Origin of the sequence: Nocardiopsis deserti, from assembly GCF_008638355.1 — a bacterium.
Taxonomy (GTDB): Bacteria; Actinomycetota; Actinomycetes; order Streptosporangiales; family Streptosporangiaceae; genus Nocardiopsis; species Nocardiopsis alborubida.
The window spans coordinates 286459-343743 of sequence record NZ_VWVS01000012.1 but is presented as its reverse complement, the minus strand read 5'-3'; the positions used below and the strand labels follow the sequence as shown (position 1 = coordinate 343743).

The window sequence follows — 57285 nt, the reverse complement described above, 5'->3', positions numbered from 1 at the left end:
AGGCGAACACGGCGAGCAGCAGGCTGCCCGCGAACATGGTCGCGAAGAGACGGAGGGCGTGCGTCACCGGCCGGATGAGGAACACCGAGAGGATTTCGATGGGGGTGACCAGGATGTAGATCACCTTGGGCATTCCGGGGGGGAAGATCTGGTTGCGGAAGTAGCCCCAGCCGCCCTGGTTGCGGATTCCGATCACGATGGTCATGACGTAGATGACCGCCGCCAGCATGGCCGTGAAGGCCAGGTTGCTGTTGACCGGCAACATACCGGGGATCAGGCCGGTGAAGTTCATGGCCAGGATGAGCGTGAACACCGCCGTCATGAACGGCAGGAACCGGTCGCCCTTGGCGCCCATCGTGGGACGGGTGATCTGGTCGCGCACGAAGAGGACCAGCATCTCTCCGACGCTCTGCCTGCGACCGGGGACCAGGCTCAGCTTGCGGCTGAACCACGACCACAGAAGCAGGACGGCACCGACCGCGACGAGCAGCAGGACCAGGTAGAGGTCGATACCCGCGCTGCCGGGGATGTTGGTGTACCACGGCTCGGGGAAGAACATCCCGATCGTGGGCGGTGTGAACCCGCACCCGTTGTCACCGAACAAGTGGCAATTCGGTTCGGCCGCGAGAATGCGCACGTCAGCACTCACGGCGAATCCTTTCGTCGTGACGCAAGAAAGCCTCGTTGATGGTTGTTGCGGAGCGTTGTCGCGCAAACCGCGACGCCGGACTGGTTGGAGGGGTCAGGAGTGACGGGACTTGGAGACGATCAGGTAGATCGCGCCCACCATTCCCAGAACCGCTCCGATGGGCAGGAACAGTGCCTGGAAGCCCAACAGCTTGTCCGCGGCCCAGCCGATCGCGCTCCAGACGAGCACACCCGAGAGCAGAGTGGAGAAGAGGGCCCACCCGTCGGACTGGCGCGGCACCGAATCCTCGTGCGCGTGCGTCTTCCTGGTGGGTTCGCTGCTCATCTCGCTCCGGAATATAGCATGTGAGCTCGGACGGGGACTCTCGGCCCCAGCCGTCGGGAAGCATCGTATTACGCCCGTTTCGAGGGACTCGGCCGGGGGACTCCATCACCCGTTCCCCGAGCTCTCGACCGGGTCGACGTGGAGTGTCCTCGTCCTGGAGATCGTCCACGTCTGACCGCCCAGCCACGCCAGGACGACGGCCAGCGCGCTGTAGACGAAGGCCGCGCTGTCCAGGCCGGCCACGAAGGAACTGCGGCCCAGGGTGACCAGGACGACGCCGAGCACCGCCATCTTGAGGACGAAGCCCACGAGGTTCGCCGCGAGGAAGAGGTCCTTGTTGCGACGGGTGACGATGATGACTCCCGCCTGCCCCAAACCGAAGCAGGCGAGGATGATCACCGAGGCCAGCGCGGAACCGGCCAGGCCCGCCGTACCGGCGAGAAGCGCTGATACTGCCAAGGCCAGAAGAGCGCACGCCACACCGGGAAGCGCGGCGCCGCGGAAGGCCCTCCAGGCGTCGTTTTCCTGCATGGCGAAGCTCCGTCTGGGGTCGTGGTTGCCTGCTCGTGAAAGCTATCACAAGGTTTTTGGTGCTGAATCCGGGGGTTCCTTAACGCGACCTTAACGGTCAACGAAGTGCCCGATCCAGGCGGTTTCCGGCGCCCGTGTCACCTTCGCCACACCTGTTCCGCCACCTTCTCCGCAGGTCAGAAGCGCCTTCCTCCGGACCCAAAGTACGCCCCGCGAGGGCCTGCTCAGCCATCAGTTGGCGAATCGTGATCTGGGGCCGTCTTGACGCTTTCCTTGCGCCGCGGGAACAGCAGTCCGCGCCGCCGCAGGCGGGGCAGCGCGATGAGGCCAACCGCACAGGTGGCCACCAGCGCGGTCACCGCCAGCACGATGACCCAGGAGTCGAACACCGACAGGGCGACCGCGGCGAAGGCCACGATGCCCGCCCACAGGTACATCAGCAGCACCGCGCGCACGTGGCTGTGGCCCATGTCCAGCAGGCGGTGGTGCAGGTGGCCACGGTCCGGCGCGAACGGGGACTTGCCCGCCAGCGTCCTGCGCACGACGGCCAGCACCAGGTCGGCCAGCGGTAGGGCGATCACCAGCAGCGGCAGCGCGATCGGCAGGAACACCACCAGGCCGGAGTTGAACCCCTCGCGCGCGGTGTTGGCGTCGAACTGCCCGGTCACCGTGATGGTGATCGAGGTCAGCAGCAGGCCCAGCAGCATGGCCCCGGTGTCGCCCATGAACACCTTGGCCGGGTGGAAGTTGTGGCAGAGGAACCCGGCGCACGTACCCGCGAGGATGATCGCGATCATCGCCGGATAGGACTGGCGCACGAAGCCCTGCTCCACCGCGACGACGTAGTAGTAGGCGAAGAAGGCCAAGGAGGAGATGGCGACGATGCCCGCCGCGAGGCCGTCGAGGCCGTCGGCGAAGTTGACCGCGTTGATGGTCACCACGATCAGCAGGATCGAGATCATCGCGCCCAGCCACGGACCCAGGGAGAGCTGGGTGCCGGGCAGCGGCAGCCACAGCAGCTGCACGCCCTGCCAGACGAGGATGCCCGCGGCGGCGGTCTGCCCGGCGAGCTTGCTGAGCGCGTCCATGCCCCAGCGGTCGTCGATGACGCCGACGATGGTGATGAGCCCGCCCGCGAGCAGCAGGCCCATCCAGGTGTCGGCGAGGAAGACGTCCTGGAGGTGCGGCAGCTGGGCCGAGATCAACAGGGCGGCGGCGAACCCGCCGTAGATGGCCAGCCCTCCCAGCCGCGGGATGGGCTCGGTGTGCACGTCGCGGTCGCGCACCGGCGGCGTGGCGCCGAAGGCGATGGCGAACCGGCGCACCAGCGGAACGAGCAGGTAGGTCACCGCGGCGGCGATGACGAAGGTGAGCGCGTACTCCCGCACGTCCTGGCCCCTCTAGTTCTTGTCGCCGTCGGGGGCGGTCCCGGGAGCGCTCTCGTCCGCGTCCCGCGAGGCCTCCGGCTCCGGTGACGGGGCCTCCCCCGCGTCCCCGCCCCCGGCCTCGCCGCCCTCCGGCGACGCGGGCTTGCGGGGCCCCTTGCGCAGCTCGCCGATCACGGTGCCGCACACCGCGCGCAGCTGTTCGATGGAGATGGCGCCCGCGCGCAGCACGCGCGGGACCGCGTAGGTCAGGTCGACGATGGTGGAGGAGACGCGGGACTCGGTCTCGCCGCCGTCCAGGTAGACGGCGATGTCCTCGTCACCGAGCTGCTCGATGGCCTCCTCCACGCGGGTCGCGGAGGGCTGGCCGGACTTGTTGGCGCTGCTCACCGCCATCGGCCCGACCTCCTTGAGCAGGTCCAGGGCGACCGGGTCCATCGGCATGCGCACACCCACGGTGCCCTTGGTGTCGCCCAGGTCCCAGGACAGGCTGGGGGTGGCGGTGCACACGAGGGTGAGCGGACCGGGCCAGAACTCCTCCATGAGGTCGCGGCCGTGGTTGCCCAGGTCGTCGACGAGGGCGTTGGCGGCGCGCATCGAGCCGACCAGCACCGGCGGGGGCATCTCACGGCCCCGGCCCTTGGTGGCGAGCAGCCTGGCCACCGCGGTCGGGCTGAAGGCGTCGGTACCGATGCCGTACACGGTGTCCGTGGGCAGCACCACAAGGTCGCCTCGGCGTACCGCGGACGCGGCGTCGGCGATGCCGTCCTTGCGGGCGGTCTCGTCCGCGCAGTCGTAGATGCGGCTCATATGATCGTCGGGCGTGGAAGCTCTGGCCTTCAGGCCGGGGAGGGGACGCCCGTCTCCTTCCTGAAGGTGTAGGCGTAGCCGTCCGCACGTTGGAGCAGGCGGACGTACCTGTGGTTGATGCCCGGCTGACGGCCGTTAGCGGTCATGATGTCGAAGTTACCCTTGGCACGGACCAGAGCTCGGCCGGTGTGGGTGCCCTGCCGCTTTCCGGCCGGGACAGCGGCGCGCACCAGGTCCCCAGTGGTGAAGCCGTAGTGGCGTTTGATCCGATCCCGCCGCGGCCGGGGAAACCCGTACCGGTCCGGGGTCGTCCTGGCATACGACCCGCGCCCCGAGCAGCCTGTGATCAGGACGGTGCTGACCGCCTCGGTGCTGGTGGCTACCTTGCCGACGGAGAGCGCGTCCAACGTGTGGGTCTTTGGCAGGCCATTACGGATACGGTCCCACTTGGTACGCCCGCCCGTCGCGACGTGGGTGGGTAGGCGCTCATCGAGAAGGCGCCACAGTGCCCACCGGGTCGACTGTACGGCGGCGGCGTCTCGCAGCGGTGCCTGGGTCTGGGACCTGATCCGGGCCAGGATCTTCGGACTCTTCACGAACTCCTCCGCCGACCGGACGCCCTTGTCCTGGTTGCAGGGCACGCAGGCGAGGACCAGATGGGAAACACGGTCCGTGCCTCCTCCGGAACGGGGGTGGACGTGGTCGACGTTGACCGGCGCCCCGGTCACGCCGCAGTAGACGCAGGTCCGGCTGAACCCGGCCAGCAGGTACTCGCGCACCTCGAACCCGTACAGGGTGCCGTATTGGTATTCGACGCCCTCCAGTGCCCGACCAGCGGGCAGGGAGGTGCCAGGCACGGGAGACACCGAAGGTTCTCGCCCTCCGGGCGCCCGAGCGCGTGAGCGAAGCGAACCATACAACACGGTCAGCCGTCCTCGTCGGCGCGGCGCATGACCACGAAGCGGTCGCGCCGGGCCAGGTCCTTGCGGTTGAGGACGTCGCGCCATCCCCTGTCCTCGGGAAAGAGCCAGGGGATGTCGATGCCCTGGCCGTCGTGGTGCTCCACGGCCATCGCGCCGCCGGGCCTCAGCAGCCTGCGGCCGACGGCCTCCAGCGCGCGGATCATGTCCAGGCCGTCCTCGCCCGACCACAGCGCGGGGGCGGGGTCGTAGTCGCGCACCTCGGGCGAGATGGCCCCGGCCTCGCGGGTGGGGACGTAGGGGGGGTTGCTGATGAGCAGGTCGACGCGCCCGTTGAACTGGGGAAGGGCGGTGCGCATGTCGCCGTGGTGGGAGGTGACCCGGTCGGCGTGGCCGCTGGCGTCGATGTTGCGCCGGGCCCAGGCCAGGGCGTCGGGGTCGATCTCCACCGTGTGCACGCGCGAGCGCGGCACCTCCTGCGCGATGGAGATGGCGATGGCGCCCGATCCGGTGCCGAGGTCGACCACCAGGGGGTCGGCGACGTCCATGGCGCGCAGGGTCTGGATCGCCCAGTCCACCATGATCTCGGTCTCGGGGCGGGGTACGAAGACCCCGGGCCCGACGCGGAGTTCGAGGTAGCGGAAGTAGGCGCGGCCGGTGATGTGCTGGAGGGGTTCGCGGGCCTCGCGCCGGGACACGCACTCCCAGTAGCGGGCGTCGAAGTCGGAGTCGGCGACCGCGTGCAGTTCCCCTCGACGGACACCGTGCACGAACGCCGCGAGTTCCTCGGCGTCGGTGCGGGGTGAGGCCACACCCGCCTCCGCGAGTCTGCGCGTCGCGCGGGCGACCTCGTCGAGCAGGACGTTCATGAGGACTGCGCCGCTTCGAGCCTTTCCTTGGTGTCCGCGTCCACGAGGGCCTTGACGACCCCGCCGAGCTCCCCGTCGAGGACCTGGTCGAGGTTGTAGGCCTTGTAGCCGACCCGGTGGTCGGAGATGCGGTTCTCGGGGAAGTTGTAGGTGCGGACGCGCTCGGACCGGTCCACCGTGCGGACCTGGCTCTTGCGCTCGGCGGCGGCCTCGGCATCGGCGCTGGCCTGGGCCTCGGCGTAGATGCGGGCGCGCAGGATGCGCATGGCCTGCTCCTTGTTCTGGAGCTGGCTCTTCTCGTTCTGGCACGAGGCGACGATGCCGGTCGGCAGGTGGGTGATGCGCACCGCGGAGTCGGTGGTGTTGACGCTCTGGCCGCCGGGCCCCGAGGAGCGGTAGACGTCCACGCGAAGGTCCTTCTCGTGGATGTCGACCTCGATGTCCTCGGCCTCGGGGACGACCAGCACACCGGCCGCGGAGGTGTGGATGCGGCCCTGGGACTCGGTCACGGGGACGCGCTGCACGCGGTGCACGCCGCCCTCGAACCTGAGCATCGGCCACACGCCCGAACCGGGCTCGGGGGTGCCCTTGTTCTTGAAGGCGATCGTGATGTCCTTGTACCCGCCGAGGTCGGAGTGGGTGGAGTCGATGACCTCGGTCTTCCAGCCCTGGCGCTCGGCGTAGCGCAGGTACATGCGCACCAGGTCACCGGCGAAGAGGGCGGACTCCTCACCGCCCTCGCCCGCCTTGACCTCCATGATGAGGTTCTTGTCGTCGGCGGGGTCGCGGGGGACGAGCAGGACGCGCAGCCGCTCGGTGAGCCGCTCGGCGTCCTCGGTCAGGCGGTCGGCCTCCTCGGCGAAGGAGGAGTCCTCGGCGGCGAGCTCGCGCGCGGCGTCGATGTCGCTCTCGACACCCTTGAGCGCGCGGTAGGTCTCGATGATGGGGGTGAGCTGCGCGTAGCGTTTGCCCAGCGTGCGCGCCCTGGCCTGGTCGGCGTGCACCTCGGGGTCGGCGAGCTGCTGTTCCAGCTCGTAGTACTCCCCCAGTAGGTCGTCCAGCTTCACGTTCGCCCGTCCCCGTCGTGTTGTGCTTGCCTCGCCTGTCCGTCTCCCCCCTCGGGGGCCAACCTGGTCCCGCGGGGCCGGGGAACCGGCCGCCGCGGGACAGCGGGCGGCGCTACTTGCGCTTGCCGAAGCGCTTCTCGAAGCGGGCGACGCGGCCACCGGTGTCCAGGATCTTCTGCTTGCCCGTGTAGAACGGGTGGCACTCGGAGCACACCTCGGCGCGGATCTTGCCCTCGTTGACCGTGCTGCGGGTGATGAAGTGGGCACCGCAGGTGCAGGTCACCTCGGTAGCGACGTACTCGGGGTGGATGTCGGCCTTCATGTGTGTCTCCTCATCAGGGGCGCGACCGCCGGACGCATGACGGGCCGAGCCGCCAGGGGGCGGGTCGGTCGTCGTGGGCCATGCGCGAACCGGTGCCGCGGCGATCCGGGTAACGGGGTGGCGGGCCCCGCCGAAGCAGGGGCGGGCCACTCCCCGCTACCAGTTTGCCAGACCCACAACGTTGCCGGGACCAGTACCTATTCCTCCCCCTCGCGGCCGCCTCTCCTCGGGGCGGCTCCGGCGGTGTGGGAGGGGGACTTGTCCGCGTCGGCCCTGCGCATGAGGAGGACGAGCGCGGCGAGCACGGCGAGGACCAGGAGGAGCGCCACGGTGCCGGCGTTGGGGCCGAACCCGTAGACGAAGATGTAGCTCACCGACCCCGCCAGCAGCACGTAGTAGGTCATGGGCAGGAGGCTCTGGCGGATGAGGTCGCCCTCACGTCCGGCCAGCCCGACCACCGCGGAGGCGGCGACCACGTTGTGCACGGTGATCATGTTGCCCGCGGCGCCGCCCACGGCCTGGGTGGCCACGACGGTCTCAGGCGGGATGCCGATGCGTTCGGCGGTGGAGAACTGGAAGAGGGAGAACATCAGGTTGGAGACGGTGTTGGAGCCCGCGACGAAGGCGCCCAGGGCGCCGATCCAGGGGGCGTAGAGCGGCCAGGTGGCACCACCCAGTTCGGCGGCTCCGGCGGCGAGGGTGAGCGGCATGCTCTCCATGGCGGTGTCGCCGAAGTCGCTTCCGGTGTTGATGAAGACGCGGACGAGCGGAACGGCGAAGAGCAGGGCGACGGCCGCCCCGGCCAGCTGCGATCCGGCCATCTTCCAGGAGTCGGCGATCTGGCGGCGCGTCATGCGGTGCAGGCCGTAGGTGACCAGGCAGACGAGGATGAAGGTCGCGCCGGGCGAGTAGAGGGGTTCGACGAGCTGGGAGACGGGGGTGCCGAAGATGTCGGTGGCCCCGACCGTGACGCCGGTCAGCCAGTTCTCCAGGGGCGTGATGGTGCGGGTGGCCACCAGCAGCGCGGCGACCATGAGGTAGGGCGCCCAGGCGGCGAGGAATCCGACCCGCCTGCCGTCGGCGAGCACGGTCTCGCCGTCGCCGGGGGAGATCCTGCCGCTCCAGCGGGCCAGCCAGTCCTCGCGGGGTGGGAAGTCCCAGGTCCGCTTGGGCATGAGGAAGCCCCTGCGTGCGGCGAGGACGACGATGACCAGGCCGGTGAGACCGCCGAGGAGGCTGGTGAACTCCACGCCGAGGAAGTGGTTGTAGAGGACCGAGGGGACGGTCATGGCGAAGGCGGAGAACAGCGCGAACCTCCACGCCCCGAGGCCGTCGGAGAAGCGCCGGTTGCCGCCGTAGAAGCCGCAGAGCATGCAGCAGATGAAGAGCGGGACGAGGGTGCCGGCGACGGCGTGCAGCAGGACGGTCTGGAACCCGATGAGACTGACGAACCCGGGCATGTCCAGGCCGAGCTCGGCGGCGCGCGCCGCGACCGCGGACGACCCCTCCAGCCCTCCGGAGACGCCGACGAGGATGGGCGTGCCCACCGCGCCGAAACTGACCGGCGTGCTCTGGATGACCAGGCCGACCATGACGGCGGCCATCGCGGGGAAGCCCAGGGCGAGCAGGAGCGGCGCGACCACCGCGGCGGGGGTGCCGAATCCGGAGGCGCCCTCGACGAAGCTGCCGAACAGCCAGCCGATGATGATCGCCTGGACGCGGCGGTCGGGGCTGATGTCGGTGAAGGTGGCGCGGATGGTGGCGATGGCGCCGCTCTTGGTGAGGGTGGACAGCAGCAGGAGCGCGCCGAAGATGATGTAGAGCAGGCCGATCGCGAGGATGAGGCCCTGGACGGTGGAGGCCGCGATCGCGACCCAGTCGGTCTGCCAGAAGAGGACGGCGATGCCGACCACGACGACGTATCCGGCGGGCATCGCGTACATGGCCGGGAGGCGGAACCCGACGAGCAGGACGCCGACGAGGATGATCGGGACGAGCGCGAGGAGGCTGAGCAGGGCGAGGTTGTCCATCCAGACGGCTCCCTGGTGCGGGGACTACTCGACGGCGCGACCCTAGATCGTTTTCCCGCCAGGGGATACACCCTTGTGTGATCCGCAACACAGTAGTGATCTTTTTCGTCTCACGGGCTGTTTCTTCCGTGATTCGAAAGGAAAGCGGGGTGTGCGCGGGCCGGTGAAGGCGGACCCGCCGGGCGCGTTCCCTGCGGCCCGCACAGGGCCTGCCCCGGTCGGGCGCGGTCCGGCGGACACGACGAGGCCCCCCTCCCGAAGCGGGAGGGGGGCCTGGTTCGACCGGGGGTTACGCGGGTCAGCGCTCGGGACCCACGGTGGTCTTCTGGATCTGGAGCAGGAACTCCGCGTTGCTCTTGGACTCCTTCATCTTGTCCAGGAGCAGCTCGATGGCCTGCTGGGCGTCGAGCGCGTGCAGCACCCGGCGCAGCTTCCAGACCACGCCGAGCTCCTCCGGCGACATGAGGATCTCCTCCTTGCGGGTGCTGGACGCGTCCACGTCCACCGCCGGGAAGATCCGCCGGTCCGCCAGGCTCCGGTTGAGCTTGAGCTCCATGTTGCCGGTGCCCTTGAACTCCTCGAAGATCACCTCGTCGGCGCGCGAGCCGGTCTCGACCAGCGCCGTGGCCAGGATGGTCAGCGAGCCGCCGCCCTCGATGTTGCGGGCAGCGCCGAAGAAGCGCTTGGGCGGGTAGAGCGCCGTGGAGTCCACACCGCCGGACATGATGCGCCCGCTGGCGGGGGCGGCCAGGTTGTAGGCGCGGCCCAGGCGGGTGATGGAGTCCAGCAGGACGACGACGTCCATGCCCATCTCCACGAGCCGCTTGGCTCGCTCGATGGCCAGGTCGGCGACGACCGTGTGGTCCTCGGCGGGCCGGTCGAAGGTCGAGTGGATGACCTCGCCCTTGACCGTGCGCTGCATGTCGGTGACTTCCTCGGGCCGCTCGTCGACCAGGATCACCATCAGGTAGCACTCGGGGTTGTTCTCGGTGATGGCGTTGGCGATCGCCTGCACCACCATCGTCTTGCCCGCCTTGGGCGGGGAGACGATCAGCCCGCGCTGGCCCTTGCCGATGGGGGCGACCAGGTCGATGATGCGCGTGGAGAGGATCTGCGGCTCGGTCTCCAGGCGCAGGCGCTCCTGCGGGTACAGGGGGACCAGCTTGGAGAACTCCTGGCGGCCCCTGGCCTGGTCGGGCGACATGCCGTTGACCGAGTCCAGGCGCACCAGGGCGTTGAACTTCTCCCTGCGCTCGCCGTCCTTGGGCTGGCGGACCGCGCCGATGATGTGGTCGCCCTTGCGCAGGCCGTGCTTGCGCACCTGGGCCAGGGAGACGTAGACGTCGCTCTGGCCGGGCAGGTAGCCGGTGGTGCGCACGAAGGCGTAGTTGTCCAGGATGTCGAGGATGCCCGCGACCGGCAGCAGGACGTCGTCGTCGCCGATCACCGGTTCCGGTTCCTGGCCCCCGCTGCGTCCGCGGCGGTCGCGGCGGTCCCGGCGGCGTCCGCGGCGGCGTCCGCCGAAGTCGTCGTCGTCGCTGCCGCCACCACCGCCACCACCGGAGCCGCGGCCCTGGTTCTGGCCGCCACCACCCTGCTGGGCGTTGCTGTTCGCGTTCTGGTCGTCACCGCCGCGGTTGCGGTTGCGGCGGTTGCGCTGGCGCTCGCGACCCTGCCCGGACCTGTTGTCACGGTCCTCGGCGGAGTCGGGGCCGTTCTTCTGGGGGGTGCTGGATGTCTTGGTCACGCTGCTCGCGGAGGTAGAGGATTCGGCGCCGTCCACCGCCCGGGGCTGGTCGCCGGGCTCGTCACCGCGTCGGCGGGACGAACGGCGACCGCGGGAGGGCTTCTCGCCCCGTCCGCCCTGGGGGTCGGTCACGGCCTGGTCCGACGGCTGCTTGTCCGCGCGCTTGCGCGGGGCCTCGTCCGTGCCCGGCGTCTCGGGAGCCTCGGCCCGGCCGTCGGTTGCCTCGACCTTACCGGCCTTGGACGCCGTCTCGGCGCTCTTTGCTGTTTTGGCCTTCGTGGGGCCGCCGACGGGGCCGCCCTGCTTGGCCTCGATCGCGGCGATGACGTCGCTCTTGCGCATGCGCCCCGTACCGGTGATACCCAGGCTGGACGCGAGCTTCTGGAGCTCGGGGAGCTTCAGGGCCGCGAGACCGGTCCCGCGCGACGCCGCGCGGGACCGCGAGGGCGTACCTGTCGGCGCGCCATCGCCAGCCTCCGTCACGGAAACGCCGGTGGTGGCTTTGTCTTCGACCGCCGCGTCCGTTCGGAGTTCGGTGGTGTCGCTCACTAAGGGTCCTTCCCAAGGAGCGGGCGTCGGCCGTCAGCGGGTGCTGGAGCGGCCGGCCCGGTGGTGCGAACCGGCAGGGCCGGGTAGGGCGTGCCCCACGTGGATGTTCGGAAACCGGCGTGAAGGCGGTCCCGTACCCAATCGCGACGGGCTCTGGGTACAGCCAGACGTCGGGGCGGATGGCTCGGTGGTGTTGCCCGTCCATCGTGAAGACACGCTCATCCGAGGAGGAGCGGGCTGCGATGACGTTGGCGACAGCCGCGGAAGAACCGCGGACTCGACACGTCGGCCGCCGCTTCCGGTTGGTCGTGGGACCGGACCACCGGAGTATGGGACGCGAAGGCCGTTGTGGCGGATGAGCACTCGCCCCGCAACGGGGCATCTGGTGCTTCACCTAGCCTAACACCACCAGAGGCCACGGCTATTCCTCGACACAGGTGCTACGAATGGGGAGATGGGGACCGCACCCCCGCCAGCTCCACGAGCAGGGGGCGTATGTCCCAATTCTTACCCGCCCTCCGGCGAATCGAATCAACCTGGTCCGCGATTTCCGGCGAATCCGCGGACGCCTCCCCCGCCCCCGTCGAACACAGGACCAGGACCGTCGGCCCCGCGCCGGAGACCACCGCGGGCAGTCCCTCGTGTCGGCGCAGGTCACGGATGAGATCGAGGGTGTCCGGCATGGCGGGAGCGCGGTAGGACTCGTGTAGCCGATCCCGCGTGGCCGCGTACAGGGCTTCGGGATGGCCACAAACGGCCGCGGTCATCAGCGCGGCGCGCCCGGCGTTGAACGCGGCGTCGCCGTGGGGCACCCGCTCGGGCAGCAGCCCGCGGGCCCGCTCGGTGGACAGCCGCCACCCGGGCACGCACAGCACCGGCAGGACGCGGGCGTCCGGGGCCAGGGACACCGCGCCCCAGCGGTCGCCGTCGCGGTAGGCGATCGTGTATCCGCCGTAGACGCAGGGGGCCACGTTGTCGGGGTGGCCCTCGATGTCCGCGGCGATCTGGTAGATGCCGTCGCGGTCCGGCCCGCCGTCGGGTCCGGTGCGCCCCAGCAGGGCGCTCGCGACGGCCACGCCGCCGACGATCGCCGAGGAGGAGGAGCCGAGCCCGCGGGCGTGCGGGACGCCGTTGACGCAGGTCAGGTCGAGCCCGGGCAGTTTCTCCCCGGCCCGTTCGAAGGTCTCGCGTATGGCGCGCACCACGAGGTGGCGCTCGTCGAGGGGGACCTCGTCGGCGCCTTCCCCCTCGACGCGCACGCGCAGCTCGCCGTCCTCGCGCGGGGACGCCTCGAACGTGTTGTACAGGCGCAGTGCCAGGCCCAGGGCGTCGAAGCCCGGTCCCAGGTTGGCGCTGGTGGCGGGGGCCTGGACGGACACCCGGGTGGGGCGTGATGGGCTCACGTGAGGCTCTTTCGTTTCTTCTCTGGGGCTCCGCTCCGCTTCGCCCCGTGTTCGGGCGCCCCGAAGGCAGGCGGCTTCATCCTCGTCCACGCCTGTCGCTCGTTCCTCGCTCGCGGCTCGACTCGTCTTGCAGCACCCTGCCGGCGCCCCCACACGTCTTCTCTGGGACTCCGCTCCGCTCCGCCCCGGCGGGCCGACGCGGTCCGGGAGAGGGCTCAGGCCAGGTCGAGGGCCCGGGCCGCGGCGAGGGCGTCGACCGGGACGGTGGTGGCGGAGGAGGCTCCGGCCAGCGCCCAGTCGGGGTCCTTGAGGCCGTTGCCGGTCACGGTGCACACCACGCGGCTGCCGGGCTCGACCAGCCCCGCCTGCACGGACTGGAGCAGACCGGCCACGCTGGCGGCGGAGGCCAGCTCCACGAACACGCCCTCCTCGGCGGCGAGGAGTTTGTAGGCGGCCATGATCTGGCGGTCGGTGACCTTGTCGATGAGGCCGCCGGACTCGTCGCGGGCCTGCTCGGCGAGCTTCCAGGAGGCCGGGTTGCCGATGCGGATGGCGGTGGCGATGGTGCTCGGGCTGGTGACGGGCGCGCCGTTGACGATGGGCGCGGAGCCGCTGGCCTGGAAGCCGAGCATGCGCGGGTTGCGGGTGGAGATCCCGTCCCTGGAGTACTCGGTGTAGCCCATCCAGTAGGCGGTGATGTTGCCCGCGTTGCCCACGGGGATGCAGTGGACGTCGGGGGCGTCGCCGAGGGCGTCGACGATCTCGAAGGCGGCGGTCTTCTGTCCCTGGAGGCGGTAGGGGTTGACCGAGTTCACCAGGGCGACCGGGTAGTCCACGCTGAGCTTGCGGGCCAGTTCGAGGCAGTCGTCGAAGTTGCCGTCGACCTGGAGCAGGCGGGCGCCGTGGACGAGGGCCTGGGCCAGCTTGCCCATGGCGATCTTGCCCTGGGGCACCAGCACGGCGCAGGTCATGCCCGCGCGGATGGCGTAGGCGGCGGCGCTGGCGCTGGTGTTGCCGGTGGAGGCGCAGATGACGGCCTTGGCGCCGTCCTCGGCGGCCTTGGTGATGGCCATGGTCATGCCGCGGTCCTTGAAGGACCCGGTGGGGTTGAGCCCCTCCACCTTGAGGAAGACCTCGCAGCCCGTGAGCTCGGACACGCGCGCGGCGGGCAGCAGGGGCGTGCCGCCCTCCTGGAGGGTGACAACGGGGGTGCTCTCGTTGACGGGGAGGCGGTCGCGGTACTCCTCGACGATGCCTCGCCACGCCCGTGCCATGCTCACGACTTGTCCCTTTCGGGTGGATGCGGCTTCGCTTGACGCGCGGTGGAAGAGGCGGGGCGCCCGGACGGCTCGGTGGCGCGTCCGTGGTCCCCACCAGCTACGAGTCTATGACCCCGTCCGCACTATCCCGAATCGCGGTCGGGTGTCTCATCATACGGACATGCGGGGTCGCGCGGCGCGGGCCGCACGGATCCCGTGCGGCCCACCATGGGGTTCTCGTCGTCCGCGCCGCGCCTCGTCCGCGCCGCGCGGACCCTCAGTCCGCGAAGGTCTCCACGCGCATCACGCTGGCCACCTCGCGCACCATCTCGTGGACGCGCAGGTCCTCGACCGTGGCGCTGAGCGCGGCGTCGGGGGCGGGGTGGCTGACCAGCACCAGCTGGGCGTCGTCCCCGCTGCCCTCCTGGCGCACGTTCTTGATGGACACACCGTGGTCGGCGAAGATCTCCGCGACCTTGGACAGCACGCCGGGACGGTCCGCCACGTCCAGCGCCACGTGGTAGCTGGTGATGGTCTTGCCCATGTCGTGCACCGGCAGTCCGGTGTCGTGCCCGCCCTCGGCCACCGAGGTGTCGGCGAGGCGGTTGCGCGCCACCGCGACCAGGTCGCCCAGGACCGCGCTGGCGGTGGGGGTGCCCCCCGCCCCGGCCCCGTAGAACATCAGGCGCCCCGCGGACTCGGCCTCCACGAACACCGCGTTGTAGGCCTCCTTGACACTGGCCAGCGGGTGCCCGACCGGGAGCATCACCGGGTGGACGCGCACGCCCACCGACTCCCCGTCCTGCGAGCGCTGGCAGATGGCCAGGAGTTTGACCACGCAGCCCATCGCGCGGGCGCTGGCGATGTCGCCCGCGGACACGGCGGTGATGCCCTCGCGGTGCACGTCGGCGGCGGTCACCCGCTGGGTGTGGAAGGCCAGCCGGGCCAGGATGGCGGCCTTGGCGGCCGCGTCGAAGCCCTCGACGTCCGCGGTGGGGTCGGCCTCGGCGTACCCGAGGGCCTGCGCCTGTTCCAGGGACTCGGTGAACCCGGCCCCCTGGGAGTCCATCCGGTCGAGGATGTAGTTGGTGGTGCCGTTGACGATGCCCAGCACGCGGTTGACCCTGTCCCCCGCGAGCGAGTCGCGCAGGGGCCGCAGCAGCGGGATCGCGCCCGCCACGGAGGCCTCGTAGTACAGGTCCACCCCGGCGTCGCGGGCGGCGGCGTGCAGGGTCTGGCCGTCCTCGGCGAGCAGGGCCTTGTTCGCCGTGACCACGGACTTGCCCGCCTTGATCGCGGCGAGGATCAGGGAGCGGGCCGGTTCGATGCCGCCGATGACCTCCACCACGAGGTCGATGTCGGGACGCGTGGCCAGGGCCGTGGCGTCGGTGGTCAGCAGCGCCGGGTCGACGCCGCGGTCGCGGCCCAGGCGGCGCACCGCGATGCCCCCGACCTCGATGGGCGTGCCCACCCTCGCGGCCAGTTCCTCGGACTGCTCGTTGACCAGGCGGACGACTTCCGATCCCACCACGCCGCATCCGAGCAGCGCCACCTTCATCGCCATTTGGGCGTGACTCCCACTTCTCTCGTGAATCCTCGTCTCGGGGCGGTCCTGCCGCCGTCGGGACCGTTCAGCCGACGTCGAGGCGGAGGAGGTCCTCCTCGCTCTCCCTGCGCACGATGACGCGGGAGCTCCCGCCGCGGACCGCGACCATGGCCGGCCGGGGCAGGTGGTTGTAGTTGCTCGCCATGGAGTAGCAGTAGGCCCCGGTGGCGGCGACGGCCACCAGGTCGCCCGGGCGCAGGTCGGCGGGCAGGTAGAGGTCGTGGACGATGATGTCGCCGCTCTCGCAGTGCTTGCCGACCAGGCGGGACAGCATGGGTGCGGCGTCGCTCTCCCGGGAGACGAGCTGGCCGGTGTACTCCGAGCCGTACAGGGCGGTGCGGATGTTGTCGCTCATGCCGCCGTCGACGCTGACGTAGGTGCGGATGCCCTCGACGTCCTTGACCGTACCGACCTCGTAGACGGTGATCCCCGCCGGGCCCGCGATGGCGCGGCCGGGCTCGACCGCGATGCGCGGCACCGGCAGTCCGGCCTCCTCGCACTCGCGGCGCACGATGGAGGTGAGGCTCCCCGCGATGGTCTTGGGGTCCAGGGGGTCGTCGCCGGAGGTGTAGGCGATGCCCAGGCCGCCGCCGAGGTCGAGTTCGGCGAGGGTGACGCCCAGTTCCTCGTGGACGCCGGTGAGGAACCGGGTCACGCGGCGGGCGGCGACCTCGAAGCCGGAGGTGTCGAAGATCTGCGAGCCGATGTGCGAGTGCAGGCCGACGAGTTCCAGGTGCGGGGCGGCCAGGACGCGGCGGACGGCCTCGGCGGCGGCGCCGGTGCTCATCGCGAAGCCGAACTTCTGGTCGTCGTGGGCGGTGGCGACGAACTCGTGGGTGTGCGCCTCCACGCCGGTGGTGACGCGGATGAGGACCCTGGGCCGGGCGCCGAGCTCGGCGGCGATCGCGCCGAGGCGCTCGATCTCGTCGAGGGAGTCGATGATGACGCGGCCCACCCCGGCCTCGACGGCGCGGCGCAGCTCGGCGGCGGACTTGTTGTTGCCGTGCATGCCGATGCGCTCGGCGGGGACCCCTGCGGCCAGGGCGACGGTGAGTTCGCCGCCCGAGCACACGTCGAGCTTGAGCCCCTCCTCGTTCACCCAGCGCGCGACGGCCTTGGTCAGCAGCGCCTTGCCCGCGTAGTAGACGTCGGCGTCGGAGAAGGCGGTGCGGTAGTCGCGTGCGCGGCCGCGGAAGTCCTCCTCGTCCATGACGAAGAGTGGCGTGCCGTGGGTGGCGGCGAGTTCGCGCACGCCGACGCCGCCGACGGTGAGTTCACCGTCCGCGCGGCGCGCGGTGGCGGGCCACACGCGCGGGTCGAGGGCGTTGAGGTCCTCGGGCGGCAGCGGCGGGTTGTCCTCCGGCAGGATCTCCGCGTGGCGGGAACCGGCGGGGTGGGCGTAGCGGCTCATGATGGGCTTTCGACTGGGACTGTACGGCTGTGCGGGTCGGCGGTACCTTCTACCCCCATTGTCCACCGAACCGATCGGAACGCCAGGGACGGGTACGGCCCACCGGGGGCACGGGTGCCTACAGCCTTGTGGGCGCTGACACCCCGAGCAGGAGGAGTCCGGTGTGGAGGACCCCGGCGACGGCTGCTGGCAGGGCCGGGTCCGCGGCGGTCCGCTCGGTGGCTTCGGGGACCGCGGCGGAACACGTCCGCCACTCATCGTAGGCACTGGTCAGCGCCTCCAGGTATCGGACCAGGATATGGGGTTCCTCTCGGCGGGCGGCCGTGTCCAGGACGCTGGGGCCGTCGAAGAGGAGGCCGCGCACGGCGGCGGTGCGGTCGGGGCAGGCCGCGGGGGGCGGTGCGCCCTCCGCGCTCCAGCGCACGAGGCTGGTCGCGTGGGCGTGGGCGTAGCGCATCCGGAAGGCGGGGTTGGCGTCGGTCAGGCGGGCCCAGGCCCCGGGGTACTCGGCGGAGGGCAGCACCGGCAGGTCGCGTCCGGTGGTCTCGGCGCCGCGTGGGCGTTCGGGCACCGACCGGCAGAAGGCGACGCGTGCGCTGTCCTCGCCGACCGCGCCGAGGGCGCGCGCGGCGGGGGTGAGCAGCTCCCGGTGTCCGCCGTCGAGGTAGGGGTCGCGCCAGGAGGCCCCGCCTGGGGCGGGCGGAGGGGTCTGGGGGCCGACGGCCAGGGCGATGCGGGCGCGGGCGTCGGCGCGGGCGAGCCTGCGGGCCTGGGCGACCGGCCCGGCCTCGTGCAGGGCGGAGGCGGGCCACTCCCCCTCGCCGTCCCAGTCCCTGCCGGTGAGGAAGCGGGGCCCGTCGGCCGCCGCGGCGAACAGGGCGCCGCGCTGGCGTCCGGTGAAGGTGATGTTGAGGAAGCCGCGGCCGTCGCCGGTGACGCGGTCGAAGTCCACCAGGCCCTCGTCGCGCATGGCCGAGAGCTCGGCGGCGACGCGGTCGCGGACCTCGGCGCGGCGGTCCCCCCGGCGCTCGGGCTCACGGCCGCCCGCGCCGCCCGACAGGCGGGGCGGCAGGGCGGTGGCGGCGTCGGCGCCCCCGTCCGCGTGGTCGTTGCGGGGCCACACGAAGGGGATCGCTTCGGGGTCCAGGTCCAGGGCCCGCGCGGCGGCCTCACGGACGGCGGCCTCCAGGCGCCCGGGGGTCATTCCCGTCCCCTGTCGACCAGGCTCCGGATGATGTCGATGAGCGCGTCGGGGTCGAAGGGCTTGGTGACGTAGGCGTCCACAGCGAGGCGCCTGCCGCGCTGGTGGTCCGCCTCCTGGGTGCGCGCGGTGACCATGATGATGGGGCGGTCGCGGGTGCGGGCGTCGGCGCGCAGGCGCTCGACGGCCGTCCACCCGTCCACACGGGGCATCATGACGTCCATGGTGACCACGTGCGGGTCGATGTGCGCGGCGCGGTCGAGGCAGTCCTGTCCGTCCACCGCGGTGAACACCTCGAACCCCTCCAGTTCGAGGTTCAGGCGGATGAGCTCGCGGATCACGTCGTCGTCCTCGACGACGAGAACCCGTGTGGGTAGGGCGTTCACGGGCGCGACACTACCGCCGCCGGGTGACACGGCACCACCGGATCGCGGTGATCGCCGGGCCGGGCCGGGCGCGGCGGCAACGGGTGGACGAAGGACGGCGCGATCCTGCTAGAGTTGTTCACGCAAGCCAGCCCCCTTAGCTCAGGGGATAGAGCATCGGCCTCCGGAGCCGGGTGCGCAGGTTCGAATCCTGCAGGGGGCACCCACAGCGGACCAGCGGGATCGCCCAGCTGGCCAGCCGGAACAACGCCGACCGACACGGTCGGCGTTCTTCGTTTTCCGCCACCTGACGCCAGGTTTCCCGGGCTTCCCCGGACACGCGGCGGACAGGACGTGCAGCGCGCGAGGGCGGGGGCGCCGAGAGCACTCGGTGTCCCCGCCCTCGCGCGTTCCAGCCGTACGTGATCCAGGTCACCGGCAATCGCCCGTCCGGGTGTTCCGGCGTGGTGGGGAGTACCCGGTCAGGCACGGCCCGGCAGCGGCCAGGAGCCGTCCACGACCGCCTCGGGGTCCCTGCGCCGCAGGTAGTCCTGGAAGCTGGCGGCCTGTTCGGCCTTCCATCCCACCTGCGCGGCGTGCAGGTCGTCGATGCCCATGGCCGCCAGTTCGGGGTGGGTGGCGGCGAGCTTCCAGGCCAGCCGGGCGGCGGCCAGCGCGTCCGCGGCGGCCCCGTGCGCCTGCTCGGCGTCCAGGCGCACGCCGTGGTGGGCGCACACGTCGACCAGCTTGCGCGAGCCGCGCCGGAAGGTGTCGAAGCGCTTGTCGATCACCAGCGGGTCCAGGACGCGCAGCGTCCCGTCCAGGCGCGCCCCGGCGCCGTGGCGCCGCGTCTCGGACGTGAGCAGTCCCAGGTCGTAGGGGGCGTTGTAGACCACCACCGGCAGTCCGTCTGCCGCCGCCTTCTCCAGCGCGGCGCCGATCTCCGGCACCGCCTCGGCGGCGGGGCGGCCGTGGGAGCGGGCGTGCTCGGTGGTGATGTGGTGGATGTCGGTGGCCTCCTGGGGGATGTCGATCCCGGGGTCGATGAGCCAGGTGGTGACGTCCTTGGTGCGGGCCGCGGGGTCGATGCGCCACAGGGCGGCGGTGACGATCCGGTCGTTGGCCAGGTCCAGGCCGGTGGACTCGGTGTCGAACGCGGCCATGGGCCGGGTGTGCCAGGTCATGGGGACCTTTCCGGGTCGGGATGTGCCGTAGGTACCCGCTCCGGCGCGTGTTGTGCCGGAACGGGTGAACTTTCGCGGGCACGGCCCCGTCCGGCGCCGGTGCCGACGCGGGGCTTCGCGGGCGGCCTCCCGGCCGGTGTCCGCCCGGCGGGCGTTGTCCACAGGCGGGGACGGCCTCTGGTGCGGCGGGCGCGCGTGCCCTAACTTCGAGGCTGGACTTCCTCTCCTGTCTGAAGGCAGGAGGATCCGGAACCACCTACCGGTGGTTCGAGGCCACAGCCTCGTCACGGGTCGCCCCGTGGCCTTCCTGCTTCGTCGCCGGTCGCCCCGTCCGGGAGGACTCCCGTTGAGGTCTCACACCAGCTCCGCAGGCAACCACCGCCAGCCCGGCGGCTTGGAGGTTGAGCGCCGCGTTCACCTCACGGTCATGAGTGATGTCGCACTGGGGACAGGTCCACTCCCGTACGTTCAACGTCAACGAAGCGTGCACGTACCCGCACCCGGGTGTCGGGCACGACTTGGAGGAGGGGAAGAACCGGTCCACCACGACCAGGCCGCGTCCGTACCAGGCGCACTTGCAGGCCAACACCGACCGCAGCTCACGCCAGGCCACATCCGAGATCGCCCGGGACAGCCGACGGTTTCGGACCAGGTTGCGCACCGTCAGATCCTCGATCACGACCACCGGGTTCTCGCGGACGAGTCGAGAGGTGAGCTTGTGCAGGAAGCCGCGCCCGCGGTCGGTGATGCGGGCGTGCACCCGCGCCACCTTCCGGCGGGCCCTGTCCCGGTTCGCGCTGCCCTTGGCCTTACGGGCCAGCGCCCGCTGTGCCCTGGCCGCTCCGGCCCGGTCGCGTCGCTCGTGGCGGGGGTTGGCCACCTCCTCCCCCGTCGACAACGTCACCACGGAGGTGATTCCGGCGTCGATGCCGACCGCGCCGTTGGCGGCCGGGGCCTGCTCGACGTTGTCCTCGCACAGCAGCGGGACGAACCAGCGCCCGGCCGCGTCACGCGAGACCGTCACCGTCGAAGGACGGGCGTCCTCGGGCAGGGGCCGCGACCACATGATGTCCAACGGTTCGGCCATCTTGGCCGGGGTCAGCTACCCGTCGCGGTAGCGGAACGCGGACCGGGTGTACTCCGCCGAGGCCCGCGAGGTCTTCTTCGACTCGAACCGCGGATACCGCGCACGCTTGTCGAAGAAGTTGCGGAAGGCCGTGTGCAGGTGGCGCAGCGTCTGCTGGAGCGGGACGGAGGAGACCTCGGTGAGGAAGGACAGCTCCTCGGTGCTCTTCCACGCGGTCAGCGCCGCGGAGGAGTCGGTGTGGGACAGCCGCCGCTGTTCGGTGTTCCAGGCGGCGGTGCGTTCGGCCAAGGCTTTGTTGTAGACCAGGCGCACGCACCCGAACGTGCGCGACAGCTCAGCCGCCTGCGCATCGGTCGGATAGAAGCGGTACCCATCGGATAGAAGCAGTACCGAAACGCCCGCTTCACGCTCTTCCTGGTCATGGCACACACCGTAGCGACCGCCCTGCGACCGCGTGAGGCGCATCCAACAGAAAGTCACAGAAAGGAGAGGGCGTGTCCTCCCCGCCCCGAAGGAAGGGGTGGCCACGCCCAACAAACAGATGAAGTTCCTGGTACGCGAACGCGTTTTCGACATCGGTGACGACTACTGGGTGACCGACGAGGCGGGTGAGAAGGTCTTCCTCGTGGACGGCAAGGCGCTGCGGCTGCGCACGACCTTCGAGCTCAAGGACACCGGCGGCACCGTCCTGGCCGTCATCCGCAAGAAGCTGTTCAGACTGCGCGACCAGATGAGGGTCGAGCGGGAGGGCGGTGCCACCGCCACCGTGCGCAAGCGCCTGGTCAACCCGCTGCGCGACAAGCTCGTGGTGGAGGTGGAGGGCGCACCGGACTGGGAGGTGACCGGGGACTTCCTCGGCAAGGAGTACGTGATCAGCGACGAGCACGGCACCGTCGCGCACGTGTCCCGCAAGTGGTTCCGCGTCCTGGACACCTACGCGGTGGACGTGAACACCCACCGCGCCGACCTCGCCGGGGACCCCGCCCTGGTGATCGGCGTGGCGGTGGCCGTGGACACCCTCACCCGCGACGAGGACGACGAGGAGGGGCCGCAGGACTGAGCCGGGACGCGCGCGGCGGCGCCCCGGCCCCTCCCCCTGGTCAGGCGGCGGGCCACCTCCAGCGCAGCACGATCCCGGCCGCGACCACGGCGCACAGGACCGGGCGCACCCGGTCCAGCGGTTCGGCGCCCAGGATGTGCGGGGCGGGCAGGCCTCCGGAGAGCAGCAGGTGGAGGAGGGCCACGGCGGCGTCGACGGCGAACCTGCGGCGCGTGGGACCGGCCTGGGCGTCCAGCGCCGTCCAGTGGCGGGACGGCACGGGGTCGGACGCGCCGGTCAGCGGGGAGTCGGTCGCCGCGGGCATCGGTCGTGTTCCGTCCCGGAGGCGGGTGGGGGCTCCCCTCCCACGATGTCAGTGCCCGGTGGCGCCGTCGACGCGCTCGCGCAGCAGGTCGGCGTGGCCGTTGTGGCGCGCGTACTCGGCGATGAGCCTGACCAGCACGGTCCGCAGCTGGACGGGCTCCTCGTGGTCCGGTCCGCCGATCGCGTCCAGGGGGAAGGCGGCGGCGATCTCCCGCCCCCGGGCGGTCTCCTCGCGCCAGAGAGCGAAGGCCTCGGCCGGGTCGCCTGCCACGTCGTCGAAGTCCTGGTGGGGATCGTCGTCGGAGTAGTGCAGCAGCGGCAGCTCCTCGCCCGCGAACCGGATGCGCAGCCACCACCGCTCGACCCCGGCAAGGTGCCGGACCAGTCCGTGCAGGCTCATGTCCGAGGGCTCCACCGATCTCGCGGAGAGCTGCTCCGGGGTGAGCCCGGCGCACTTGGCCGCGAAGGTGGCCCGGTGCCAGTCGAGGTAGGCGGTGAGGATCTCGCGTTCGCTTCCGGCCAGGGGCAGGAACGGTCGGTCGGCCCCTTCCCAGCTGGGCGAGCGGTGGACGGGAGAGGTCGTGTGCATGCCGCCAGTGTGCCCCCGGTCCACGACAGTCCGCGCCCGGCGCCCGCACCCGGGTTCTCGCCCTCGGAAGACGGTGGCTGGCTGTAGTGCCCGGGGTGTCCGCGATGGACCAGACTGTCGTTGGTCGACGGGCGTGAGGAAGGGACGGCGGGGATGGGTGTGGTCTGGAGGCGGGCGCTGAGGGCCAGCACGTACCTGCTGGTGGTCCTGGGCTCGGGACTGGTGACGCTGGCGATGCTGCCGCTGACCCTGGCCGTGGCGCTGACCATCCCGGTCGGCGGTCTGGGGTTCGTGCTGCTCCCGCGCTGGATGGGGCTCCTCGGCCGGTGGGCCTCCTGGCACCAGGGGTGGGCCTCCCGCTTCCTGGGCGTGCCGGTCCCGCGCGTCCGCGGGCGGGAGGCGTCCGGCTTCCGGGAGCTGTGGGGCCGGCCGTCAACCCGCCGCGTCCTGCTGTGGTTGCCCGCGTTCGCGCCGGCCAGCACCGTGCTGGGGCTCGTGGGGCTGCTGGCACTCGCGATGCCGCTGAGCGCGCCGCAGTACCTGTTCTGGTGGGCGATCCCCGAGACGGAGCCGCTGCAGCTCCTGTGGCTTCCGGTACTGGACTGGGGCACGGCGCTGGCCACCGGGGTCGGGTACGCGGTGGTCGGGTGCGCGCTGGGCCTGGGCGCGGCCGGTCCGGCGGCCCGGGCCCACGCCCGCATGACCCTGGCACTGCTGGCCCCCACCGAGGCGGAACTGCTGGCGGCCCGGGTGGACGAGCTGAGCCGCACGCGCGCCGACGTGGTGGACGCGCACGGCGCGGAGCTGCGCCGGATCGAGCGCGACCTGCACGACGGCACCCAGGCACGGCTGGTGGCGATCGCGATGCAGGTGGGTGTGGCGCGGGAGGCGGTGGAGGACCCGGCCGTGGCCGCGCTGCTCAGGAACGCCCACGAGGGCGCCGAGGAGGCGATGGCCGAGCTGCGCGAGGTGATCCAGGGCATCTACCCGCCGATCCTCGCCGACCGGGGCCTGGCCGGGGCGCTGACCGCGCTGGCCGCCCGCACCACCGTTCCCACCCGCCTGGACGTGGGCGAGCTGGGCACGCTGCCGGTGGCGGCGGAGACCGCGGCCTACTTCGTGGTCACCGAGTCGGTCACCAACGCGGTCAAGCACAGCGGGGCCGAGGAGATCTCCGTGCGCCTGGAGCGGGCGGACGGCGTGCTGCGGGTGACGGTGCGCGACGACGGATCAGGCGGGGTGGACGAGGAGCGCGGCAGCGGGGTGCGGGGCCTGCGCCGCCGGGTGGCCGCCCTGGACGGTACGGTACGCGTGGACAGCCCGGCGGGCGGGCCGACCGTGATCGACGTGGAGATGCCGTGCGGATCGTGATCGCCGAGGACAACGTGCTGCTGTCGGCGGGACTGGAGCTGCTGCTCTCCACCAGGGGTTTCGAGGTGGCCGAGGTGGCCGCGGACGCGGCGGCCTTCGCCGACGCCGTCGACCGTCACCGGCCCGACCTGGCCATCGTGGACGTGCGGCTGCCGCCGAACTTCCGCGACGAGGGCATCCACGCGGCGATCGGGGCCCGCCGCAGGCACGAGGCGCTGCCGGTGCTGGTGCTCTCGCAGTACGTGGAGAGGGACTACGCCGGGGAGCTGCTGGCCGACGGCCGCGGCGGCGTGGGCTACCTGCTCAAGGACCGGGTGGGTCGGGTGAGCGAGTTCGTGGACGCGCTGCGGCGGGTGGCCGGGGGCGGCACGGTGATGGATCCGGCGGTGGTGCAGCAGTTGCTGGCCCGCCGGGCCCGCGACCCCCTGGAGTCGCTCACCCGGCGTGAGAACGAGGTCCTGGCGCTGATGGCGGAGGGGCTCGACAACGGGGAGATCGCCGAGCGGATCGTGGTCACCGAGAACGCGGTGCACAAGCACGTCGGCAACATCTTCGCGAAGCTGGGGCTCTCGCCCGCCGACAGCGGGCACCGCCGGGTGCGCGCGGTGCTCGCCTACCTCGACAGCAGGTGAGCGGCCCCGACCGGTTCCGGCGGGGCGGCACCCGGCGGGGAGCGGGTCAGCGGCCGGGCGCCGGGGCCTCCTCACCGGCACCCCTGCGGGTGATCAGCAGGCCGGTGGCGGCCGCGGTGAAGAACATCAGCACGCCGTACACCGCCGACGGGACGGCCATCTCGGTGCTGCCGAGCAGGGCCGGGCTGAGCGCGATGGCCAGGGACAGCGTGGTGTTGTGCAGGCCGATCTCCATGCAGGAGGCGATCGCCTCGGGGCGGCCGGTGCCCAGGACACGCGGTGCCCAGTAGCCGATGGTGAGGCTGGCGATATTGAACAGCAGCACCATCAGTCCCACGGACACGATGTAGTCGCCGATGTTGTCGAGTTCCTGGTAGAGCGCGACGGCGATGACGCCGAACAGCACCGCGACGGAGGCGGTCTTGACCGGCCTCTCCATGCGCCGGGCGAAGGCCTCCGCCCGGGCCCTGACGAGCATGCCGACCGCGACGGGGACCAGGATGACCGCGAACACCTGGAGGACCTTGCCGACCTGGAGTCCGAGGGTGTCGCCGTCGCCCATGAAGTAGGCGATCGCCAGGTTGGTGATCAGCGGCAGGGTCACCATGGCGGTGAGGGAGTTGAGCGCCGTCAGGGAGATGTTGAGCGCGACGTTGCCGCGGAACAGGTAGCTGTACAGGCTGGCGGTGGTGCCGCCGGGCGAGGCGGCGAGCAGCATCATGCCGACCGCCAGGGCGGGCGGCGGGTCGAAGAGCAGGACGAGGACGAGGCAGACCAGGGGCAGGACGAGGATCTGGCAGCCCAGGACGAGCGCGACCGTGCCGGGCATCCTGGTCAGCCGGACGAAGTCCCCGGCGGTCAGGCTCAGGCCGAGGCCGAGCATGATGACGGCGAGTGCCGCCGGGAGCGCGATCGTGGCGATGGTGGAATCCATGGGCGGACACCTCGGGGCGGGCCGCGCGGGGGCGCGGTTCGGCGGTCGGGGGGAGTTGGCCGGCCGTCGCGGACCGCGGAGGTGAGGGTGCCGGCCTGGGGCGCCGCGTGCGGTGTCACGGGCCCGCCGGCCCGTGCGGATCGGGGATCGCGCCGTCCCGTGATCCGCGCCACATGTGACTACTGGCCAGTATGCTGGCACGCCCCCGCCCGGGTGGCAAGAGCGGGCGCCCGGTCCGGGTCTCTCCCGCCCCGTCCCCGGCAGGGCTCAGTCACCCGCGCGCGCCACCCGGAGCTCCCCGGCCCCCTCCCGGCAGGGTTCAGGCGGCGGGCCAGGAACTGCCGGTGAGGTCGTAGGCCAGGTGGAACCACACCTTGCGGATGCTGGGGTGGCCGTTGTCGCCCCAGGCGGTGGCGAAGCTGTCGACCAGGGCCAGGCCCCGGCCGTTCTCCGCGGTGAGCCGGTCGCCCTCCAGTGGTCCGGCGCTCAGCGGGCCGTCCTCTCCGGGCTGGGAGCGCGTGGGCCTGCCGTTGTCCCGGCAGACCAGCGTGAGCCCGTTGGGCGCCCGGGTCACCCGCAGTACGAAGGTCTGTCCCTCCTCGCCGGAGCGGCTGTGCCGGATGGCGTTGGTCGCCAGCTCGGTACCCAGCAGCGAGAAGACGTACCGGTAGTCGCTGTCCCTGGTGGCCGCGCAGGTGTCCAGGAAGGCGCGGGCCAGCGGCACGCCCGCGGGCTCTCCGGGGAACTCCCAGTGGCGTTTGGTGAAGGGGACCGGCGGCCGTCCGTTGAAGTAGTGCCGGTACTCGTCCGGGACATCCGTGAGGACGGTGTCCTCGGCCTTGGCCAGAGCCGGCACGGAGACGAGCGTGGGCATGGGAGGACTCCTTCGGCGGGGCGGCTCAGTGGGCAGGCGAACCGTGGGAGGGGGCGGCTGCGGGAGCGTCCTGGGACCGCCTTCGGGGGAGGGGCGGCGGGAACGGCTACGACCTTACGCGATCAGACCCCTGTGGGACAGGGGATGCGGGTGTGGTGAGTCCCCGAAATCCCGCGCGTTCCCCGGTCCGCCTCCCCCAGCCCCGCCCGCCGCTCAGCCCACGGCCCCGAGCGCCGCCTCGGCGGCGGCCTCGGCCACGGACCGCTCGGCGGGTACGAGCCCGACCCGGGTGCGGCGGTCCAGCAGGTCAGCGGCGTCCATGGCCCCCTCGTGGCGCACCCCGAACCGGAGCTCGGCCCCGGTGACCCCGCGGACGAGGGGAGTGAGCAGCGCCGGGTCGGCGTCGGCCTCGGCCAGCACGTCGACCGCCTCGGTGCCGTACCTGGCCACCAGGCGGCGCGGGGCGGCCACGGCGTCGAGCTCCTCGTGCGGGGCGGCGCCGACCAGGGGCAGCGTGCGGGTCCGGCAGGGGCTCGCGGACAGCCCGCGGGAGCGCACCGCGGTGTCGACGGCCTGCTCGGCCATGGCGCGGTAGGTGGTGAGCTTGCCACCGACCACGGTGACGGTGCCGTTCGGGGCGACCGTGACGGAGTGCTCGCGGGACAGGCCGGCGCTGTCCCCGGCCCCGCGCACCAGCGGGCGCAGACCGGCGAAGGCGCCGAGGACGTCGCCGCGGTCCAGGCGGGTCTCCAGGGCCCGGTTGAACTGGTCCAGCAGGAAGTCCACATCGCCGTCGGGCACCTCGGGCACGTCCGGGACGGGGCCCTCCGCGGGCTCGTCGGTGAGCCCGGCCAGGACCCGGCCGTCCGGCTGGGGCAGGGCGAACACGAAGCGGCTGGCGCTGCCGTCGACCGGCACGGTGAGCGCGGCCCGGGGCCGGCCCAGGGAGGCGCCGTCGAGCACCAGGTGGCTCCCCCGGCTGGGGCTCAGCCGCACGTGGGGGTCGAGCCGGCCGGCGTGGACGCCGGTGGCGTTGACGACCGCGCGCGGGCGCACGGGGACGATCCGGCCCGTCACCCCGTCGCGCAGCACGGCGCCGTCGGCGGCCAGGCTCTCGGCCGAGCAGCGGGTGAGGACCCGGGCGCCCTCGCGGGCGGCGGTGCGCGCCAGGGCGACCACGAGGCGGGCGTCGTCCACGAGCTGGCCGTCGAAGGTCACGACGCCGCCGAGCAGCCCCCGCCGCGCGACGCCGGGGACCAGGCGCAGGGTCTGGCGCGGGCCGACCACGCGGGGCCGGGGCAGCACCCCGCCGGGGGTCCCGGCCACGACCCGCAGCAGGTCGCCCATCCCCGCCCCGGCGCGGACGAGCAGGGCGTGCGACAGCCCGGTCCCCCGGTGGACCGGGACGACCATGGGCAGGGGCCGCACCAGGTGGGGCGCGGTGACCCGCATGAGGACGTCGCGCTCGCGGGCGCTCTCGTAGGCGATGGCGACCTGTCCCCTGGCCAGGTAGCGCAGGCCGCCGTGGACCAGCTTGGAGCTCCAGCGGCTGGTGCCGAAGGCCAGGTCGTGGCGTTCGACCAGGACGGTGGACAGGCCGCGCGAGGCGGCGTCGAGCGCGACGCCGGCGCCCGTCACTCCCCCGCCGACGACCAGGAGGTCGATCCGGGGGTCGTGCTCCAGCGCGGCGAGGTCCGCCGCGCGCCGGGCGGTGTTGAGGGAGGAGGACGTGTGGACCGCGGGGCTCATGGGTTCTCCTGGTTCGGCGGGCGGAGGTAGCCGTCCAGGAGGGCGGCGAGCTCGTCGACGAGGCCGGACTCGTCGGTGACGTCGGCGAACAGTCGGCGGGAGGTGACCGTGCCCTGGACCGTGACCAGCACGAGGCGGGCCAGCACCGCGGGGTCGCCCGCGCGCACCGACCCGTCGCGCTGGCCCTCGGCCACGACCGGCTCCACCAGTTCGAGGGCCGCGCGGTGGCTGGTGCCCAGCCGCTGGAACGTGTAGGTCGCCAGGAGTTCGGGCTCGGTGTCCACGATCCGGACGAACAGCGGGTGGGCGAGCAGCGCGCGGGCGACCCCGGCCGCGTGCCGGACCAGCCGGGCGCGCACGTTCTCCTCCGCGGGCCCGCCGCCGGAGCCGTCCCCCTCCTCCGCGAGGATCCGCCGCAGTTCCCGCGTGAGCAGGTCGGCGACGAGCGCGGTCGCGTCGGGCCAGCGCCGGTACACGGTGGGCCGGCTGACCCCGGCGCGGCGCGCCACGTCGGTCAGGGTGGTGCGGCGCACCCCGAAGGCCTCGACGCAGGCGCGGGCCGCGTCCAGGATGCGGTCTTCAACGTTACGTATTGACGCCATGTGTAAAACTGTAGAGCATGACTGACGACACTGCCCCCGGGACCGCCCCCGAGATGAGCTGGTTCGCGTGGGGCGACCCCGCCCGGGCGCGCGAGCTGGACCCCGGCCTGCGCGACCTGGTCTCCCAGGTGCTGCGGGCCCCGCTCGCGGATCTGCCGCCGGTCCCCGAGGAGCGGGTGGAGCTGGCCCCCTCACGGCTGGACGAGCGGCTGCGCGGACTGCTCTCCGGTGTGGTCGGGACCGGCCACGTGGACGACGGGGACGCCGCCCGGCTGCGCCACAGCGGCGGCAAGAGCACCCCCGACCTGCTGCTGCGCCGCGCGGGCAGGGCCGACCCCGCTCCGGACGCCGTCCTGTACCCCGCCGACCACGGCCAGGTGCAGCGCGTCCTGGAGGTGTGCTCGGCCGAGCGCGTGGCCGTGGTGCCCTTCGGCGGAGGCACCAGCGTGGTGGGCGGGGTCGCGCCCCTGCGCGGCGGCCTGCGCGCCGTGGTCTGCCTGGACCTGCGCCGTCTGGACCGGCTGGTGTCGGTGGACACCGCCTCCATGACCGCCGTCCTGGGCGCGGGCGTGCGCACCCCGCGCGCCGAGGCGCTGCTGGCCGAGCACGGGTGCACGCTCGGGCACCTGCCGCAGAGCTACGAGTACGCGAGCGTCGGCGGTTACGCGGCAACCCGTTCCAGCGGGCAGGCCTCCTCCGGGTACGGCCGCTTCGAGGACATGGTGGTCTCGCTGCGCGCGGCCACCCCGCGCGGCACCCTGGACACGGGCGGCCCGCCCGCCTCGGCGGCCGGGCCGGACCTGGGCCGCCTGCTGCTGGGCTCGGAGGGGACGCTGGGCGTGATCACCGAGGTGGGCCTGCGGATCCGCCGCCGCCCCGAGCGCGTGCTGGACGAGGCCTGGTCCTTCCCCGACTTCGCGGCGGGGGTGGACGCGCTGCGGACCCTGGCCCAGTCCGGGATCCGGCCGACCATGGCGCGGGTCCTGGACGAGGCGGAGACCTTCGTGGGAGCGGCCATGGCAGGGCGCGAGGCCCTGCCCGGCTGCCAGGCGGTCCTGGGCTTCGAGGGCACCTGCGCCGAGGTGGACGTGCGCGCGGCCGCGGCGCGTGAGGCCATGGCCGGGGCGGGCGGCACCCCGCTGGGCCCCGAACCGGTGGCGCACTGGCGGGACAACCGGTTCTCGGCGCCCTACCTGCGCGACTCCCTGCTGTCGGCCGGGGTCCTGGCCGAGACCCTGGAGACCGCGGCCCCCTGGAGCGGTCTGCTCCCGCTGTACACGGCGGTCTCCGCCGCGCTCACCGGGGCGCTGGACGACGGGGAGGGCGGCGCCGTGGTGATGTGCCACGTGTCGCACACCTACCCCACGGGAGCCTCGCTGTACTTCACGGTGGTGACGGCGGCCGGGGCTGCGCCTCTGGAGCGCTGGAGCCGGGCCAAACGGGCCGCATCGGAGGCGATCGCGGCCAACGGCGGGACGATCACCCACCACCACGCGGTGGGGACCGACCACCTGCCGTGGATGGCGGCGGAGATCGGCCCCCTGGGCGGGGAGGTGCTGCGCGCGGTCAAGGCCGCGCTGGACCCGGGGGGCGTCCTGAACCCGGGCAAGCTCATCCCCGCCCCGTAGGGCGCCGTCCGGTCAGGTCCCCGTGGAGCGCCGTCCGGCCGGGCCCGGGGCCGGTGGCCCGTCCCCGGGCGGACGTCAGGCCCGTTCGCTCTCGCGGGAGAGCTGGCGCTCCACCCGTCCGGCGAAGTCGGCGAGGAATCCCAGTGCCTCGGCCTCGCCGACGCCGTCGTCCCCGACCGTGTAGGAGACCGAGACCGTCACGTTGACGGTGGCGAAGAACACCGCACCGTAGGCGCTGCCGTCGGTGTACCCGTCGCTCTCGAAGAGGACCGCGTACCCGTTGTCGCCCGCGGACACGGGGCGCCAGTCCAGGACCGCCGTCCCCTCGTCCCGCTCCTCCTCGTGGTGTCCCTCCTCACGGTCCCGGAGTTCGTCCTCCAACTCCCCGTGGAGCTCCTCGACGACCTCCCCGCCGTCCTCGTACTCGAAGAGGGAGACGATGACGTGCACGGGGTAGGCCTCGACGTTCCCGACGCTGCAGCTGAGGTAGCCGAGCATGCCCCCCTCGGCCAGGTGCCCCGTCTCGTCGTCCTCGACGGAGGTGAACTCGCCCTCGGCGCGGGGGCTGTCGGTGCCGGGCACGGTGTCCACCACCTCGGCGGGCAGCAGCCGTCCACAACTGGGCAGTTCGGCGTAGGGGCGGTCGTCGGCGATGTTCCACACCACGACGCCGAGGGAGACCGCCAGCAGGACCGCCGCGGCGGCGCCGCCGATGAGCAGGCCCCTGCGGGGGCGCCGGGGCGGACCGGGCTGTGCCGGGTGGCCGGGAACGGGCGGCCGCTGGGGCGGCGTGCCCCCGGGCGCGCCGTACCCGGGCTGGGCGGGCGGGGCGTGGGAGTGGTCGGGCGGGAAGGGTTGCCGACCGCCCGGCGGCTGCCCCGGCTGCCCGGGGAAGCCCCCCGGGGCCTGCGGTCCGGGACGCGGCTGTCCGGGGAGGCCCGGATGGGGCTGTGATCCCGGATGGGGCTGTCCCGGCTGGCCGGGGAAGGGCTGCCCGCCGGGGGGACCGGGGAACGAACCGTCGTTCGGGGGATAGGTCATCGGCTCTGCGGCGTCGACCCGTCCGGCGGACGGACGCCGCGCCTCCTCACCAATGCTCGTCGGCCGCGCGCGGCGGCCGGGCACCGCCCCGTCCCGTGTGGGAGGCCCGGGCGTGTGCGTCGGTATGTCACCCCAAGTATTCCCAACCGGAGCCGTCGCGTCATACCCGAGGCCGCAACCGGCCCGCGCCGTGTCCCGAACCGGCCGCGGCGGCCCTCCGCTGCCCCGACAATGGATGCCGTGGCACGAGGAAAGCTCCGTATCTACCTGGGATCGGCCCCCGGCGTCGGCACCACGCACAACGCCCTGGCCGAGGCCCGCAGCCGGGCCGAACGCGGCACCGACGTCGTGGTCGCGGCCGCCCACACCCACCGCCGCGCACGGACCTCCGCGCTCCTGGAGGGGCTGGAGCGGGTTCCACCGCTGCCGTCCGGCTCCGTGGACACCGCGACCGTGATCGCGCGCGCCCCGGCGACGGCGCTGGTCGACGACCTCGCCCGCGCCAACCCGCCCGGCTCGCCCAACGCCACCCGCTGGCAGGACGTGGAGGAGCTGCTGGAGGCGGGCGTCGACGTCCTGTCCACCGTGGGCATCCACCACCTGGAGTCCCTCAACGACGTGGTCCACCAGATCACCGGCGCGCGCCCCCGGCAGACCGTCCCCGACCACGTGGTGCGCCGTGCCGCGGAGGTCGAACTCGTGGACGTCACCCCCCAGGAGCTGCGCCGCAGGATGGCGCGCGGCGACATCCACCCGGCCGAGAGCGTGGACGCGGCCCTGGCCGACTACTACCGGGAGGGCAATCTGGCGGCGCTGCGCGAGCTGGCGCTGCTGTGGACCGCCGACCGGGTGGAGGAGAGCCTGGCCCGCTACCGCGGAGAGCACGAGATCCGGCGGACCTGGGAGGCCCGGGAACGGGTCGTGGTGGCGCTCACCGGCGGCCCCGAGGGTGAGACGCTGATCCGGCGGGCCGCCCGCGTGGCCGCCCGCTCCCGGGGCGGGCACCCCCAGCCCAGCCACCTGCTGGCGGTGCACGTGGTGCCGCCCAACGGCATGGCGCAGGCGCCCACCGACGACCTGCTGCGGCAGCGCAGGCTGCTCGTGGAGCTGGGCGGCACCTACCACCAGGTGGTCGGCAACGACGTGCCGACCGGGCTGCTGGAGTTCGCGCGGGGAGTGCAGGCCACCCAGATCGTGCTGGGGTCCTCGCGCCGCCGCACCTGGCAGTACGTGTTCGGCCCCGGGGTCGGGGCGATCGTGGCGCGCGACTCCGGGGACATCGACGTGCACATCGTCACCCACGAGCGGGTGGGCAGCGGGCGGTGGCCGCTGCCGCCGCCCGGCCGGGGGCTGGGCGAACACCGCCGGGTGACCGGCTGGTCGCTGGCGCTGCTGGCGCCCACCCTGCTGTCGTTGTTGATGGCGCTGCCCCTGTTCGAGGACGTGGGAGCGGCCTCGGACGCGATGCTCCTGCTGCTGGCCACCGTGGCCACCGCGGCGGTGGGCGGCCTGCGCCCCGCCCTGGTGTCGGCGCTGTGGAGCGCGGTGCTGCTCACCGTGCTGCTGTCCCCGCTGCACGGGCGGCCGCCGGTGTCGCTGGACAACATACTGGCGCTGACCGCGTTCGCCCTGGTGGGAGCACTGGTGGCGATCGTGGTGGAGATGGCGGCGCGCCGGTCGGCCCAGGCCGCGCGCGCCCGGGCCGAGGCGGACGCGGTGACGCTGCTGGCCAGCAGCGTCCTGGCGGGCAAGGAGCCCCTCCAGGCGCTGCTGCGGCGGATCCGGGAGACCTTCGGACAGCGGTCGGCGACCCTGCTGGAGCGGCTGGACGACGAGCGCTGGAGGGCGGCGCACAGCGTCGGCGCCCCGGCGTGCGAGTCCCCCGAGGAGTCGGACGTCCTGGTCTCGATCTCCGACAACCTGGCGCTGGCGCTGCGCGGCCGGGTGCTGCCCGCCGCCGACCGGGGCGTGCTGCGGGCCTTCGCCGCGCACATCGGCATCGCCCTGGAGCACCAGAGGCTGGAGTGGGACGCGGCCGAGGCGCGCGGCCAGGTGGCGGGCAACCGCATCCGCACGGCGCTGCTGGCCGCGGTCTCGCACGACCTGCGCACCCCGCTGACCTCGATCAAGGCGAGCCTGTCGAGCCTGCGCGCCACCGACATCACCCTCACCGAGGAGGACCGCGAGGACCTGCTGGAGACGGTGGAGGAGTCCACCGACCGGCTCAACCGGCTGATCGACAACCTGCTGGACATGAGCCGGGTGCACACCGACAACGTGCGCCCCAAGCTGCGCGCGGTGGGCCTGGAGGAGGTCGTGCCCGTCACCCTGCTGGGTCTGCCGCACGAGGCGGTCGTGGTGGACGTGCCCGACCGCCTCCCCCGCGTCCGTGTCGACGCCGGGCTGCTGGAGCGGGCGGTGGCCAACGTGATCTCCAACGCGGTCCGGTACAACCCGGACCCGCGCCTGCCGGTGCTGGTCTCGGCGAGCGCGCACGGCGGCAGCGTCCAGCTGCGCGTGGTGGACCGCGGGCCCGGAGTCTCCGACGAGGGCAAACAGCGCATGTTCGAGGCCTTCCAGCGCCTGGGCGACGCCCCCCAGGGCACGGGGGTCGGGCTGGGGCTGGCGGTCGCGCGTGGTTTCGTTGAGGCGATGCACGGCAGACTCGACCCCGAGGACACCCCCGGGGGCGGTCTGACCATGGTCTTCACGCTCCGTGCTGTGGAGAAGAGCGAGACGGACGCCGGAGACGGGAAGGGGACCGATGCGGGTCCTGGTCGTTGACGACGACATGCAGATCATCCGGGCGATGCGGATCAACCTGCGGGCGCGCGGGCACGACGTGGACACCGCGGCCGACGGGGCGTCCGCGCTGCGGCTGGCCGCGGACAACCACCCCGACGTGGTCCTGCTCGACCTGGGGCTGCCCGACATGGAGGGCATGGAGGTCATACAGCGGCTGCGCGGGTGGTCGCAGGTGCCGATCATCGTGCTGTCGGCACGGCACTCGGCCGGGGAGAAGGTGCGCTGCCTGGACTCGGGCGCCGACGACTACGTCACCAAGCCGTTCGGGATGGACGAGCTGCTGGCCCGCATGCGCGCGGCGGAGCGGCGGTCGGTGCGCGTCGACGAGGCCCCGGTGGTGCGCACGCCCTCCTTCACCGTGGACCTGGGCGCCAAGCGGGTGCTGCGGGAGGGTGAGGAGGTCCGGCTCACCCCGACGGAGTGGCACATCCTGGAGATCCTGGCCCGGCACGCGGGCCAGCTGGTCAGCCAGCGCCAGCTGCTGCACGACGTGTGGGGTCCGGCCTACCAGAGCGAGACCAACTACCTGCGGGTGTACATGGCGCAGCTGCGCCGCAAGCTGGAGCCCGACCCGGCGTGCCCGCGGTACCTGATCACCGAGGCGGGCCGGGGCTACCGCTTCGAGAGGGTCGGCTCGGCGCAGCCCGGGGACTGAACCCGTCGACCCGTGCCGGGACGGTCCGGGCGTCCGGGCCGCCCCGGCACGGGTCCGGACCGGCGGCGGCCGGGGCGGAGGTCATCGGCACAGGTGACCGGCGCGGGTCACAGGACGAAGGCCTCCCCCTCCGAGAGCTCGATGAGCATGTCGAACTCGTCGGTGCCGCCGTGGCCGCGGTTGGCCTTGGCCACCGCCAGGCAGGGCGCGAACGCGCGCGCCCACGCCATCATCCGGTCGCCGTCCACGCCGAGGACACCGGAGAGCGCGTCCACGCGCTGCACCACCTCGGGCAGGCTGGTGGCCTTCCACAGGGCCCAGTCCACGGCGTCGACCGCCGCGTCGCCCAGGCAGGCGCGCGGGTCGACGGCCACCAGGCCGCGCCGACCGCCGTCGATGACGTTGCCCGGGTGCAGGTCGCCGTGGACGGGCACGATGTCCACCGTGCCGTTGGCCAGGTCGCGGGCCCGGCAGAACCCCTGGTGCATGGCGGACGCGGACACCACCTCGGCGGCGGGCCCCTCGGCGCGCTCCCGGTTCCACAGGTCGAAGATGAACTGCACCCGCGAGGTCAGCGGACGCAGTTCGAGGAGTTCCCGCCGGGGCACCTCGACCGAGTGCAGCTGGGAGATGAGCGCGCCGACGGTCTCCATCGGCGGTACCCGCCCGCCCTCCACGACGGTGTCGCCATCGATCCACTCCATGAGGATGGCCCCCCGCGCGTCGTCGACCTCCCACACGCGGGGCACACGCCCGGAGGCCTCCCACATCCGCAGCACACGCGCCTCGGACGCGGCCAGGCCGGTGTCCGGGGAGAGCTTGAGGACCGCGCGGTCACCGTCCGGGCGCACGACGCAGACGACGACGGAGGTCCGGCCGTGGGGGGCCGGCCCCTCGACGGTCAGCCCCCACCCGGAGGCGATGTCGGCGACGATCCCCGGGAGTTCGGTCAGCCACTCGCCGACGTGGCTGCCGAAGCGCCGTTCCAGACGCCGACGCTGCCGGTCATCGACGAACTGCGCTGTGACGTCGTTCATACATCCACCTTAGGTTCGCTCGCGTCGATGGCGGGTCGGACCCCTCACGGGTCGGCGGAGCCGCGGACCGCACGGTCCGCGGGCACTGGCGCTGTTCGGGCCCCGGACCGGTCGCGGGGGATCCCCCGCGCCGACGGGGGGAGCAGGGGCCGCCGGAGGAGCCGCGTCCGGTCGCTGCCGCGCCGTACGGGAGGAGGCGCGGTACGGGTACCGCGTTTGTGGGTGCGGGGAGTTCCCGCCCGCTTGCCCCATACCCACCGGCGCGCTCCCGGTAACGGCACCGCGGCGCCCCGAACTCCTCCGATCACCCGCACGGTCGGCGGTGTCACCTTCGGTGTCGGCCCGTCGGGGCCCTCGGCTTCAGGCCAGGCGCCCCTTGGCCGCCCGGTGCTGGGCGAGGAGGGTGTCCACGACCAGTTCGGAGGGCCACAGGGGCTCGGTGATCGCGGTGACGTCCAGGCCCCGCAGCAGGTCGAAGTCGGGTCCGTCGACGAGCCTCCACGCGGCGACGGCGACGTTGTCCTGGCCGTGGCGGCGCAGCCGGTCGACGGCGTCCAGCACCGACGGCGCCCAGGTGCGCAGGTAGCCCACCTGGACCGGGGAGTCGAGGCGGCGGCTGAGCATGCGCGCCACGTCCATGACGACCTGGCGCTCCTCGGTGCCGGTGGTGCCGTCGGCGGCCAGGACCACGCCGTCGGACGAACCCCAGCCGGAGTCGGTCAGCCGCCCGGCGAGGTCGGCGACGATGGACGGGACCGCGCCCAGGGGCGGGGTCTGGCAGGAGTCGCGCATACGGCCGAGGTCGAGCCGGGAGAGCAGGTGGGCGCTGGCGACGTCGCCGCCCGCGACGAACGCGGGGACGACCACCTTGGGCCCCCGGACGGAGTGGACGGTGGCGGCGACGTCGTCGGGGCTGCCGAAGGCCGGGGTCACCGGCACCTCTCCCCTGCTGGCCACAGCCTCGGCCAGGCCCCACAGGGCTTCCCGGCGGTGGGTGTCACGTGAGTCGTCGGCTACGAGGACCATCGTCGGGACCATGCACGGCTCCTTCGGTACATCTGGGGGGAGAACTGCCCTTGCCCGCCGAGCGTAAAGCGGCTCAGTTTCACGGGGGTTCTGCCGTGTTACGCGGAGGAAAAAAGCGAACAATGGCTGTGGTGGTTATGACCACCGAGAGTCTCCGTGAACCATAACAATCGCCTAAAAAACGGGTCGTGTCCACTTCCGGGGGGAGTGGCGTACGACTCACGGGCACCGGAGGACGAAGGGGACTATCCTTGGCTCCGAGAGGGTCGACATCCCCCACCTGCCCCGACGATCCGCCCCTCCCTCCTCGCCCCGGCACCTGCCCCCGGCGGGACATGGCGGACGCCACACCCCATTCTTCGGCGGACGAATATCCGCTTTCGCCCGAACCTCTCTAGAGAAATACCCAGCAAAGTTTTTCTCATGCATTCGCCAGGTGCGGATGCACGTGCTGCGGAATGTGCGGCAGCCGCCCTGCCTGAGAGGACGCGGATTTTCGCTTCTCCTCGGAGCGTGCCGTTTCCGACCACCGTCCGGCCGCTGCCCGACCGCCGCCCGGCCCCCGGCGGCCGTTGTCCTGTCCCCGGCGGGTGCCCGTCCCGGCCCGGTGCGACACCGTTCCGTTCCGGCCGTCCCGGACCGCCCCGCACGCGCGCGAGGATCCCCTTGCACATCACGCCCCTTGCTGTCAAGGGTGCGCACTCCCCCAAGCTGCCATAGCCGCACACCACCTGACGTGGGGGGACAGGATGCGGGTCCGGCGTGATCACTTGCCATGACCCCCTCGGCCCGCTCACACTTGGTACAGATGGAGCGCGTACCCGCAGGCGGCACCCGCCGCGGGAACGCTCCGGGCCGCCGCACGACCGGACTCCCCACCTCCGGACGGGCCGCGCCCCCAGATCCGCACCGAACCATCCAGACTGGAGTGAGCATGGCCGTCCACCCTCGGGTGCAGACGCTGGCCCAGACCTTTCTCGCGCACGCCGACCAGGAGGCCCCCGGCCTGGTCGAAGGCCTCTACCTGACCGGTTCGGTCGCCCTCGGCGACTTCCGCCCCCACACCAGCGACGTCGACTTCGTCATCGTCACCGGTCACACGCCCGGCAGGCACGAGCTGGAGCTGCTGCGACGCGTCCACGCGCGCGCCCGCGCCGCCACCGGACCCCAGTTCAACGGCGTCCACGTCACCTGGGACGACCTCACCCGCGACCCCGCGGCCTGCGGCCCGGTCGCCTCGGTGATCGGCGGCCGGTTCCGCAACCGGGCCAGCGCCGACGTCAACCCCGTCACGTGGCACATCCTCGCCGAGCACGGAGTGACCGTGCGCGGCCCGCACCCGCTCGAACTGGACGTGTGGGACGAGCCCGAGAGCCTGCGCGCCTGGTCGCTGGGCTCCCTGGACGAGCAGTGGCGGCGCTGGCGCGAGAAGGCGGGCCGCCTGGTCACGCCCCGCGGCCTGGCCGCCCTGGGCTCCCTGGCGCCCTCCTGGAGCGTGCTGAGCGTCAGCCGCCTGCACTTCACGCTCAAGACCGGGGAGATCACCTCCAAGACCGGCGCGGGCACCTACGCCCTGCACGCCTTCCCCGACCGGTGGCAGCGCATCGTCAACGAGTGCCTGCGCGTGCGCCGCAACGTCAGCGCGCCCTCCCTGTACGAGAGCGCGCTGGCCCGGCGCAGGGCCGCCCTGGACTACATCGAGATGGTGCTGGACGACTCCCTGCGCCCCGGCCTGGCCGCGGCCTGAGCCGTTCGGAGCCACCGCCGGGGCCGCTGGGGCCCGAACCGTCCTTGGACGGGCGGGAGGAGTTCCCCGTGCGGTCGCCGAGGTCCGGATTCTCCGCTTGCGTACCGCCAGGAGCACGCTCCCGACTACCCTGGGGCACATGACCATGCGCCCCATCGTCCGTTTCGGCGACCCCGTCCTCGTCACGCCCACCACCCCCGTCACCCGGTTCGACAAGCACACCCAGGCGCTGGTGGACGACCTCCTGGAGACGGTCGAGGCCCCTGGGCGTGCGGGCCTGGCGGCCAACCAGATCGGCGTGGGCCTGCGCGTGTTCAGCTACAACGTCGAGGGTCGGCTCGGCTACGTGATCAACCCGCGGATCGCCGAGCTGTCGGAGGATGTCCAGGAGGGCGACGAGGGCTGCCTGTCGGTCCCCCAGCTGTGGTACCCCGCCACACGGGCCGAGCGCGCCGTCGTCACCGGGGTGGACCTGCGCAACGAGCCGGTCACCGTGGAGGGGACCGGATTGATGGCCCGCTGCCTCCAACACGAGACCGACCACCTCGACGGCATGGTCTACATCGAGCGGCTGACCCCGCAGACGCGCAAGCGGGCCCTGCGCGACATCCGCCGCTCGGACTGGTTCATGCCGACCGAACCGCCCGAGGCCGCGGGCGTGCGGCTGCCCAGCGCCTTCGGCGGCGCGAGCTGACGCTCCTCCCGGCTCCGGTCCGGTGGGCCCCGATCCGGGACGGCTGGCCGGGGTTCGGTCGGGTCCCCGGCTCCGGGTATCTTCGGACACATCCCCGCGCAGTCTCCCAAGTCACGTGAGTAACGCACTAGGCATGTAACGCCAAGATCTCGTATGGTCTGCTGAGCATCTCCCGTCGCCGCGGCGCCCCCCGTTCACATGCCGCAGGCCAACCGGATGCGCTCGGACCATCCTCGGAGCAGACATGACACCCACTTCTCCCTCATTCACGCGCGGCAGGCGTGCCGCTCTGTCCCTCACCGCCCTGGCGGCGACCCTGCTGGTCGCCCTGCCCGGAACGGCGCTGGCGGAGCCGGACAACGACGAGGTGGACATCGACGAACTGAACCGGCGGGCCGAGGAGCTGGAGGAGAGCTACGACGGAGAGCTCCTCCAGTTCAACGAGATCAAGGAGCGCGTGGACAGGGCCGAGGAGGACCTGGAGGAGGTCGAGGAGCGCCTGGCGGCCTCCCGGAGCGGCGTGTCCACCATCGCCTCCACCCAGTACAAGAGCGGCGGCGGCCTCGACCCGGAGTTCCGGGTCATCTTCTCCAGCGACCCGGAGAGCATGTTCTCCGACGCCGCGACCCTGAGCTACCTCGGGCAGAGCCAGTCCGACCAGATCTACGAGCTCATCCAGACGCGGGACGAGGCCGCCCTGGTCAACGAGGAGCTCCAGACCGAGCTGACCGAGGCCGAGGAGCTCATCGAGACGCTGGAGGAGGAGCGCGACGAGGTCGAGGCCAAGATCGAGGAGTACGAGGCGGAGCAGATCCCCGAGACCCCGGGCAACGGCAGCATCCCGGCCAGCGCGCAGGGCTGGGGCTGGGACGGGGCCACGCCGCGCATGGCGGCGATCCGCGACGAGATCGTGCAGAACTTCGGCGCCCCCTACCCGGTCGGCTGCCTGCGCTCCAGCGCCGACGACCACGGCTCGGGACGGGCCTGCGACTTCATGATGAGCGCGGGCGGCGCCATGCCCTCGGCGGCGAACCAGTCCCTGGGCTCGCAGATCTCCCAGTACGGGATCGACAACGCCGACCGGCTGGGCATCAAGTACATCATCTGGGAGCAGCAGATCTGGCACTCCGCGTCACGTCAGTGGAAGTGGATGGAGGACCGCGGCAGCAACACCCAGAACCACTACGACCACGTGCACATCTCGTCGTACTAGCGGGGGGACGGATCCCGTCCACTGCGGGATCCGCCCCCCTCACGAAAGACGTATGAGCTGGTCAATCACGGTTGCTGCCTCCTCCTCTCCCCTCGCGTTGCACCGCATCGGCCACGTCCGCCGACCTGCGTCCTTCCGCGTCCCACCCCACGCTCCTCGCATCCGACGCGTGAGTTCCGCATCAGATGCGAGGAGGTCTTCCGGGTGGAACGGGTGACCTGTCGAAGGCGCCGCGCGCCTGGTCCCGACCGGGGGGTGCCGCCGCATCCGTCTGAAGCGGTGTTCGGCGCGACGTTCACCGGGTGGCGGCGCCGGCAGCTCAGCCGTCACCCGGCCACGACGACGATCACGGCCCGGCTGGGCCCCGTCCGCCGGTTCGCCGGTCACCACGACGAACCCGGCCTACCGGAGATCCTGCATCCGCACAGCCTGCGGCACTCCTACATCGCCCACCTGATCAGGGACGGATCCGACTCCCGCTTCGTCCAACAGCGGGTCGGGCACGCCCGGGTCTCCACGACCGCCACCTACACCCACACCGGCTCCCCCTTCATGGACCACGCCCGCCCACTCCTCCGCCGGCCTTGGCGCCCGCTCGGGCTCGCACCCGGCCCAGCGGAGCAGTGGGCGCAGATCGTCGGCGGCAAGGGGGCTCGCTACAGCCCGTCGATTCACCAGTCGTCGACCGGAGGATCGCGAAAACGGTAACCGGTGGGCCCGCTTCCCGACGGTCCGGAAGCGGGCCCAGCAGCCAGCGAGTGCTTGCCTCCTGACAGAGGCCACACCCTCAGACACGAGACCGGATTCGCTCTGCTTTGTGGCCTCGGGAGGACCGGGCCGACTGCTCAGACCAGGGTGGAGACGCAGAACGGATGTCCGGCGGGGTCCAGTAGAACCCTCCACCGATCGGGCTCGGGCTGGCTCGACGGCTCGGTCGCGCCCAGGGCCAGGAGCCTGGCTTGGGCGGCGTCCAGGTCGTCGACGCCCAGATCGAGGTGCGCCCGCTTCTCCTGGGCGGGATCCGGCCAGGTGGGCCGCTGGTAGCCCGGCAGCCGGGAGAAGCCCAGCCCGGCCGCCCCCTCCTGGCCGAGCAGGACGAAGTCGTCGCTGGAGTAGGCGACGGGCAGGCCGAGGGCTTCGCCGTAGAAGCGGGCCAGCTTGGCGGGGTCGGGGCAGTCGAAGGTGACGGCCGCGTAGCGCATCGTGGGTACGGAGGTGGTCTCAGTGCTCATGGGCAGCACGTTAGGACGCGACCAGGACAGGTTCGGTCCTGGTCGTGGGAGAGACTTCGGGACGTGATCAGTACATCCGCCCGACTGCTGCACCTGCTCTCGCTGCTGTCCGATCGGCCGTCGTGGACCTGCGGCGAGCTGGCCGAACGCATGGCGGTCAACGAGCGCACGGTCCGGCGCGACGTCGCCAGGCTCCGGGAACTCGGCTACGGAGTCGAGTCCGACCCCGGACCATGGGGCGGCTACAGCCTCGGTGGCGGTGCCCGGATACCGCCGCTGGTCCTTGACGACGAGGAGGCGTTGGCCGTCGCCGTCGGGCTGCGCGAGGCGGCGCTGAGCGGCGTTCTCGGAAGTGAACAGGCCGCGTTGTCGGCCCTGTTGAAGCTGCGGCAGGCCCTGCCGTCACGGGTCTCGGGCCGACTCGGTGAGATGGACTCAGCCTTCGTGCACACGGCCAGGCCGGACCAACCACAGATCGCCCCCGGCGTGCTGCTGGAACTGGTCACCGCGTGCCGCCGGGGCGAGCGCGTCCGCTTGTCCTACCGCGACCGGAAGGGACGGGCCACGGATCGGGACGCCGATCCCTACCGCCTGGTGCACACGGGCCGCCGCTGGTACTTCGTGGCCCGCGACGTGGCACGCGACGAGTGGCGGACGTTTCGAGCCGACAGGGTCGAGCGGATACGGCCGACCGGGCACGCGGTCGAGCTGGTGGATCCGCCCGACCCGGCACGGCTCGTCTCCGGTGCGCTGGCGAGCGGTGTGTATCCGCTCCATGCGACGATCCACCTCCCGCTGCCGATGGAACAGGCGGTCCAGCTGATCCCACCGACGGTCGGCACCCACCGCCCCGAGGGCTCCGAGGCCACCGTTGTCGATATCGGCGGACCCGACGCGGACGGCCTCGCCCGGTACCTGCTCGGCCTGGCCACCCCGTTGCGTGTCCTGGCACCAGAGGAGGTGCGGGAAGCGCTGGCTCGCCGCGCCCGCGAGCTGTTCGACGGCAACGTGGACGGTCGGTCTCCGTAGAGCAACGCTGTGAGGGGGAACCATCGAAGCCACGGCCTGGCGCCCCCGAGAACCGTGAGCATGCGCGCAGGTTGGAAAAGACCCTCCACCGCTATGGACGCCGGAAACGGGCCTGAACTGCGATGATCTTGTACTTGTCGCGGGGTTGGACGGTCGAGGCGCGCTACAGGTACAAGATCACGGCGGAGGGGTCGGGCCGCGGCGGACCTCTGCGGTCACGGCACCGGCAGTCCGCGGCCCTACCGGGTCTGGCTCAGCCGCGGGGGCGGGCTCCGCGCGTCGCGCGCCCGCCGAGGGCGAGCGGCACCGAGGCCAGCAGCGCCACGGCCGTGACCGCGAACGCGGGCCCGTAGCCCGTCAGCTGGATCAGCAGCCCCAGGACCATCGCCCCGGCTCCCGAACCCGCGTCGTAGCCGATGTTCCACACCGCGCTGGCCCGGCCGTACCCGGCCGGACCGGCGCGGTTCAGCATGAGGGTGACGGTCTCGTTCTGGACCGCGCCGAAGCCGAGGCCGAACACGGCCGCCCCCAGGAGCACCAGCAGCGCCGTCCCGGTGCCCGGGGCGTCCCCGACCGACCACAGCGCGGCGGTGACCAGGGCCATCCCCGCGACAGCACCGACCATGCCCGGCAGCAGCAGGAGGGTGCGCCGGTGGCGGTCGTGCAGTATCCCGGCGGTCCAGCGGCCGGCCACCACCGCCAGCGCGTAGGCGGCCAGGGCGCCGCCCACCAGCCACGCCGCCTGGGCCAGGGGGATGGCCAGGAAGGTGATGATCGCGCTGGCCGAGGAGGCGGTCAGCAGCATGAGCACCAGCGGCACCGCCAGCGCCCGCAGCAGCGGACGGTTCGAGGACGCGTCCGGGGCGGAGCCGGGGTCGGCCTCCAGGGCGACGGGCCGGACCGGGCTCCGCAGCGCCGACCGGTTGCGGCCGCCGTCGGCGTACCAGATACCCCAGGCCAGGACCCCGCCCAGGACCGAGCACAGACCGGTGAGCCAGAACGCGGTGTCGAAGCCGATGTTGAGGGCCAGCGCCACACCGCCGGGCAGGATGAGCACCTGCGGCAGGCCGACCGCCAGCCCGTAGTAGCCGGTGGCCCGGCCGACCTGGTGGTGCGGGACCAGGCGGGCGGCGAGCACGGTTCCGGCGACGCTGACCATGCCGAAGCCGACGCCGCGCACCGCCGAGACGGCCACCAGCGGGCCGAGGTCGGCGGTCAGGGCGAACAGCGGGGTGGGGAGTCCCATCACCAGAGCGCCGACCGGGAACGCCCAGCGGTAGCCGCCCCTCTCCAGCAGCCAGGGCATGGCGAGCTGGGTGAGCACGGTGGTGAGCATGAAGGCGGCGGTGGTGCTTCCGGCGCCGAACTCGCCCGCGCCGCCGCGGGTGGCCCACAGGGGGACTAGGGGCAGGACGGCCGCGAAGCCGCAGAGACCGACCGCGGTCGCCGCGATGAGCAGGGCGAAGCCCCGTCCGCGCAGGCCCGGGAGAGCGGGCGGGGTGTCGCGGGTGGTGCTGGTGCCGTTGGCGGTGTCGCTGGTACCGCTGTCGTCGGCCGCGGCCCCGGTCGAGGCCGCGTCCGACGGTGTTCCGTTCCCGGATGAGGACGAACGAGATCGGATCATCCGTCCTTTCTAGCCGACACGTGCACACCTGTCGACGCGGCGCTGATCCGCCCTGCTCAGCCGCCCTGCTCAGCCGTCCTCGCCGCCGACCTTTCCGACGAGCCAGTCGCGGATGCGCACGGTCAGCTCCGGGGTCACGGCGCGTTCGGCGTGCCCCATCCCCGGGATGATCCACAGGTCGCGCGGTTCCCGGGCGGCGTCGTGGATGGCGGTGGCGTGGGAGACGGGGAAGTAGGCGTCGGAGTCCCCGTGCACGACCAGCAGGGGTGTCGGGGAGATCTCCCCGGCGATCTCCCGGGGTTCGGCGGGCATGGGGTCCCACTCGCGGTTGATGACCCTGACCTTGCGGAAACTGCGCAGGAACAGGCGTCCCGCTCTGCGGCCGATGGCCAGGTGGAGCAACCGCATGGCGCGCGTCCCCCTGTAGTACCAGCGGCTGGGGCCGCTGACCGAGACCACCGCGTCCATTCCGCCGTAGATGGCGGCGTGCCGGATCGCGACGGCCGCGCCCATCGAGAACCCCACGGAGGAGAGGGAGGTGTAGCCGAGTTCCCGGAGGCGGACGGCGACGGCCTCCAGGTCGTGGATCTCCGCGTTGCCGACGGTGCTGAGCCCGCCGGAGCCGTGGTGGCCGCGGAAGTCGAAGGTCATCACGTCACCGAAGGCGAGCAGCGCGTCGGCGACGGCACGCGTGCTCGGGTTGCGGTGGGTGCCGGTGAACCCGTTGGCGAGGATCACGGCGGTGGTACGGGGCTCTGCGCCGCGCAGGAGCACGGCGTCGATCTCGACCCCGTCGGAGGTGGTCAGCCGGCAGCGGTGCTCACGGGGTTGGGCGCGAGGGTGGTCAATGGCGTCGGACACCCCACCATCGTGCCCGATCAGCTCCAGCGGTCGGGGGCGGACCCCGGTGTGGTGTTTCCGTCACCGTAACGGCGGTCGATCCACTCGTCCGGGTACAGGCGACCCCCTCCGGGGCCTTCGTCGCGACGGCCGCCGCCCAGGAAGTCGTCGTGGGAGAAGTCTCCCGGGGTCTGCTGGGGAGGGAACGGGCCGCCGTGGGAGGGGCTGGGATGGACGGGGCCGGGGTGGTCACCGTGGCCTGAGGAGGGTGGTTCCCCCGTGGACAGGCCGCTGTACAGGTCCTGCTGGCCCTGTCGGGGGGTGCCGCCGTGGGCGTAGGGGTCTCTGTGGCCGAAGCTCCCGCCCCGGGCCGGGAGGTCCCCGTAGACGGAGGTACCGCTGTGACCGGGGGTGTCACCGTAGCCCGAAGGGGCTCTGTGGGATGGAGTTCCGTGGGCGGGAGTCCCCACGCCCGGCGGCGGGGGCGCCGTGCCCGCTCGCCCGTCCGCGCCCTCGTCCGCCTCGACGCCGGTCAGCGGCAGTTCCCCGGTGTCGGGCCCGTCCTCGTGATCGTACTCGTGGTCGTCGTACTCGTCGTAGGCGTCGGAGTCCCCCTCCTCGTCCCCCTCCTCCTCTCGGTACTCCCGTTCCCCCGCCTCGCGGACGTCGGCGGGCGGGAAGACCAGGGAGCGCAGGTTGAGCGCCACGTGGACCAGGACCGGCACCCAGACGCTTCCGGTCCCCAGGTACAGAACGGTGAAGAGGGTGCCGAACGCACCGGCACTGACCAGGCCCCACCAGCCCTGGTAGAGGTGCGCCACGGAGAACAGCAGCACCGACAGCACGGCGGCGATCCACAGCGGGACGCCCATGCTGGCGACCAGGAGGATGAACAGGCCCCGGTAGAGCAGTTCCCCGAACACGCCCCCGGTGACGGCCACCCCGGCGGCCATCGCCCGTTCGGCGGTGGTGCGCGGTGCGAGCAGCCCCCGGTCGCGTTCGGGTTCGGGGAGGCGGAGCGGTGCGGCGGAGAGCCGCCCGCGCGCGCCCTTGCCCCGGGCGCGCTGTCCCCTCCCGCCGCGGTCGCGGCCGCGGCGGGAGCGCCGTGGCCCCTTCGGGAGTCCGTTGACCAGCAGCCAGAACACCGTGAGGGCGAGCAGTCCGCCGACGGCGCCGCCCGCGATCGGCTCCCACGCGTCGGGCAGGCGCAGCCCCAGGTCCGCGGCGACCAGGTTCGGCGAGAGCAGCAGCACCCCGAAGACCACCAGGCCCCACAGCACGTGGATCCCCATGGTGACGGCGTGCAGGAGCGTGAGGGCCCGCGCGTCGCCGTCGCGTCTACGGGACAGCCACGTGAACGCCCTCCTGCCGAGGAGGGGCTCGCCGAGCGCCGCGAAGAGGAGCAGCAGGACCGTCAGAACGGTCCCGGCGAGGCTGAACTGAGGGAGAGACTCCGACCATGGCACGGGGCAATAGTAGAGGTCCGAAACGAGTCATAGTGCACATGCCGTATTTCACCCACGGACTGTTCCGCCCCCTGACCACCTCTTGCCGTGCGGCCCGAGAAGGGTGACCGTAGAAGTGGTACAGGTCACACCGCGGACGGGCTGTCCGTTCCGCGCGGCCACCGCTCGGACCCCGAAGGGCTGGGTAGCAGGGATGGCAGATCGCAACGTCAACGGAACCGGAGCCTCAGCCGGAGCCGTACCGAGGGCCGACGGGCCCCGGAACATCCGCAACGTCGCGCTGGTCGGACCGTCCGGCGCCGGTAAGACGAGTCTGGTCGAGGCGCTGCTCACCGCCGCCGGGGAGATCAACCGCCCCGGCAGCGTCGAGGAGGGCACGACCGTCAGCGACCACGACGGGGTCGAGATCCGGCAGGGGCGGTCGGTCAACCTCACCGTCAACCCGGTCATGGTCGGCGACGTCAAGGTCAACCTGCTGGACACGCCCGGGTACGCGGATTTCATCGGGGCGATGCGCGCCGGGCTGCGCGGGGCCGACGCCGCCCTGTTCGTCGTGTCCGCCCTGGAGGGCGTGGACGGCCGCACCCGCGTGCTGTGGGAGGAGTGCGCCGCCGTCGGCATGCCCCGGGCGGTGGCCGTCACCAGGATCGACCACCCGCGCGCGGACTACGACGAGGTGGTCGCCCGGTGCCAGGAGGCCTTCGGTACGGGCGTCCACCCCGCCTACGTCCCCGCGGTGGAGGGCACGGGGGACGACCGCCGCGTGGTCGGTGTGTGGGGGCTGGTCTCCGAGCGGTACTACGACTACTCCGGGTGCCCTGACGGCTCTGACACCTCTGGCAGGTCTGCTGGCGCTGGCGGTTCCAAGCGCTCGGAGCGGCCCGGGCGCCCCCAGCGCTCCGACCACGCCGGAGGGGGCGGGCCCGCGTCCGTCCCCTCAGCGCGTCCGGTGCCGGACTGGCTGCGCGAGGCGGCGGGCCCGCTCCGGGAGACCCTCATCGAGGAGGTCATCACCGAGAGCGAGGACGAGGCCCTCATGGAGCGCTACATGGAGGGCGGCGAACTCGACCCCGACCTGCTCATCGACGACCTCAAGAAGGCGGTCGCCGCGGGCGGCTTCCATCCCGTCCTGGCGATCAGCACCACGACCGGGGTGGGCGTGCGCGAGCTGCTGCGTGAGCTGCCGCTCTCGTGCCCGGATCCGACCCGGCGCCCGTTTCCCGAGACCTTCACGTCGGAGGGTGGACCGGTGGCGGGGCTGTCCTGTGATCCGGACGGCCCTCTCGTCGCGGAGGTCCTCAGCACCGCCGGAGACCCGTACGTGGGGCGGGTGAGCCTGGTGCGCGTCTTCTCGGGGAGCCTGAGCCCCGACACCCGTGTCCACCTGCACGGCCACGGGGTCCCGTGCGGACTGAACGGCCAGGACGAGCTGGACCGGACCGGCAACGACGAGCGCATCGGGGCGCTGTCCGTGCCGCTCGGCCGCGGGAACCGGCCTGTGGACCGGGTGGCCGCCGGAGACCTGTGCCTGGTGGCGAAGCTGCCCGACGCCCGCACCGGCGACACCCTCTCCGAGCCGGAGCGCCCGCTGCGCGTGGCGCCGTGGCGCTTCCCCCGGCCGCTGTTGCCGGTGGCGGTGAGCGCGGCGTCCTCGGGGGACGAGGACAAGCTGTCGCAGGCGGTGGCCCGGCTGGTGGCGGAGGACCCGTCGCTGCGGGTGGAGGTGAACGCCGAGACCCACCAGATGGTGCTGTGGAGCCTGGGCGAGGCGCATCTGGACGCCGCCTTGGACCGGTTGGAGCACCGGCACGGGGTGCGGGTCGAAACCGGGGAGGTGCGCGTGCCGCTGCGGGAGACCTTCGCCGTTCCGGCACAGGGCACGGGGAGGAACGTGAAGCAGAGCGGCGGGCACGGGGAGTTCGGTGTCTGCCGGATCCGCGTGGAGCCGCTGGAGTCGGGCGCGGGTCTGGAGTTCGTCGACGAGATCGTGGGCGGGGTGGTGCCCCGCCAGTTCGTGCTGTCCGTGGAGAAGGGCGTGCGTGCGCAGATGGCGGACGGCGTCGGGACGGGGGCCGGTGTGAGGGGTGGCACGGGGCCGGGGCCGGGGCCGGGGCCGGGGTCGGGGTCGGGAGACGGCGCGGGGCCCGGGTCGGGGACGGGGTACCCGCTGGTGGACATCCGGGTGACGCTCTACGACGGCAAGGCGCACTCGGTGGACTCCTCCGACATGGCCTTCCAGAAGGCGGGGCGCCTGGCGCTCAGGGACGCGGCGGCCGCGGCGCGGTTGGCGGTGCTGGAACCGGTGGACGAGGTGTCCGTGGAGGTGGACGACGCCTACCTGGGCGCGGTGTTGAGCGACCTGTCGGCCAGGCGCGGACGGGTGGTGGGGACCGAGGCGGCGGGGGGCGGCCGGGCGGTGGTGCGCGCGGAGGTGCCGGAGTTGGAGATCACCCGGTACGCGGTGGAGCTGCGGTCGATCTCGCACGGCACGGGGGTGTTCAGCCGGGAGTACGTGCGGCACGAGCCGCTGCCCGCGCAGGCCGCGGCTCGGCTGGCGGGTCGGGGCAAGGGCGGATAGGGCCGGAAGAGCGGATAGGGCCGGAGGAAGGGGAGTAGGGAGAGGGGAGTGCTCCCAGCCCGGCACTCGGGGTCGCGCGTCGGCCCGTGCCCCGCCTCGACCCGGGGCGGACCGCTTCCCCTCCGGGGCTGCGACCACACAGGTTCGCTGTGGCCCGTCCCCTCCGCCGTGATCTTGTACTCATGGCGAGTCTCGACCGCCCACCCTCGCTAAGACGCAGGTCAGAACCCTCGTGTCACACCAGCAACAGTTCCGGCCAGCCCACTAGAAGACCCTTCCCGGTCTGCTCCGGTCGGCCAGGGCGGCGAAGCGGAACGTGTTCACGGGGTGGCTGGACAGGAGGTTGACCAGCAGCACGAAGAAGCCCGTGTCGGTGCGGGCGCGGTCGGCGATGTCGTGGAAGTCCACGGCCGGGTACAGGTACTTGCCCGCGGCGAGCACCCGCAGCCCCTGCATGCCCTCGGGGCAGAACGCGTGGGCGTGGTTGTCCGCGGTGTACTCCTGCGCGCGGCTCAGGCTGGTGCCCACGCCGGGGATCACGTTGGCCACCGAGATCCCGAACTGACGCCAGAACGACGTGTGACCGGCGGCGATGTGGCCGACCTCGTGGCCGATCACGAACCGCAGCGTGTCGGCGTCGGCCAGCCGGTCGCCCACCTCGAACAGGTCACTGGTGACGGCCACGTAGCGCCGGAAGCCGTGCCCGGAGGCAAACGCGTTGAGCTCGCCGTTGCCCAGCACGACGTAGGCCTCGGGCACCTGCCGCATGCGGAACGCGGCGGCGGCCTCGGCGACCATCCGGTACGCCTCGGGGAACTGGCGCTCGGTGATGCGCACCCCGTTGACCCGCTGGCGCGCGTACAGCTGTCCGCGCACGAAGTACACGAGCGCGGGGATGCTCAGCAGGAGCAGGGGCTCGTTGGGCTCCCCCGAGTAGGCGCGGCTGACCGCGCCCACGACGGCGAGCAGGGTCACCCCCACGCACACGACCAGAAGGGGGATCTCCCGGGGATGGCGCAGCCGGCGTTCCCCCATCCGTGGTCAGAGGCGGTACTCGGAGTCGGGCCGGTCGTCGTCGGGGGGCGGGGGCGGGCCCCCGTAGGAGGGACCGGACGGCGGGCGCGGCCGGTCGTCGTCCTCCAGCAGCGCGGCCATGTCCGCGGACAGCGTGGACTCCTCGGTCTTGCCGTCGCGCCACTCCTGCCGGTGCTCCTCGTCCTGGGCCTCCATCACGGCGTCCATGTCGGCGTCGTAGGTGGACTTGGCCCGATCCTCGTCCGGGGCGGGCCAGGAGGACTGGACCCGCTCCTCACCCGGGGCGGGCCAGGAGGACTGAGCCCGCTCCTCGTCCGGCGCCGGCCAGGAGGAGGCGAGGTAGGCGCTGTCGTAGGCGTCGTTGGGCGTGTCCTCGGCCGCCGCCTTCGGGCTGTCGTCGCCCAGGTAGGACAGCGCGGCCACGGTGATCGCGGCGAGCCCGGCGCGCAGGGTGGGTTCCCGGGCGGGCGCGAAGAACGGCGAGTGGGTGCTGGGGACGTTGCCCATCTTCTCGTACGGGGTGTCGCCGGGAGCGGCCTCCCACACGTCGTGGGGGGTGGCGCCGACGAACCAGAACACGTACGGGATCGGCTGCGGGTCGCCGGGCAGGCCGAAGTAGCTGAAGTCCTCGGTCGCCGGGAACGGGTCGGGCAGGTGGATGACGTACTCGTCGCCGAAGTAGGCGTGGTGCGCGGCGGCCACGTCGGCGGTGCTCTGGGGGTCGTTGCGGGTGACCCCCGCGCCCTGGAAGCGCTCGATCTCGGGTTCGCGGGCGGCTCCGGAGGCGGCGGCCTCGGCGCGCACGATCCGCTCGATGGCCTCTTCCAGCTGGGCGGACACGTTGTCGTTGAGGGCCCGGGTGTTGATCTCCAGGTAGGCCTCGTCGGGGATGATGTTGGCCTTCGTCCCCGCCTGGATCCTGCCGACGGTGAGCACCGCCATCTCGCTCGGGCTGACCTCGCGGGAGACCACGCCCTGGAGGCGGGTGACGATGCTCGCGGCGATGAGCACCGGGTCCACGGTCGTGTTCGGCTGGGAGGCGTGTCCCCCCTCCCCGTACACGCGCACGCGGTAGGAGTTGGAGGCGCCGAGGATGACCCCGGCGCGGTGGGAGATCAGTCCGGCGGGCTGCGGGCCCAGGTGCTGGCCGAGGATGACGTCGGGGCGGCCGAACCGGTCGAACAGCCCGTCCTCCAGCATGGCCTGCGCCCCGTCGAGGGTCTCCTCGCCCGGCTGGGCGACGATCATCACGGTCCCGGCCCACTCGTCGCGGGTCTCCGAGAGCAGGTCGGCGGCTCCCACCAGGCAGGCGGTGTGGGCGTCGTGCCCGCAGGCGTGCATGACGGGGACCTCGGCGCCCTCGTCGTTGGCGGTGCGGGCGGTGCTGGCGTAGGGCAGCCCGGTCCTCTCCTCCAGCGGGAGCGCGTCCATGTCGGCGCGCAGCATCACCGTGGGGCCCGGACCGTTGCGCAGGATGCCGACCACGCCGGTCCCCCCGACCCCCTTGTGGACCTCGTAACCGGTCCGGGTGAGCCACTCGGCGACACCGCTGGCGGTGCGGTGCTCGGCATGGGAGAGCTCGGGGTTCTTGTGCAGGTCGACGTAGAACCCCTCCACGAGCGGGAAGAGCTCGTCGAGGAGTCGCATGACCACGTTCCCGTGCTGAGCGGCACGGTTGGGGTCCACCGCGTGCGGCACGGCTTCCACCGCCTTCTTCCGTATCTCGACCGGGTCGGAACCGCCCGTCTGACGAGAGCAGCCTAGCGGCGCGTCCGCCACGGCCACACAGTCAGCCGCGTGACCTCCACCGTTCGGATCCGGAGCAGACCGGACCCGTCACCCTCCGTGGAAGGCGGTGGCGCGGATGGGTTAGTGTCTGCACACGGAAAGCTACCCCCAGCCGAGCCGCTCGTGCCACACATGTTTCACGAGCCCCAACCTCACCTCAACCGAGGCAGGACTCCGGCGGCTTTCCACCGATCTCCGAAGAACCGCTGGCATACTTTGCTACATCACAGTAAGGTAACGCAGCACATGTTCGTTCATCCGACCTTACGGTGTCCCCCTCGCGCCCCACGCGGCACCGCGCCACCCGCGTTCCGGCCCCACGGTCGGCCCACGGGCCGCGTGCACGGCCGGTAGAGAGCACACACGTCCCAGAAGCAGATGATCTCGGAGTCCACTCGTGGCCTCATCCATGACCAGTCCGGCATCCCAGCGCCAGGAACCGGGGCACGGCGCGGTCGCCCCCACCACGGCAGCCCCGGGTCCAGGCCGTGACGCCCGTCTGGACAATGCCAAGTTCGTGCTGATCGCCCTGGTCGTCGTCGGCCACGCGATCGGCTCACTCGACTACGGGCCAGCCAGCACGCTGTACTACTGGATCTACTTCTTCCACATGCCCGCGTTCATCATGATCAGCGGGTACCTGTCACGGTCCTTCGACGCCTCGTCGAAGCGCGTGGAGAAGCTGGTCCTGTCCCTGCTGGTCCCCTACCTGGTCTTCTGGACCATCCACCAGTCCATCTACGCCGTGGAGCGCGGCGGCCTGCCCGACTCCATGTCGGTGCTCCAGCCCACCTACGCCCTGTGGTTCCTGGTCGCCCTGTTCCTGTGGCGCCTGAGCGTGCCCATCTGGAAGCGGCTGCGCTGGCCCGTACTCATCGCCGTGGCCATCTCGGTGTTCGGCGCCACGGCCAGCCTCGGCGGCACGCTCTCACTGGGCCGCGTCGTGAGCTTCCTCCCGTTTTTCGTCCTCGGTCTCTGCCTGCGGCGCGAGCACTTCGCCTACCTGGACAGGCTCTGGGTGCGGATCGCTTCCGTCCTGGTTCTGGGCGTGACGGCGGTACTGGCCGTGCCCATCTCCGAACACATGAGCCGCTCCTGGCTCTTCTGGAGCAGCAGCCTCACCGACCGGGACATCGACCCGATCCTGCCCAGCCTGGGTCTCCGGATGGGATTCATGGTCCTCGCGTTGGTGATGACCTTCGCGGTCCTGGCCCTGACGCCCAAGCAGCGCACCTGGTTCACGCCCCTGGGTTCGTACACCCTGTACGTGTACCTGGGGCACTCGGTGGTCATCGTCCTTTTCCAGGCGCTGCCCTGGTACGGTCACCTGTCCGGTGTCACGGAGATGACCGTCGTGATCCTCGTGGCCCTGGGCGTAACCCTGCTGCTGTGCACCCCGTGGGTGCGCGCGGGCATGCGCTGGGCGGTGGAACCGCAGCTGACGTGGTTCCTGCGCGAGGACTCCGCGCTGCGCGCGCCGAGCGGCGCCGGGAACGGCGACGGTGGCGCGCGCGAGAAGGAGAAGACCGGGGTCTGACCCGGATCCCCCGTGAGGGGTGGCGACGGACACGGGAGGGGCTCAGCTCCCGCCGGTCGTGTTCGGGGCCGCGGCGGCGCCGGGGACGGCACCCGAGGCCAGCAGCTGGCGGCGGCGCACCTCGAACCTGCTCGTGTCCTTCCACAGCCGCAGCACCAGGATCAGCTCGAAGAAGGCCAGCGCCAGGACGGAGAACACCGCGACCGGGATGATCAGGCTGTTCAGCGGGGTGAGGAGGGAGACCAGCGCGGTCGCCGGAGCCACCACGCACAGGAACATCTCGAACTCGATGCCGCTGAACAGGTGCGGGCGCACCCGGTGGCGCAGGAGCCGGTCGCGCACACGCGGGTAGAGGCCGGTCGGGGCGGGGGTGCCCGGCCGGGCGGGGGCCTCCCCCATGTCCTCGTCCTCGGGGTCGGCTTCGCGCTGGGCGGCGGCCAGCCGGTCGGTGTCACCGGTCAGCTCGGCGAGGGTCGCGTTCATGGTCCGGCGGGTCTTGGCGACCTGGGGGCCGTTGAGGTAGCGCAGCAGGTCGAAGAAGACCACCACCGGCGCCGCGATCAGGTAGACCTCGTGTCCGGTGAGCAGCCACTGGCCGATCAGCAGCGCCATCACGCAGCCGAAGAAGCGGATGCGGTCGAAGACGAAGTCCACCCAGCTGCCGAAGACGGTGCCGGTGCCCTTGAGCCGGGCGATCTTGCCGTCCATGCAGTCCAGCACGAAGCTGAGGTGGAAGAGCAGTCCGCCCGCCAGCAGCCAGGCCCAGTTGAGCTCCTCACCACCCGGCACGAGGACCGGGGCGACGAAGCACAGCATGGAGAGCAGGCCGAAGACCCCCGCTCCCAGCGTCAGCTGGTTGGGCGTGACGTTGGTGCGGTTCGCGGTCCAGACGACGAGGCGCCCGGCCAAAGGGTCCACCAGGAAGACCGTCCACCAGGCGTCCTTCGCCTTGTAGGTCTCTTCCTTGACTTGCGCGAAAGTGAAACGCGGCATGCGGGCTCTCCAGGAACGCCCACCCGGGCCCCGGCGCTCGACGACGCGCTGACAGGGGCGGGGAGAGGCTGTGTCGGCGGGGATCCGGGTCATCATGCCAGATGGGGGGTCGACCGACCTAATTCGTGACGGCATACTTGACCGGTAAGAGGGGGATCAACAGGCGGCCGCGCGCGGCATGCGGCGGATGGTCCACCCCCTTCGGTCTCGACCGAGGTAGAGGCATTGCGTTTTCTGAACGACCAGGCACCCCAGCAGGACCTGACCTACAGCGACGTGTTCATGGTCCCCAACCGGAGCTCCGTGGGCTCACGGCTCAGCGTGGACCTGTCGTCGCCGGACGGCACCGGCACCACGATCCCGCTGGTCGTGGCGAACATGACCGCGGTCGCCGGGCGCAGGATGGCCGAGACCGTCGCCAGGCGCGGCGGTGTCGCGGTCATCCCGCAGGACATCCCCTTCGAGGTGGTCTCCGACGTCGTCTCCTGGACCAAGAAGCGGCACCTGGTCTACGACACCGCCATCACGCTCAACCCGTCCAGCACCGTGGGCGAGGCGCTCAACCTGCTGCCCAAGCGCGCGCACAACGCCGTGATCGTGGTGGACGGGGACCGCAGGCCCGTCGGCGTGGTCACCGAGGCCGACTGCGTCGGCACGGACCGCTTCGCGCAGCTGCGCGACGTGATGTCCGCCGAGCTGATGACCATCCCGGCGGGTACCGAGCCGCGCGAGGCGTTCGGGATGCTGCACGACTTCCGCCACCGTCTGGCCCCGGTCGTGGACGGGGACGGCGCACTGGTGGGCGTGCTGACCCGCACGGGCGCGCTGCGCTCCACCCTGTACGCGCCCGCCGTGGACGCGGACGACCGCCTGCGCGTGGCCGCCGCCGTCGGCATCAACGGCGACGTGGCGGGCAAGGCCGCCGAGCTGCTGGAGGCCGGGGTGGACACCCTGGTCATCGACACCGCGCACGGCCACCAGGAGAAGATGCTGACCGCGGTCTCCAAGGTGCGCGCGCTGTCGCCGCGGGTGCCGATCGTGGCGGGCAACATCGTCACCGCCCAGGGCACGCGTGAGCTGATCGAGGCGGGCGCCGACATCGTCAAGGTCGGTGTGGGCCCGGGCGCGATGTGCACGACCCGCATGATGACCGCCGTGGGCCGCCCCCAGTTCTCCGCCGTGTTGGAGTGCGCCGAGGCCGCGCGCGAGCTGGGCGGGCACGTGTGGGCGGACGGCGGCGTGCGCCACCCGCGCGACGTGGCCCTCGCCCTGGCCGCGGGCGCGTCCAACGTGATGGTGGGCTCGTGGTTCGCGGGCACCTACGAGTCGCCGGGCGACGTCATGCGCGACGCCGAGGGCAGGCAGTACAAGGAGAGCTTCGGCATGGCGTCGGCCCGCGCGGTCCGGCTGCGCACCGCCGAGGACTCCCCGTTCGAGCGGGCCCGCAAGGCGCTGTTCGAGGAGGGCATCTCCACGGGCCGCATGTACCTGGACCGGGAGCGCCCGGGCGTGGAGGACCTGATCGACCAGATCGTGGCCGGTGTGCGCAGCTCGATGACCTACGCGGGCGCCTCCTCGCTGGCGGAGTTCCACGAGCGCGCCGTGGTGGGCGTGCAGAGCGCCGCCGGGTACAACGAGGGGCGCCCGGTTCCCACCAGCTGGTAGGGCTGTGTCTCTACGCCCTCGCAGGCTCGGCCGGGGCTCCGGGCGCCGGGAGCCAGGAGTTCTTCGTCCTCGCCCACGCCTGACGCTCGTTCCTCGCTAGCGGCTCGGCTCGTCCTGCACAACCCCGGCGCGCCCCTCGCGTCCCCACACCCTCGCAGGCTCGGCCGGGGCTCCGGGCGCCGGGAGCCCCTCGGCCGGGTCAGTCGGCCCGGCCCTCCTTCGCGGCGAGCACCGCCTTGCGGTGCTCGCCGCAGAGCTTGTCGGCGTGCCGGACCGGCTCGGGCACGCGGTACTTGGGTGAGAGCCGCAGCACCAGATCGGCCGCGCCGTCCAGGTCCACCCGGTGGCCGACGGACACGTAGACGGGCTTGACCCCCGCGCGGGTGCGCAGCACGCGCCCCAGGACCTCCTTGCCCTGGTCGGCCAGTGCGAAGGAGTCGGGGACCACCTCCGAGCGCCCGGCCACCATCGGCGTCCACGACCCCCGCTCCTCACCGGGCACGCTGTGCCTGCCGAACAGCACCGACTTGGCCGACCCCACCACCGGCAGGTCCAGGAGCACCCCCAGGTGGCAGGCGACCCCGAAGCGGCGGGGGTGCGCCAGGCCGAAGCCGTCGCACAGGTACACGTCCGGGGTCACCTTGAGCTGCCCCAGCGCCTCCAGGACCGGCGGGGACTCGCGGAACCCGAACAGCCCCGAGATGTAGGGGAAGGACGGTTCGGAGGAGATGGCGACGGACTCGACCACCTCCTGGGTCCGCACGTCCATGACCACGGCCGCCGCGGAGAGCGCCGTGTTGTCCGTGGCGTAGCTGACGT

At 72.3% G+C, this 57285-nt stretch carries 49 protein-coding genes, 1 tRNA gene and 1 pseudogene (2 of these 51 cut by a window edge); 15 read left to right on the top strand and 36 right to left on the bottom strand.

Features of this window, described 5'->3' with window-relative positions; translation table 11 throughout:
- The 17 genes from atpB to FYW99_RS16485 form a co-directional block, all read right to left on the bottom strand.
- Positions 1–637, bottom strand: the 5' portion of a protein-coding gene (atpB, locus tag FYW99_RS16565) for a F0F1 ATP synthase subunit A (RefSeq protein ID WP_026338246.1). The gene continues 194 nt to the left of window position 1, outside the view; only the first 637 of its 831 coding nucleotides appear in the window; its start codon is at positions 635–637; its stop codon lies off the left edge, out of view.
- 105 nt (positions 638–742) lie between these two features.
- The gene (locus FYW99_RS16560) at positions 743–973 is read right to left on the bottom strand and encodes an AtpZ/AtpI family protein (RefSeq protein WP_061078089.1); all 231 of its coding nucleotides are present in this window, start codon (positions 971–973) and stop codon (positions 743–745) included.
- Positions 974–1078: 105 nt separating this feature from the next.
- Positions 1079–1504: a hypothetical protein gene (locus FYW99_RS16555; protein WP_150252926.1), complete on the bottom strand. Its 426-nt coding sequence runs from the start codon at positions 1502–1504 to the stop codon at positions 1079–1081.
- 224 nt (positions 1505–1728) lie between these two features.
- Positions 1729–2892: an MraY family glycosyltransferase gene (locus FYW99_RS16550; protein ID WP_150252925.1), complete on the bottom strand. Its 1164-nt coding sequence runs from the start codon at positions 2890–2892 to the stop codon at positions 1729–1731.
- A gap of 12 nt (positions 2893–2904) precedes the next feature.
- Positions 2905–3699: an L-threonylcarbamoyladenylate synthase gene (locus FYW99_RS16545; RefSeq protein ID WP_150252924.1), complete on the bottom strand. Its 795-nt coding sequence runs from the start codon at positions 3697–3699 to the stop codon at positions 2905–2907.
- Positions 3700–3728: 29 nt separating this feature from the next.
- The gene (locus tag FYW99_RS16540; protein WP_223839089.1) at positions 3729–4556 is read right to left on the bottom strand and encodes an HNH endonuclease; all 828 of its coding nucleotides are present in this window, start codon (positions 4554–4556) and stop codon (positions 3729–3731) included.
- 68 nt (positions 4557–4624) lie between these two features.
- The gene (gene prmC, locus FYW99_RS16535) at positions 4625–5488 is read right to left on the bottom strand and encodes a peptide chain release factor N(5)-glutamine methyltransferase (RefSeq protein ID WP_150252922.1); all 864 of its coding nucleotides are present in this window, start codon (positions 5486–5488) and stop codon (positions 4625–4627) included.
- The gene (gene prfA, locus FYW99_RS16530; protein ID WP_150252921.1) at positions 5485–6555 is read right to left on the bottom strand and encodes a peptide chain release factor 1; all 1071 of its coding nucleotides are present in this window, start codon (positions 6553–6555) and stop codon (positions 5485–5487) included. Before prfA ends, prmC begins: the two co-directional genes overlap by 4 nt.
- 112 nt (positions 6556–6667) lie before the next feature.
- Entirely contained in the window at positions 6668–6877 is a 210-nt protein-coding gene (gene rpmE, locus FYW99_RS16525; RefSeq protein ID WP_061078094.1) for a 50S ribosomal protein L31, read from the bottom strand.
- A gap of 197 nt (positions 6878–7074) precedes the next feature.
- Entirely contained in the window at positions 7075–8907 is a 1833-nt protein-coding gene (locus FYW99_RS16520) for an L-lactate permease (protein WP_150252920.1), read from the bottom strand.
- A 298-nt stretch (positions 8908–9205) separates the two neighbouring features.
- On the bottom strand, positions 9206–11203 hold the full coding sequence (rho, locus tag FYW99_RS16515; protein ID WP_150252919.1) for a transcription termination factor Rho: 1998 nt from the start codon (positions 11201–11203) through the stop codon (positions 9206–9208).
- 440 nt (positions 11204–11643) lie between these two features.
- Positions 11644–12582, bottom strand: a complete 939-nt coding sequence (gene thrB / locus FYW99_RS16510) for a homoserine kinase (RefSeq protein WP_150252997.1) — start codon at positions 12580–12582, stop codon at positions 11644–11646.
- Between the two features lie 239 nt (positions 12583–12821).
- Complete coding sequence (gene thrC / locus FYW99_RS16505; RefSeq protein ID WP_190394694.1) at positions 12822–13880, bottom strand: threonine synthase; 1059 nt, start codon at positions 13878–13880, stop codon at positions 12822–12824.
- Positions 13881–14142: 262 nt separating this feature from the next.
- Positions 14143–15429, bottom strand: a complete 1287-nt coding sequence (locus FYW99_RS16500; RefSeq protein ID WP_150252917.1) for a homoserine dehydrogenase — start codon at positions 15427–15429, stop codon at positions 14143–14145.
- A 67-nt stretch (positions 15430–15496) separates the two neighbouring features.
- Positions 15497–16882, bottom strand: coding sequence for a diaminopimelate decarboxylase (gene lysA / locus FYW99_RS16495; RefSeq protein WP_150252916.1), 1386 nt, complete (start codon positions 16880–16882; stop codon positions 15497–15499).
- 118 nt (positions 16883–17000) lie between these two features.
- A complete protein-coding gene (locus tag FYW99_RS16490; RefSeq protein ID WP_150252915.1) occupies positions 17001–18086 on the bottom strand; it encodes a DALR anticodon-binding domain-containing protein in 1086 nt (361 codons plus the stop codon).
- Entirely contained in the window at positions 18083–18469 is a 387-nt protein-coding gene (locus tag FYW99_RS16485) for a response regulator (protein ID WP_150252914.1), read from the bottom strand. Before FYW99_RS16485 ends, FYW99_RS16490 begins: the two co-directional genes overlap by 4 nt.
- A 130-nt stretch (positions 18470–18599) precedes the next feature.
- Between FYW99_RS16485 and FYW99_RS16480 the strand changes: the two genes are divergently transcribed.
- Positions 18600–18671: transfer RNA gene (locus FYW99_RS16480), tRNA-Arg, on the top strand.
- A 259-nt stretch (positions 18672–18930) separates the two neighbouring features.
- Here the strand turns inward: FYW99_RS16480 and FYW99_RS16475 are convergent.
- A complete protein-coding gene (locus tag FYW99_RS16475; RefSeq protein WP_150252913.1) occupies positions 18931–19632 on the bottom strand; it encodes an exonuclease domain-containing protein in 702 nt (233 codons plus the stop codon).
- 256 nt (positions 19633–19888) lie between these two features.
- Positions 19889–21141: pseudogene (locus tag FYW99_RS16470) on the bottom strand (RNA-guided endonuclease InsQ/TnpB family protein).
- Between the two features lie 119 nt (positions 21142–21260).
- On the opposite strand from FYW99_RS16470, the gene FYW99_RS16465 reads away from it, so the two are divergent.
- The gene (locus FYW99_RS16465; protein WP_150252996.1) at positions 21261–21779 is read left to right on the top strand and encodes an LURP-one-related/scramblase family protein; all 519 of its coding nucleotides are present in this window, start codon (positions 21261–21263) and stop codon (positions 21777–21779) included.
- A gap of 40 nt (positions 21780–21819) precedes the next feature.
- On the opposite strand, the gene FYW99_RS16460 is transcribed toward FYW99_RS16465, so the two are convergent.
- Both FYW99_RS16460 and FYW99_RS16455 read right to left on the bottom strand, forming a co-directional pair.
- A complete protein-coding gene (locus FYW99_RS16460; protein ID WP_223839087.1) occupies positions 21820–22083 on the bottom strand; it encodes a hypothetical protein in 264 nt (87 codons plus the stop codon).
- Between the two features lie 48 nt (positions 22084–22131).
- Positions 22132–22671, bottom strand: coding sequence for a DinB family protein (locus FYW99_RS16455; protein ID WP_150252912.1), 540 nt, complete (start codon positions 22669–22671; stop codon positions 22132–22134).
- Positions 22672–22824: 153 nt separating this feature from the next.
- Between FYW99_RS16455 and FYW99_RS16450 the strand changes: the two genes are divergently transcribed.
- Complete coding sequence (locus FYW99_RS16450) at positions 22825–24042, top strand: sensor histidine kinase (protein WP_150252911.1); 1218 nt, start codon at positions 22825–22827, stop codon at positions 24040–24042.
- Positions 24030–24674: a LuxR C-terminal-related transcriptional regulator gene (locus FYW99_RS16445; RefSeq protein ID WP_150252910.1), complete on the top strand. Its 645-nt coding sequence runs from the start codon at positions 24030–24032 to the stop codon at positions 24672–24674. The genes FYW99_RS16450 and FYW99_RS16445 overlap by 13 nt, the downstream gene beginning before the upstream one ends.
- Positions 24675–24720: 46 nt before the next feature.
- On the opposite strand, the gene FYW99_RS16440 is transcribed toward FYW99_RS16445, so the two are convergent.
- From FYW99_RS16440 to FYW99_RS16425, 4 genes are all read right to left on the bottom strand, one after another.
- A complete protein-coding gene (locus tag FYW99_RS16440; RefSeq protein ID WP_150252909.1) occupies positions 24721–25608 on the bottom strand; it encodes a bile acid:sodium symporter family protein in 888 nt (295 codons plus the stop codon).
- 319 nt (positions 25609–25927) lie between these two features.
- Positions 25928–26482: an ATP-binding protein gene (locus FYW99_RS16435; RefSeq protein WP_150252908.1), complete on the bottom strand. Its 555-nt coding sequence runs from the start codon at positions 26480–26482 to the stop codon at positions 25928–25930.
- Positions 26483–26695: 213 nt separating this feature from the next.
- A complete protein-coding gene (locus FYW99_RS16430; RefSeq protein ID WP_150252907.1) occupies positions 26696–28231 on the bottom strand; it encodes a glycerol-3-phosphate dehydrogenase/oxidase in 1536 nt (511 codons plus the stop codon).
- On the bottom strand, positions 28228–28833 hold the full coding sequence (locus FYW99_RS16425; RefSeq protein ID WP_150252906.1) for a TetR/AcrR family transcriptional regulator: 606 nt from the start codon (positions 28831–28833) through the stop codon (positions 28228–28230). Before FYW99_RS16425 ends, FYW99_RS16430 begins: the two co-directional genes overlap by 4 nt.
- A 17-nt stretch (positions 28834–28850) precedes the next feature.
- Here FYW99_RS16425 and FYW99_RS16420 point away from each other — a divergent pair, with 17 nt between their 5' ends.
- Positions 28851–30461, top strand: coding sequence for an FAD-binding oxidoreductase (locus tag FYW99_RS16420; protein ID WP_190394684.1), 1611 nt, complete (start codon positions 28851–28853; stop codon positions 30459–30461).
- A 75-nt stretch (positions 30462–30536) separates the two neighbouring features.
- Here FYW99_RS16420 and FYW99_RS33000 read toward each other — a convergent pair whose 3' ends face one another.
- Positions 30537–31502, bottom strand: a complete 966-nt coding sequence (locus tag FYW99_RS33000; protein ID WP_150252905.1) for a hypothetical protein — start codon at positions 31500–31502, stop codon at positions 30537–30539.
- 231 nt (positions 31503–31733) lie between these two features.
- Here FYW99_RS33000 and FYW99_RS16410 point away from each other — a divergent pair, with 231 nt between their 5' ends.
- Together FYW99_RS16410 and FYW99_RS16405 are read left to right on the top strand one after the other, a co-directional pair.
- Entirely contained in the window at positions 31734–34286 is a 2553-nt protein-coding gene (locus tag FYW99_RS16410) for an ATP-binding protein (RefSeq protein ID WP_150252904.1), read from the top strand.
- Positions 34267–34962 carry a response regulator gene (locus tag FYW99_RS16405; RefSeq protein ID WP_150252903.1) on the top strand — a complete coding sequence of 232 codons (696 nt, stop codon included), beginning with the start codon at positions 34267–34269 and terminating at the stop codon, positions 34960–34962. The genes FYW99_RS16410 and FYW99_RS16405 overlap by 20 nt, the downstream gene beginning before the upstream one ends.
- Positions 34963–35069: 107 nt before the next feature.
- On the opposite strand, the gene FYW99_RS16400 is transcribed toward FYW99_RS16405, so the two are convergent.
- Together FYW99_RS16400 and FYW99_RS16395 are read right to left on the bottom strand one after the other, a co-directional pair.
- Positions 35070–35999 carry an aminoglycoside phosphotransferase family protein gene (locus FYW99_RS16400; protein WP_150252902.1) on the bottom strand — a complete coding sequence of 310 codons (930 nt, stop codon included), beginning with the start codon at positions 35997–35999 and terminating at the stop codon, positions 35070–35072.
- Positions 36000–36359: 360 nt separating this feature from the next.
- Positions 36360–37037, bottom strand: coding sequence for a sirohydrochlorin chelatase (locus FYW99_RS16395; protein ID WP_150252901.1), 678 nt, complete (start codon positions 37035–37037; stop codon positions 36360–36362).
- Between the two features lie 922 nt (positions 37038–37959).
- Between FYW99_RS16395 and FYW99_RS16390 the strand changes: the two genes are divergently transcribed.
- From FYW99_RS16390 to FYW99_RS16375, 4 genes are all read left to right on the top strand, one after another.
- A complete protein-coding gene (locus FYW99_RS16390; RefSeq protein WP_150252900.1) occupies positions 37960–38772 on the top strand; it encodes a nucleotidyltransferase domain-containing protein in 813 nt (270 codons plus the stop codon).
- A gap of 139 nt (positions 38773–38911) precedes the next feature.
- Positions 38912–39466 carry a peptide deformylase gene (gene def, locus FYW99_RS16385; protein ID WP_150252899.1) on the top strand — a complete coding sequence of 185 codons (555 nt, stop codon included), beginning with the start codon at positions 38912–38914 and terminating at the stop codon, positions 39464–39466.
- Between the two features lie 244 nt (positions 39467–39710).
- The gene (locus FYW99_RS16380; RefSeq protein WP_150252898.1) at positions 39711–40679 is read left to right on the top strand and encodes a coiled-coil domain-containing protein; all 969 of its coding nucleotides are present in this window, start codon (positions 39711–39713) and stop codon (positions 40677–40679) included.
- A 204-nt stretch (positions 40680–40883) separates the two neighbouring features.
- Positions 40884–41387: a tyrosine-type recombinase/integrase gene (locus tag FYW99_RS16375; RefSeq protein WP_223839085.1), complete on the top strand. Its 504-nt coding sequence runs from the start codon at positions 40884–40886 to the stop codon at positions 41385–41387.
- Between the two features lie 137 nt (positions 41388–41524).
- Here the strand turns inward: FYW99_RS16375 and FYW99_RS16370 are convergent, their stop codons facing one another.
- Positions 41525–41911, bottom strand: a complete 387-nt coding sequence (locus FYW99_RS16370; protein WP_150252896.1) for a VOC family protein — start codon at positions 41909–41911, stop codon at positions 41525–41527.
- Positions 41912–41974: 63 nt separating this feature from the next.
- On the opposite strand from FYW99_RS16370, the gene FYW99_RS16365 reads away from it, so the two are divergent.
- Positions 41975–42940, top strand: a complete 966-nt coding sequence (locus tag FYW99_RS16365; RefSeq protein ID WP_150252895.1) for a helix-turn-helix transcriptional regulator — start codon at positions 41975–41977, stop codon at positions 42938–42940.
- A gap of 253 nt (positions 42941–43193) precedes the next feature.
- Here FYW99_RS16365 and FYW99_RS16360 read toward each other — a convergent pair whose 3' ends face one another.
- From FYW99_RS16360 to FYW99_RS16350, 3 genes are all read right to left on the bottom strand, one after another.
- Complete coding sequence (locus FYW99_RS16360; RefSeq protein ID WP_190394683.1) at positions 43194–44564, bottom strand: MFS transporter; 1371 nt, start codon at positions 44562–44564, stop codon at positions 43194–43196.
- A gap of 69 nt (positions 44565–44633) precedes the next feature.
- Positions 44634–45425, bottom strand: a complete 792-nt coding sequence (locus FYW99_RS16355; RefSeq protein ID WP_150252894.1) for an alpha/beta hydrolase — start codon at positions 45423–45425, stop codon at positions 44634–44636.
- A 17-nt stretch (positions 45426–45442) separates the two neighbouring features.
- Positions 45443–46870 (bottom strand): CPBP family intramembrane glutamic endopeptidase, encoded by a 1428-nt coding sequence (locus tag FYW99_RS16350; protein WP_150252893.1) that lies wholly within the window; start codon positions 46868–46870, stop codon positions 45443–45445.
- A 193-nt stretch (positions 46871–47063) separates the two neighbouring features.
- On the opposite strand from FYW99_RS16350, the gene FYW99_RS16345 reads away from it, so the two are divergent.
- Positions 47064–49448 carry an elongation factor G-like protein EF-G2 gene (locus FYW99_RS16345; RefSeq protein WP_150252892.1) on the top strand — a complete coding sequence of 795 codons (2385 nt, stop codon included), beginning with the start codon at positions 47064–47066 and terminating at the stop codon, positions 49446–49448.
- Between the two features lie 264 nt (positions 49449–49712).
- On the opposite strand, the gene FYW99_RS16340 is transcribed toward FYW99_RS16345, so the two are convergent.
- Both FYW99_RS16340 and FYW99_RS16335 read right to left on the bottom strand, forming a co-directional pair.
- Positions 49713–50483 carry a M48 family metallopeptidase gene (locus tag FYW99_RS16340; protein ID WP_150252891.1) on the bottom strand — a complete coding sequence of 257 codons (771 nt, stop codon included), beginning with the start codon at positions 50481–50483 and terminating at the stop codon, positions 49713–49715.
- Positions 50484–50489: 6 nt separating this feature from the next.
- Positions 50490–52190, bottom strand: a complete 1701-nt coding sequence (locus FYW99_RS16335; protein WP_150252890.1) for an amidohydrolase — start codon at positions 52188–52190, stop codon at positions 50490–50492.
- Positions 52191–52680: 490 nt separating this feature from the next.
- Between FYW99_RS16335 and FYW99_RS16330 the strand changes: the two genes are divergently transcribed.
- Positions 52681–53808 carry an acyltransferase family protein gene (locus FYW99_RS16330; protein ID WP_150252889.1) on the top strand — a complete coding sequence of 376 codons (1128 nt, stop codon included), beginning with the start codon at positions 52681–52683 and terminating at the stop codon, positions 53806–53808.
- Between the two features lie 42 nt (positions 53809–53850).
- On the opposite strand, the gene FYW99_RS16325 is transcribed toward FYW99_RS16330, so the two are convergent.
- Positions 53851–54801 carry a CDP-alcohol phosphatidyltransferase family protein gene (locus FYW99_RS16325; protein ID WP_150252888.1) on the bottom strand — a complete coding sequence of 317 codons (951 nt, stop codon included), beginning with the start codon at positions 54799–54801 and terminating at the stop codon, positions 53851–53853.
- A 225-nt stretch (positions 54802–55026) separates the two neighbouring features.
- Between FYW99_RS16325 and FYW99_RS16320 the strand changes: the two genes are divergently transcribed.
- Positions 55027–56466 carry a GuaB1 family IMP dehydrogenase-related protein gene (locus FYW99_RS16320; protein ID WP_150252887.1) on the top strand — a complete coding sequence of 480 codons (1440 nt, stop codon included), beginning with the start codon at positions 55027–55029 and terminating at the stop codon, positions 56464–56466.
- A gap of 199 nt (positions 56467–56665) precedes the next feature.
- Here FYW99_RS16320 and FYW99_RS16315 read toward each other — a convergent pair whose 3' ends face one another.
- Positions 56666–57285 carry the 3' portion of an endonuclease V gene (locus tag FYW99_RS16315; RefSeq protein ID WP_150252886.1) on the bottom strand. Its footprint extends 157 nt past the window's final position, so only the last 620 of its 777 coding nucleotides appear in the window; its start codon lies off the right edge, out of view; it ends in the stop codon at positions 56666–56668.

Excerpts from the sequence above, each read along its gene's own strand:
- FYW99_RS16345 (WP_150252892.1), top strand. The coding sequence starts at position 47,064 with ATGGCAGATCGCAACGTCAACGGAACCGGAGCCTCAGCCGGAGCCGTA.
- FYW99_RS16455 (WP_150252912.1), bottom strand. The coding sequence starts at position 22,671 with ATGCACACGACCTCTCCCGTCCACCGCTCGCCCAGCTGGGAAGGGGCC.
- FYW99_RS33000 (WP_150252905.1), bottom strand. The coding sequence starts at position 31,502 with ATGACCTATCCCCCGAACGACGGTTCGTTCCCCGGTCCCCCCGGCGGG.
- FYW99_RS16370 (WP_150252896.1), bottom strand. The coding sequence starts at position 41,911 with ATGAGCACTGAGACCACCTCCGTACCCACGATGCGCTACGCGGCCGTC.
- rpmE (WP_061078094.1), bottom strand. The coding sequence starts at position 6,877 with ATGAAGGCCGACATCCACCCCGAGTACGTCGCTACCGAGGTGACCTGC.
- FYW99_RS16560 (WP_061078089.1), bottom strand. The coding sequence starts at position 973 with ATGAGCAGCGAACCCACCAGGAAGACGCACGCGCACGAGGATTCGGTG.
- FYW99_RS16395 (WP_150252901.1), bottom strand. The coding sequence starts at position 37,037 with ATGGTCCCGACGATGGTCCTCGTAGCCGACGACTCACGTGACACCCAC.
- FYW99_RS16420 (WP_190394684.1), top strand. The coding sequence starts at position 28,851 with ATGACTGACGACACTGCCCCCGGGACCGCCCCCGAGATGAGCTGGTTC.
- FYW99_RS16325 (WP_150252888.1), bottom strand. The coding sequence starts at position 54,801 with ATGCCGCGTTTCACTTTCGCGCAAGTCAAGGAAGAGACCTACAAGGCG.
- FYW99_RS16475 (WP_150252913.1), bottom strand. The coding sequence starts at position 19,632 with ATGACCTGGCACACCCGGCCCATGGCCGCGTTCGACACCGAGTCCACC.
- FYW99_RS16435 (WP_150252908.1), bottom strand. The coding sequence starts at position 26,482 with ATGCCCACGCTCGTCTCCGTGCCGGCTCTGGCCAAGGCCGAGGACACC.
- FYW99_RS16500 (WP_150252917.1), bottom strand. The coding sequence starts at position 15,429 with ATGGCGATGAAGGTGGCGCTGCTCGGATGCGGCGTGGTGGGATCGGAA.
- FYW99_RS16400 (WP_150252902.1), bottom strand. The coding sequence starts at position 35,999 with ATGAACGACGTCACAGCGCAGTTCGTCGATGACCGGCAGCGTCGGCGT.
- lysA (WP_150252916.1), bottom strand. The coding sequence starts at position 16,882 with ATGAGCCGCTACGCCCACCCCGCCGGTTCCCGCCACGCGGAGATCCTG.
- FYW99_RS16360 (WP_190394683.1), bottom strand. The coding sequence starts at position 44,564 with ATGATCCGATCTCGTTCGTCCTCATCCGGGAACGGAACACCGTCGGAC.
- FYW99_RS16450 (WP_150252911.1), top strand. The coding sequence starts at position 22,825 with ATGGGTGTGGTCTGGAGGCGGGCGCTGAGGGCCAGCACGTACCTGCTG.
- FYW99_RS16410 (WP_150252904.1), top strand. The coding sequence starts at position 31,734 with ATGGATGCCGTGGCACGAGGAAAGCTCCGTATCTACCTGGGATCGGCC.
- FYW99_RS16425 (WP_150252906.1), bottom strand. The coding sequence starts at position 28,833 with ATGGCGTCAATACGTAACGTTGAAGACCGCATCCTGGACGCGGCCCGC.
- FYW99_RS16380 (WP_150252898.1), top strand. The coding sequence starts at position 39,711 with ATGACACCCACTTCTCCCTCATTCACGCGCGGCAGGCGTGCCGCTCTG.
- FYW99_RS16430 (WP_150252907.1), bottom strand. The coding sequence starts at position 28,231 with ATGAGCCCCGCGGTCCACACGTCCTCCTCCCTCAACACCGCCCGGCGC.
- prmC (WP_150252922.1), bottom strand. The coding sequence starts at position 5,488 with ATGAACGTCCTGCTCGACGAGGTCGCCCGCGCGACGCGCAGACTCGCG.
- FYW99_RS16545 (WP_150252924.1), bottom strand. The coding sequence starts at position 3,699 with ATGAGCCGCATCTACGACTGCGCGGACGAGACCGCCCGCAAGGACGGC.
- FYW99_RS16340 (WP_150252891.1), bottom strand. The coding sequence starts at position 50,483 with ATGGGGGAACGCCGGCTGCGCCATCCCCGGGAGATCCCCCTTCTGGTC.
- FYW99_RS16405 (WP_150252903.1), top strand. The coding sequence starts at position 34,267 with ATGCGGGTCCTGGTCGTTGACGACGACATGCAGATCATCCGGGCGATG.
- FYW99_RS16490 (WP_150252915.1), bottom strand. The coding sequence starts at position 18,086 with ATGACCCCCGGGCGCCTGGAGGCCGCCGTCCGTGAGGCCGCCGCGCGG.
- FYW99_RS16330 (WP_150252889.1), top strand. The coding sequence starts at position 52,681 with ATGACCAGTCCGGCATCCCAGCGCCAGGAACCGGGGCACGGCGCGGTC.
- thrC (WP_190394694.1), bottom strand. The coding sequence starts at position 13,880 with ATGGCACGGGCGTGGCGAGGCATCGTCGAGGAGTACCGCGACCGCCTC.
- FYW99_RS16465 (WP_150252996.1), top strand. The coding sequence starts at position 21,261 with ATGAAGTTCCTGGTACGCGAACGCGTTTTCGACATCGGTGACGACTAC.
- FYW99_RS16440 (WP_150252909.1), bottom strand. The coding sequence starts at position 25,608 with ATGGATTCCACCATCGCCACGATCGCGCTCCCGGCGGCACTCGCCGTC.
- def (WP_150252899.1), top strand. The coding sequence starts at position 38,912 with ATGACCATGCGCCCCATCGTCCGTTTCGGCGACCCCGTCCTCGTCACG.
- FYW99_RS16460 (WP_223839087.1), bottom strand. The coding sequence starts at position 22,083 with ATGCCCGCGGCGACCGACTCCCCGCTGACCGGCGCGTCCGACCCCGTG.
- FYW99_RS16390 (WP_150252900.1), top strand. The coding sequence starts at position 37,960 with ATGGCCGTCCACCCTCGGGTGCAGACGCTGGCCCAGACCTTTCTCGCG.
- FYW99_RS16555 (WP_150252926.1), bottom strand. The coding sequence starts at position 1,504 with ATGCAGGAAAACGACGCCTGGAGGGCCTTCCGCGGCGCCGCGCTTCCC.
- FYW99_RS16520 (WP_150252920.1), bottom strand. The coding sequence starts at position 8,907 with ATGGACAACCTCGCCCTGCTCAGCCTCCTCGCGCTCGTCCCGATCATC.